The sequence below is a fragment of the Marinomonas sp. UCMA 3892 genome, from assembly GCF_012726345.1.
In the GTDB taxonomy this organism is placed as follows: Bacteria; Pseudomonadota; Gammaproteobacteria; order Pseudomonadales; family Marinomonadaceae; genus Marinomonas.
Window position 1 is genome coordinate 1 of the sequence record NZ_PTXN01000009.1, and the last position, 57,671, is coordinate 57,671.

Genomic DNA, 57,671 nt, shown 5'->3' on the forward strand with positions numbered 1-57,671 from the left:
CCCTGTTAACAATGCCACCCTCAAACACAGCCTAGGTCTGACTGAGTATCGGGCTTTGCGCTATTTTGCACGCTTACCCACCTAAACTGCCGAAGCAGGTTCACTTGCGTTGTGTACTGTTAACTTCCTATCGCTTCCTTCAGACCCTGCCGTTGGCCAGCAACGCCCTTGCGATTCGGATTCTCTTCCCCCCAGTCGGGGTGAGACAGGTTTCTTACAACCTGACGGGTTTGCCAGCTTCGCTGGGCAAACAAAAAACGGCGCAAATACAATTTGCGCCGTTTCTAACTTAAGCCAAATCAAACTCACTTAAGCCAACACAAACTCTTCAGGAAGTTTGCTAGCCTGCTTATCTTTGGGCAAATACTTCTCCATTGCTGTCATCAGCTCTCGATGTTGCAGAATAGCAAGACACTCTTTTTCATTGAGGTGATCTAACAAACTTTGAATATCGTTACTGTTAAGAATTTGCCATTCGGCGCAAATCCACGCGCGACAAAATTCTTTGTTAGGCTCATCCATTGGCATTTGAGCAAGGTGCCAATAAAAAAGTGTCGCATCAGATGACAAGCGTTTTAAAGAAGACAGAGCGCCATCAAAATCTAGCTCGCTCTGTGCATCATCATAGCGACTTTGCATGTCAATAATTGGGTGCGGACGCTTTTCTTCTGGTGCGCGCATAAGGCCCAAATAATGGATCACATTGCCACGTTTAGCGCCGCCACTGATCCAAGATAATGGAATAGACAAAATCAAACCAAAGCTAATTGGTAAAGACCAATAGAACAACTCGATACTTAAAAATAGTGCACCACTTGCCAACCCTAAGCCCAATAAAGTATGACTACAGTGCGCACGAGCAGCGACTTTCCACGACGTTGCGCCGTCATCACGAGACTGAGGCTTCCAACCACTGTCGCGGCCTTTAAAAACATCATAAACAACTTGGAATTGAGACAACATCAGAATCGGCGCATACAAAGCCGATAACACTGTTTCTACCAAGGTACTTAAGGTCAGTAATATCGGACCGCCAAATTGCATACAGCGGCGAAAGTTCAACATTGCGGACAACCAACCATACACTTTAGGTGCTAGCACCAGTGCCATGGATAAAATGAACAAAGAACGCGCTTTTTCGAAATCAAATACCGGCCATGTTGGAAACAAGGATGGATTGGCGAAATATTCTGGACGAACAAAGTACGCCTGAACCGCCAAAGCAAAACCCACCACGATCAACATCAACCAGAAAACAGCACTGAGGTATGACATGATGCCAGACATCAAATGTAAGCGAGTCGCGAAGTGAAAACCTCTAGCAAACACAAAGGCTTTGTGCTGCAAGTTGCCCTGACACCAACGACGATCACGTACAATCACATCCACCAGCGACGGTGGTGCTTCTTCATAAGACGCTTTCAAATCCGTATCGAAACGCACGCCCCAACCAGCACGACGCAATAACGCGGCCTCCATAAAGTCGTGGCTCATCACATGACCACCGAAAGGTGCTTTACCTTCTAAAACTGGCAAGCCACAAGCATCGGCAAATGCTTTGGTACGAATAATGGCATTATGTCCCCAAAAATTAGAAGAATAACCATGCCACGCCGCCAAACCAGAAGCATAAATAGGACCAAAACAATGGTTGGCAAACTGCTGAATACGGCTATATAAAGTGTTCGCACGAATGATAGTTGGCAAAGTTTGAATCAATCCCAAACCCGGTTCGGCTGCCATACGACGAGTCAGAGAAATAAGGCAATCCGCCCCCATCAAACTGTCAGCATCCAACACAATCATGCATTCATAATCGCCACCGTAACCCGTCACCCATTCTGCAATGTTGCCAGCTTTACGCTCGGCATTATTGTAACGACGACGGTAATAAATTGGGCAAGCCGTAGCATCATCATTTAGTAAAGGACGAAACGCTTGTTCCTCGGCAATCCATGCATCCGCTCTGTTGGTATCACTTAAAATGAAGAATGCAAACTTGCCCGGAGCTTGTTTCATTAGGTCTTCGTGCATGGCTTGGATATTGGCACGAATACGCAGAGGATCTTCATTATAAACAGGTAATAAAATAGCCGTAACGCCTTCTACGTCTTGTTCTTTTCGAGTGCGAGAAAAAGGCCACAACTGGAAAATTAAGCCAAGCGTTGCTTGTGAGAACGCAAAAGAAATCCACGTAAAGTTAATACAAAATAAAACCAAGAACGCCCACTGCAAGCCTGCAATCGCATTAGTATTCAGCACACTGTACATTTCAGTGGCACCGTACCAAGACAACCCAGCAGTGCTAAATAAAACAAACAAGCGCGAAAGAAATGTCGTAACAGCAAAACCTTGTAATCTTTTCTTGCGAGCTTGGGGAGCTTCATCAACGGTATGACGCGGCATATCCAAAGGCGAAGCTGGCGGCAATGCTAATTTTGTTGCGCTATCCTTTAACATGATTATTCCTTCATCCAACGATACAGCCAAGTAGGAGCGACGGCGGTATCTCCTTGTTTAAGTTGCACTCTTAACTCTGCCAAGTTGACATCCTCAGGATCAAATGAAACGTAAACACGGACACCATTTTTATGGGGATTCTTGACAGCTATCGCTTCGAGTATTTTTCCTTTGCTAATGCTGGCGTCAATCTTCAGATCATCAACATTTACATCTGGCATTTTATTGAAATCAATCACTACTTCTGGGTTTGTCTTAAATAGTTTCACGCCTTTGGCGCTGCGAACCACACGAGGGTAATCCAATGAAACAGGCGTGTCGTTAGACCAAGTCATCAAATATTGATAAGTATATGATTGGTCTTTTTTAAGCCCATCTTTAGGCTGCCAATACGCAACGATGTTGTCATTGGTCTCCGAATTTGACGGAATCTCTACCAGTTCAACATGCCCTGCCCCCCAATCATTCATCGGTTTAATCCAAGCAGAAGGACGAGTGTGATAGCTGGCCTCTAAATCTTGATAGTCCTCAAACTTACGATGACGTTGGATTAGGCCAAAGCCTTTTGGCGAGGTGTCACTAAAAGCGCTGACTTGTAGAGATTTAGGGTTGTTCAAAGGTCGCCAGAGCATCTCGTCTTTACCGGTTAAAATCTGTAAACCATCAGAGTCATGAACAGCAGTACGGTAATCAGGCACATCCGAAACATCCAGTGAGCTGTTGTACATGAACATCGATGTCAATGGAGCAATACCCACATTTTTCAAATCAACTCGTGGAAACAAGGTCGCTTTTACATCGATACGAGTCGGCTTTCCTGGATAGATGCCGAAACGATAAGCTCCAGTAACACTCTTACTGTCCAATAAAGCATGAACAACTATCGCATCTTGGCTTGATGATGGACGTTCAATCCAAAACTGCTTGAACATTGGGAACTCTTCACCCTTTGGCTGGGCAACATCTACAGCAAGGCCTCGGGCTGACAAACCATAAGACTGTCCTTTGGAAACTGCACGAAAATAACTAGCGCCTTGAAAAACAGCAAATTCATCATTCGTATTCGCATCATTAATTGGGTAATGCAATCGTAATCCGGCATATTTACCAACCTGAGAAATTAGCTTACTAATCTCTGCATTCGGTGTGGTAAAAGAATCTGACGATACATTCAAGGGAAAAGCACGGCCATTTTCCACGACATCAATAGAGACTAAATCTTTAAATATAAAACCAGGAGCAAAAAGCTGAACTGAAAATTTTGTTGGCGTGTTTCCCCAAACCGCTTGGTTTTGCTGGAAATTAATTTGTCGATAGGTAGGATAATCCATCTCAGTCAGCGCTTGCGGTGCTTTCTCCGCAGGCTTCATTGGAGATTGAGCCAACTCTTTAGCCAAATCGATAACCGTTTGATTCGAAAAAGCATACCCTTTTGACTCTTGCTCTAATTGAACGCTTTCAGCCACAGGAACAGAATCTACCTTAACATCAGACTCTTCTGCTTGTGCATGACCTATTAAGTTAATTAATAGGGATGTTAATAAAGATCTTTTTATAAGCCAAAACGAATTGGCGCGCATATGAGATAAAGAAGTAAAAAATAATTTCAAAAGAAGCTCTCTCGTTGCTTAATTGGACTTAACCAATCCTCAACATAAGGATGACGTCATAAATTTGACATTCATGATATAAGTAAACTCGCGCGAGATTAAGGCAGCAAAGTCGGAGGAATTCATAAGAATTAAGGAGAGATTGTGCTTAAGGAAGCTTAATGACATTTATTATCATTAACCCACATATCTCAACCGACTACTGCGCACTACTAATACACTTACTCGACTGATATTGAACAATATATTAAACAAGCCTTCGTATTCAATAGAGATAAAATAATGTTCAAACAATTCAATAATTGGCTGGAAAAACGGCGAATCAAAGCAATGGGATTTACCATAGAACAATGGGAATCCGCCATTGCTGACTGGCCCGTTATGATCCGTTACCAAGGCACTGAGCGTGACACACTTCGTGATATGAGCTTTCATTTCCTTGCTCGTAAAGGTGTTACACCTGGTGCCGACTTTCAATTCACTGAAGCCATGTGCCTAAAACTTGCCACTATGGCGTGTGTGCCTATTTTGCATCTCGGTTTAGATTGGTACGACCACTGTAAAACCATCATTTTGTACGAAGGAGACTTTATCACCAACCACCCTTATCAAAGTGAAGATGGTGTCGTACACGCGGAAGGTCGAGGGTTAAGCGGCGAAGCATGGCAGAGGGGGCCCTTGATTCTTTCGTGGGAATCCATCCTAGAAACGGGCGCTCATGCCCGTCATGGCAAAGCCAGTAATGTGGTCATTCATGAATTCGCACATAAATTAGACATGCTTCGTGATGGCGCTAATGGTGCTCCGCCTATGCACCCTGACATGAAGCCCGGCGAATGGCATGACATATTCACCGAATCATTCCAACACCTACGAATGGATTGGCAGCATCATAAACACTTGCCGCTCGATGAATATGCCTTAACTAATCCTGCCGAGTTCTTCGCAGTGTGCAGTGAAACTTTTTTTGAAGATCCTAAAATGATGAAAAAAGAGATGCCTGATGTTTACCGACTACTGTGCCAATTTTATCGTCAGCAACCAGCGCCCTAACTAGGTCATAGGTCCAATTCAAATGTCGATACAGTATCGTCCAGTGTTTGCATAAAGCCACGAATCAATTCATGAACTTTCATGCACTCAGGGCGCTCCAAATTATCTACTCTTGACCAAAGCGCGATGTCGCGCCTTGGTCCTTTTGGTTCTGGCACCTTAATCAATTGATCAATTTCAACCGCCCCAGTCATTAAAGCTAAACGAGCAGGTAGACGGACCAATACCTCGGACGTATTTAAAAGGTATAAAACAGAGCGAATACTGCCCGTAAACGCCATGCTGGCAGCTTTGAGCCCAATAAGCTCGCTCGGACGATCAAGAAAACCGGCATTTGCTCCAGCTACTATCCAATTTTGCTTCTCCAAAATCTCTTGAGAAATAATGGTATTCTCTCCTCTAAGAGCCGATTTTTTCCCAACAAAAACACCGGAGCGATCTCGAAACAACAACTGTCTATCGAGCGCCCCCTGCTTAACTGTAAGGTGCGCAGGCGCCAATAAAAAGTCGAGTTCACCCTTTTGTAATAACTCAATCTGCGCGGCCGCGGAGCCCGTCCTAAAGTGAAAGACATAACGCTTTTCTTGCATAAAATAGGCGGTCATTTGCTCTACCGTGGCAAATTCCCAAAGCGGATCAATACCAATCACAAATTCATTATGATAGCCGCTATGAAACTGTCGAATGACCTCTTCGCCTTGTTCTGTTTCAGCCAAAATCCTTTCGCCAATTTGCGCTAATCTTGCACCTATTTCGGTAGGCTGTACGCCATAACGCGTTCGAATAAGCACTGGTGCACCGACTCTCATTTCCAACTGCTGAATACTACGTGTCAATGTTGGCTGAGTTATATACAGCTGTTCGCAAGCTCGACTAAGAGAGCCCTGCTTCACAACGATGGCTAATTGCTTCAATAAGTTAGGATTCATCTATGCGTTTTCTATTAGTCTTGAGATAAAAATCTATTTTTACTTATACCTTGAATACATTAAAGTCATTTCTATTCCAGACAGCAAATCTTTTAATTTCTAATAGCCAGCCACAGACAATAATAAGAGGACAATCCATGCAATTTTATCAACAAGGCTTTCACCCAGGCGATCCTAAAATTACAGATCCTGCAGATCGAATCATCGCTCCGCCTTTAAAACATCCACTACCAGCAGAAGTCGATGTAATGATTGTGGGTTGTGGTCCTGCAGGGCTCAATCTCGCCGCGCAGTTGTCGAAATTTGCCTCTATTTCTACCTGTATTGTCGAACAAAAAGACGATCGTTTATTAGTAGGTCAAGCTGATGGTATTGCTTGTCGTACCATGGAAATGTTTGAAGCCTATGACTTCGCAGATCAAATTAAGCAAGAAGCCTACTGGGTAAACGAAACCGCTTTTTGGAAACCTAATACTGAACAACCAGAACAGATTGCACGCAGTAGCAAAATTCAAGACGTGGAAGATGACTTATCTGAAATGCCTCATGTCATCATCAACCAAGCCAGAGTGCATGACGCCTTTCTTGATGTGATGCGCCACGGGCCAGGGAAAATCGCTCCTCATTACTCCCGCCAACTACTCAACCTTGAAGTCGATCCAGCAGTCACAGACTACCCGATGACACTGACGTTTGAACGCTTAGACTCTCAACATCTTGGCGTGATCGAAACGGTTAAAGCCAAATACGTGGTTGGGTGTGACGGTGCTAGGAGCACAGTACGTAAATCCATTGGCCGTGAATTGGTCGGCGATTCTATTAATCAAGGATGGGGCGTTATGGATGTATTGGCAGTAACCGACTTTCCTGATATTCGACTAAAATCAGCGATTCATTCCAGTAATGAAGGCAACATGCTGATCATTCCGCGCGAAGGCGGTTACATGGTGCGCTTGTATATTGAGCTGGACAAACTAAAAAACAATGAACGACTCAGCAAACAATCAATCACAACCGATTACCTTATTGCTGCAGCAAACCGCATCATACATCCGTACACCATTGAAGTGAAAGAAATCGCTTGGTGGAGCGTGTATGAAATCGGCCAACGGCTTACTACCGCATTTGATGACGCCGAAGATGGTCGATTACCTCATGTATTTTTAGCTGGTGACGCTTGTCACACTCACAGCCCAAAAGCGGGACAAGGACTGAATACTTCGGTCAATGACACATGGAATTTGGGCTGGAAACTTGCCCATGTGCTAACAGGAAGAGCAAATGCAGAATTACTGCAGTCTTATTCTTTCGAAAGACAAACTGTGGCTCAGCAATTAATCGATTTCGATCGCGAGTTTTCGAAAATGTTCAGCGCCAAACCTAAATCTGCAACCAATCCGGATGGTGTTGATCCAACCGCTTTTCAGCAATACTTTGTTCAGTTTGGTCGCTTCACCGCCGGTACCGCCATTCACTATCCGCAGTCAGACTTGGTATCGTCTGGACAACATCAAGGTTTAGCAACAGGGCAAACCATTGGTATGCGTTTTCATTCTGCCAAAGTAACTCGCCACGCTGATGCAAAACCGGTACATCTTGGTCACAGTATGAAAGCCGATGGTCGTTGGCACATTCTCGCCTTTGCAGGAGAGCAAAGCTTTATGAGCGATACTTGCAAAGTTAAAGCCCTGTGCGAGTTTTTACAAAACAACCCGTCATCCCCTATCCAACGTTTTACACCAAAAGATGCAGATATCGATGCCATAATCAATGTGCAAGCTGTCTTCCAAGTACCTCATCGGGAAATAGAAGTAGCCGATATTCATTCGCTTTTACAGCCATCAAAAGGCTGCCACGGGTTAAAGGATTATGAAAAAGTCTACAGCGCTCTTTGTGAAGAGAACTCGTTCTATGACAAACGAGGAATCGACAAGAAAAACGGCTGCATAATCATCGTTCGACCTGACCAATATGTTGCTGATGTTGTGCCATTAGACGATCATCATGGATTAATGAGTTTCTTTGAGAAAGTACTTATTCAAAGTACTTAATTCTGAAAATTTTACTCGAAGACAATTTTCTCCTCTCTTAATTACTAAGAGAGGAGAAATAAAAAGCGGTCTCTATCAGCCCTAAGGGTCAACTATCGGACTAGAGTATTAATTTCCGTGCTAACCGATGCCATCAATTTATGGATAGGACATTTATCCGCAATAGTTCCTAGGCTTTGCCGTTGCTCATCGGTTAAGCCACCGTTTAACTTAAGGCTGGCATTAAGCACATAAACACCTTTACTCTCGTGACTGTTATCACGTTCAATATCTATATCTACGCTGATTAGCGCTATTTTTTACGTTGAGCGTACATCAGCAAAGTCATAGCGTTACACGCCGCCAATGAAGCATCATATTCTTAAGCCGTTTCTGATAATGCTTTTCATAGACGACAAGCTATTGCTTGTTTTTGCCAACGCCATAAAAAAGGCTTTCTCGATTCACCATAAATAACTAACATTTGGCCTTTATTTTTTATTTTCTGGAGTCTTTAACATGAGCCAAGCAACGGTTGAATTACTGCAAACTTACTACAATGCCTTTAATGCTCAGGATATGGACCACTTTTTGTCTTTACTTACAGAAGATGTGATTCACGATATTAACCAAGGCAACCGCGAAGTAGGTAAACACACCTTTGCCGCCTTTATGGATCGCATGAACAAAAACTACAAAGAAACCATCGTCGACATAGTAATTATGACGAATCCATCTGGCGATCGTGCTGCGGTTGAATTTACCGTATTAGGTGAATACATCGCCACGGATGATGGACTGCCCGAAGCCAATGGTCAGACTTACAAACTACCGGCCGGTGCTTTTTTTGATATTCGTGATGGCAAAGTGGCGCGTGTCACCAACTATTACAATCTAGAAGATTGGATCGCACAAGTCTCTGCATAAACCCGTTTCTGATCATGGTAGAAAATAGACTATGCTGACATTCCAATGCTTATCAGGCTCCGCTTTAAATCAATACATTGATGAATTAGCCCACCTGCGAATGGGTGTTTTCCGCGACTTCCCCTACCTTTATGATGGGGATACACAATACGAAGCTCGCTACCTTAAAACCTACATTGAAGCACCAAACAGCGTGATCGTCTTAGCATTTGATGGTGATAAAATCGTCGGGGCTTCGACAGGCTTACCACTGCGCTATGAAACCAATGAAGTAACACAGCCTTTTATAGAGGCCGGTTATGATCTCGATGAGATCTTCTATTGTGGAGAATCAGTGCTTTTACCTGAGTATCGAGGACAAGGGGCTGGTGTCGCCTTTTTTGATCACCGGGAAGCTCATGCGAGAAGCATTGAAGGAATAAAACTCTCTTGTTTTTGCGCGGTGCAACGTCCGGACAATCACCCCGATCGCCCTGATAATTACCAACCTCTGGATCTGTTCTGGCATAACCGTGGCTATGAAAAGCGCCCAGAGCTTGCCACTCACTTCTGTTGGAAAGAAGTTGGTGAGAAAACAGAATCTCTCAAACCCATGACATTTTGGATGAAATCCTTAGCGTGAATGCGACTGACAAATTATGAGCAAATTTAAACTGGCTACCGCACAATATGACATTGGCTTTTTCAGCCAATGGGAAGAGTTTGCCGAAAAGCTAGAGCGCTGGGTAACCAATGCGGCACAACAAGATGCTCGACTCTTGGTCTTCCCTGAGTATGGCAGTATGGAGCTGGCTTCTTTGTTTGGCGAAGCTGTTTATAGTGACTTACAACAACAGCTTCATGCTATGCAAAGCCTATTACCAAAGTGGTATGACCTGCATGCAGAATTAGCAAAACGCTATAACCTATTTATCCTCGCCAGTAGCTTCCCTACCCAGCAGAACGACGGTCGCTTTCTAAATCGCGCGAATCTTTTTGGCCCCTCTGGTCTTATTGATTTTCAAGATAAGCTGATGATGACACGCTTTGAAAACGAGCAATGGTATATTAGCGGCGGTGAACAGATAAAAGTTATTGATACTGAACTTGGTCGCATTGGTATTCATATTTGCTACGACTCAGAATTTCCCATGATTGCCAATCGACAAGTGGCTGCGGGCGCCGATCTATTACTTGTACCAAGTTGCACAGATACTCAAGCGGGTTTTCATCGTGTGCGAATAGGCTGCCAAGCTCGTGCTTTGGAAAACCAATGCTATGTTGTGCAATCCCCTACTATTGGCAATGCGCCTTGGTCCGAAGCAGTAGACGTGAATACAGGACGTGCTAGCGTTTATACACCTGTGGACTATGGATTCCCTGATAATGGCATATTAGTAGAAGGTAAAGATAACCAAGCTGGCTGGGTATTTGCTACTGTGGATTTATCCGAAATCGCCCACATCCGTGAAGAAGGCCAAGTATTTAACTACCGAGACTGGCCCAAGCAATTTGACTTCAAATGATTGGATTAAATCTTTGAAAGCCTTAGTAAAATAGCATCTAAAGAATTGAAAATATTCAATAATGTTGTGTAGGCACATCATATCTCATACCGCATAGCCACCTCAAAATGGGATACAATAAAATACTAATTATTTCATTTTATGTATCTCATTGTGCTATCTTTTTCTACGTGGAGTTCAAAAATAATTGTCTAAAAATAAAAATATATGAATTCAATGAGGTCTAGATGGAACCACTTATTCAATCTCATCATAACCTGCTACCCGTAGAAATGTTCACTTCAGAAATCCGTAAAGTGTGCGGACAATTTGATGTCGAACCCAAATCAAGAACAGGTATGATTGATGGAGGAATAACTACCGAACGCTTCGGGACGTTTGATACCGCAATTGTAGATATTAATTCTGTTCAAATAAAAAGAGATAAAAAAGCCATACGCCAAGACCCTGGAGAATACTTTTTCCTTTTAGTGCAAGACTTAGGGTGCAGCCATGTCCAACAAGAAGAAAATATAACAAAATTGCGACCAGGCGATATGTTTCTTGTCGATTCAGTGAAACCCTCAATATTCCAATATGATAATCACAGATCTCGCCAAATATCCTTTCACATTCCTCGAGACGAAGCGATGCATCGCTTTGGTAATATTGGCTATGGTGGCATTAACATATCTCGAGATGACCCACTCTGGTTGGCAATACATTCTGTCTTAAGAAAAATGATTACCGCTGACGATGTGCATCAACAGTCTTTAGGTGATGCTTTTCTTAGTTTAATTAGTGCATACCTTCACACCACATATAATGTTAGCCATATAGAGCCAAACGAACAGCTACTTTCAAAAGCGTTGGCACTCATTGATAAACACTGTTTAAACGCAAGTTTTTCTCCACGTGACGTTGCATATCATTTAAATATTTCTGAACTAACCCTACAAAGGCACTTTCAAGTTTTAGGCGAAACACCAAGACATAGGATTATTAATAAAAGACTTGAACACGCTCACACTAGACTATGTTTACGAAAAGATGGGGGATTAAATGAAAGTGTGACCGATATAGCACTTAACTCAGGATTCAACGACTTATCTTACTTTTATCGCGAATTCAGAAAAAAATACCATACAACACCTGGGGCAACGGAGTAGTGGCGTAATTGTCCAATTACCTTGTCGGATAAGTCCAAGTCCCCACGATTACATTTTTTCTATGATCCTTGTTACTCGTTATTTGTTACGACACCGAGCAACTATGGAGAATAAAAATAATGAACAGTTCCATTTCAAATAGATCAGCTGATGCAAGTTTCAATGTCTTAAACCCTTCTACAGGTCAAATTATTGGTCAGACGGCCAATATGGGAAATGAAGAATTAAATATAGCAGTGGAATCCGCTAAATCCGCTTTCCCACATTGGTCTTCGCTGACTGATGATGAACTTAAAGAGAAATGCCTTGCAATAACTAAGAAAATAGAAGATCACTCCGAAGAACTAGCAAAACTAATAACCCTCGAACAAGGAAAACCATTAAATGGTTTAGGTTCTCGCTGGGAAGTTGGTGCAGCTGTAGCTTGGGCTGGATATACATCTAATCTATCTATTCCCGTCAAAATCTTACAAGACAACACAGATGGAAAAGTAGAGCTACACCGAAAACCACTTGGCGTTATCGGTTCAATAACACCATGGAACTTTCCTATATTAATCGCAATTTGGCATGTAATACCGGCGCTAAGAACAGGTAATACGGTTGTGATTAAACCCTCACCAAATACCCCCCTATCTACCATTCGTCTAATTGAAATAATGCAAGAAGTATTACCTCCTGGCGTTATTAATGTCGTAACAGGCGACGATCAAGAATTCAACTTAGGCGCAGCAATGTCAGCACACCCAGATATAAGAAAAATTGTTTTCACAGGCTCATGTGCAACAGGTATAAAAGTCATGAAGACTGCTGCCGACAGTATGAAAAGACTCACCTTAGAATTAGGTGGTAATGATGCGGGCATTGTTTTACCAGATGTCGATCCTAACGCCATTGCAGAAGGCTTATTCTGGGGGGCGTTCATTAACAATGGACAAACCTGTGCTGCAATGAAGCGACTATATGTACATGAGTCAGTATATGACGCTGTATGTGAATCACTTGTTGAATTTGCTAAAAAAATACCTGTTGGTGACGGTATGAATGAATCAAGCATATTAGGCCCAATCCAAAATAAAGCACAGTTTGACAAGGTTTCACGCTTGATTTCAGAAGCCAAACAGCAAGGAAAGGTGCTTTTAGGGGGCGAGCCTGGCAAAGGTCTTTTCTACCCACCAACTATTATTTCCGATTTGAAAAACGGAGACTCTTTGGTTGATGAAGAACAATTCGGCCCCGTATTACCTATTGTAAAGTACTCCAATATAGATGAGGCGATTCGTCTTGCTAATGACTCACCTAATGGCCTAGGTGGCTCTATTTGGTCATCAAATATCGAAACGGCGAAAAGCATTGCTAACCAGTTAGAGTGCGGCTCAGTTTGGATTAATAAGCATGGTGCTATTCAACCGAATGCTCCCTTCGGAGGCGTTAAATCATCTGGTATCGGGGTGGAATTTTCAGATGAAGGCTTAATGGAATATACCGATATTCAAGTTATTTTCAGTTAATTCTTGCTAATCAACTCCCAAAATTAAAATGGCCTCGGTCATAAAGTGATACGAGAGCCATTCCTTTGAAATAGTCTACTAAATAATAGTGAGTTCATTATGACGGATACAAAAACAAAAAAAATCGACTTATCACGACGCAGCTTTATTGGACATACTATGGTGGCATCTGGAGTATTAGCTCTAGGTGGTGGCCTTTTTGGAGCTAGTATTAATTTAGCTAATGCCGCTGAGGGTTCATATGATTACATCATTTGTGGAGCAGGCTCCGCAGGATGTGTCCTTGCTAATAGATTGACGGAAAATGGTGCTAGCGTGCTCCTTATTGAAGCTGGCGGACCTGACAATAGTGAAAAAATATCTACTCCTATACGTTTAATAGAACTATGGGGGACGGCGTACGATTGGGGTTATTCAACGGTGCCACAAGAACATGCCCATGGTCGCTCACTTTATTGGCCTAGGGGGAAAGTACTCGGTGGCTCCTCTTCTCTAAATGGCATGATTTATGTGCGAGGTAATGCCTCAGATTACGACCAATGGGCAAACGAATTTGGCTGCACTGGGTGGGACTACGACTCAGTTTTGCCCTACTTTAAAAAATCAGAAGATTTTTCTGGCGGAGAAAACCACTATCATGGTGTCGGTGGTCTACTTCATGTTACTAGCGAATTCACACCCCACCCTGTTACAAAAGCCATTGTAGAAGCCGCTCAACAAGCAGGATTAGCCTATAACCATGATACCAATGGAGCTTCTCAAGAAGGGGTTGCCTTCACCGACCTTAATACTAGGAATGGGAAACGAGATTCAACGGCAGTCGCTTTTTTACGCCCCGCTCTTGAACGTAAAAATTTAGCGCTAATCACCAATGCTCGCGTTCATAAAGTAGAAATAGAAAAAGGCAGAGCTGTAGGTGTCACCTATATGCAGGAAGGTAAGAAACAAACCGTAACAGCTAAAAAAGAAGTCATAGTATGTGGTGGAGCAATTGAGAGCCCACGTATTTTAATGCTCTCTGGAATAGGTCCAAAACAAGAGCTTGAAAAGCTTGGGATTGCAGTAAAAGTTAACCTACCTGGTGTAGGTAAAAATTTACACGATCACACCCTATGCCCTGTAATTTATGAAGGAGCAAAAGAAATACCGCCACCAACAGACATGTCAATCCAGATTCTTCATGGACATTGCTTCGTCAAATCAAAAGAAAGTCTACCTGGACCTGATATGCAGCCACTATTTTTTCATGTTCCCTACTACGCACCAGAACAAGAAAAACCAACAATGAACGCATATTCTTTGTGTGCAGCAGGAGTTCGACCAACATCTCGTGGCAGCATCACTCTGCGCTCATCCGATCCCGAAGATGAAATGAACATCGATCCTCAGGTTCTACAAACGAAGAATGATATAGATATTCTAGTCCAATCAATTAAACAAATGCGGGAAATCAACTCACAACCAGCACTAGATGAATGGAGAGGACGAGAAATTTACCCTGGACCATCCGTGCAAACGGACGAACAGCTGGCTGAGTATGCGCGTTCGGCAGTTTTATCTTATCACCACCAAAATGGCACTTGTAAAATGGGCAATGATGCAATGTCAGTTGTAGATCCTCAATTAAGAGTAAAAGGCATAAAAGGGCTAAGAGTAGCAGACGCATCTATATTCCCTTATGTCATGGCCGGCAATACAAATGCACCTGTCATCATGGTCGCAGAGAAAGCGGCCGACATAATTAAAGCGAGCTAAACTCATTTAAGCTATCACCAATATAAGTCATCGAGCACCTAAAAGCCGTATTTAGAGCATAAATCTAGATACGGTTTTTTAAGTCAAAATCGAATCAGTTTTATAAAAACTTAGTAATACGGCCCTTTTTCCTTACTAGTGAATGATAAAAAATGGTTCCGCATATTTCATTCATGCTGTCGCTATTTTTAATTAATCACAAAGATTTATTTCTAAAAAATAATTCCTAGTTACTATTGACCAACGCTTGCCTAACTAAATTATTCAAATCCCCATCATGCTTAAAACCCACTTCCTCCGCAGAAGGGGTTTCAAGTGGAGGAAAACGCCCAAACAAGTTTTCAATCATTAGATTTGGCTTATAGCTAACGAGTTCTTTCGCGTTCTGCTTATAAACCAAGCCAATAGCATCGACTATTTCTGCCATACTGAAACAAAGAGTGGGCAAGGTAAAGGTTCTAGTCGCCTTTAGTTTGCTTTCTTCTACTGCTGCACCATGGATAAGGTTTTCAATAATGTTTGGCAAAGACGATGCCCATGTTTTTGCTTGTGCCGACATAGGGCAAACGAAAGCATGACCTTGGGATAACTCACGAATAATATCGCTTAAAAAAGCCGACAATTGACCCGTTTCTGCGGGCGGGCGAGCCAATACTCCAGGTAAACGCAATGAGCGACCATCGACCCAGCCACGGCGACTAAAGTCATTAATCATAACCTCTGCAACGATTTTATGGGCACCATAGCTCATCTGAGGTTTCAGCGGTGTATCATCGGTGACCAAGTCTGACATGATACCAAAGACCGCAATGCTACTAGCAAACACCAACACAGGCTTGTGACCTATCGATTGTGTTTGCGCTTTGCAGATTTCCAGCAAGGTCATTGTGGCATCAATATTCACACTGCGACCGAGCTCGTCATTTTTTTCTGCCATGCCACCGGGAATACTGGCCAGATGGTAAAGAACATCCATGGGGAAACGTCCCAGTGTGTCTTTAAGCCATTGATCGTCAGCAAGGTCACCGCTATGTTGCTCAACTACAAAATCGAATGATGAGCTATCAATAACAGCACCATCAAACTGACGATCCAGCAAGGTCAAACGCGAGACCTTACTTTCTCCAACACAGCCTTGGGACAGAATATGGTTTACCAGCGCTTGTCCAACAAAGCCATTAGCGCCCGTAATTAATACATGCATCTGGCAGCCCTTATTTATTCGCCATGACTTTTTGCTCAATCACACCAAATGGGCCATCGCGACCATCATCAAATTTCGCCTGCATACGGACACTATCACCAAAACGCATATACTGGGTTTTAATCTCACCAAGATCGATTTTCTCAATCACTCGTCGTTCTGCTATACACGCTGATCCTGCATCTCGTGATTTATTGGAAACAGTACCTGATCCTATGACACAACCAGCATTTAATTTGCGAGTTCGTGCCGCATGAGCGATCAACTCAGGGAAAGAAAAATTCATTTCGCTACCATGAGGCTCACCAAAACGCTCACCATTCCATGTGATGTTAAGATGCAAATTAAAGCGTCCATTTTTCCAAGCATCCCCCAGTTCATCAGGAGTAACCGCAACTGGTGCGAAACTTGATGAAGGCTTAGCTTGTATAAAACCAAATCCCGTCGCCATTTCACGAGGCCCAAACGATCGTAGACTCCAATCGTTTATTTGTACTAACAAACAAATCGCCTGAGCCGCTTCGTCCAGAGTAGCCGCCATAGGTACTGGCCCTGTAATCACACCAAACTCACCTTCGAAGTCGATACCATCCTCTTCATTTGGCATCAGAATATCTGCAGTTGGACCTTGAAAGTCATCGCTCGCACCTTGGTACATCACAGGAATGGTGTCGAAATCGGGAATAGGCTTAGTATTAAACGCTTCCTCCATCAATTTACCATGATTGATAAACGCAGAGCCGTCTAACCACTGCGAACTTCTTGGCAATGGTGCAAGACAAGTAGACGGATCAAAATCAAAAGCTGCATCAACTTTTCCTGCATTTAATAAGTCGTACAAAGCCTGAAGATCGGCGGCTTTTTCTCGCCAATTTTGTACTACTGATAATAAGTTAGGCGCAATAACTGTGGCGTCGACAGCTTTACTTAAATCTTTTGAAACAACGACTAGACGACCGTCTAAGGTGCCATTCGGTAGGGTTGCAAATTTCATGTTATGACTCCTTATTTAGTTAAAGCATTAGCCAATTGATCGTCGTACTGTCCACCGATTAAGATGAATAATATACGGCACATTTTTCCTGAGCGATTTGCCCACGCATGGTTAGTACCACGCTGAATAACGACACTACCGGGCCTTAAAATGGCTTCGCCATTATCAACAATCAAAGTCAACTCACCTTCAATAACAATGCCATAATCCACTGACTCAGTGCGATGCATCAAAGGATGAGGGGAATCTTCTTTTACCGTGGAGGCTTCTTCATCTCCGACTTTTGAAAACATCTCTTTCATCTTGCCCTTCCCCTGAGTCAAAAACTCCTCAGTGTCCGGCGGAACATCGACAAACCGAATTCGAGTGCCCGCCTTCATCGGTGATAAAACCACAGGCCCTATAGTTGGGTCAGTTTGATTGCTGGTAATCGGAGCAGGTGTATCGTTGGTATTCCATACTTCATGAAACTTAGTACCTGGAACGGCTTCAAGATCCATCACAGTATTAAGTGGGCCGTTTTCTAAAATAATCGCGTTACCGTCCTCATCATGACCCGTGACCACACGGTAAATATCGGGAAAACTCATGGAGTAACCTCTCTAATGTTAAAAAGCACACAGAACAAAGAAATAAAAAATGGCAGTGAACACAAATGCGTCACACTGCCCAAGGGAGTTTTAAATAGGCTGACTTAACGCTATTAGTGACTGTCCCATAATTTTTGAGTGTTCAGCTTTATCGCCACCATTGATCTCGATATGGCATAAGCGAGCAGAATTTTCGACCACCATGCGACAACGCTCCCAGCGACGCTCATGAAACTTATCAAGCGCCACCTGAACATCATCATTAGCCGCCAACTCATCCGCTAATACGATACCGCTTTCGATACCGATTCCTGCGCCAGACGCAAGATGAGGAGTCGTCGCGGCAACCGTATCACCAATCATCACTAGACGACCTTTGTTCCAAGGTGTTTTAACCAGCAAATTAGCAAGCGGTCGGTAGTCGATGTTTGCTTCTTCTTTAAATGCAAATGGGATCAAGGCTCTTACGACTGGATTAGGAAAGCTTTCCATCAAATCGGCCAGAATTTGCGGCCACGTTTCTTTATCTATGTGTTCTTTCGTTGGACGATCTTCGGTAATAAACATATACATATGAGTATCAGATACAGGATTAAGCCCAAGCTTAAGATGATCTCCCAACCACATAGTCACACGATTTATTTCTACAGGACGAGGCATGATCGCACGCCACACACCTTGACCTATGTATTCAGGATCAGCCACTTCAGGGAAGAATTCTTTGCGTATTTTTGAGTGTACACCGTCAGCGCCAACAACAAGGTCATAGCTCTGTGTTGTTCCATCTGTAAAACTCACAACTGCGCCAGATTCAGTCTGTTGAATGTCTGTATAGGTGCAGCCCAAGCGGACATTGACACCAGACTCAAGTGTCGCAGTAGACATAATGCGAGCAAGAGTAGGACGGAAAATACCACCACTGCCCCCAACAGAAGAGCCCACAGGGCTTGGCGTTGGTAGCTCCATAATTAAAGGACCATGAGCTAAATGGATAGCAACACCATCAGTAACACAACCTTGCTCAACCACTTGTTGATACAACCCCAGATTCTCTAAGGCTCGCATAGAAGCACCATTAATGCTGATACCAGCGCCCAACTCACACCACTCAGGATCAATCTCAACAAGATCAACTTGAATGCCATGACTGCGCATTTTAATTGCTGTGGCCATACCGGAGAAACCACCACCAATGACCAATACTTTATTTACTGCAGCCATTTAATGACTCCTTATTTTTGTTGTTAGTAGAATTAATTAATGTCTGTTAATGAAATTGAGACCATACCCATCGAATTAACATAAACTGGTACTTTTTTTAGCCTCTTACCAAGGCAAGGCCCCTGAATACACAACCCCGTGTCAGGCTCAAATAAGGCGCCATGGGCGTGACAAGCAACGTGTTGCTTTTTAGCATCCATATAAGCATCTTTACGCCATGCCATCGGTGCGTTATTCACATGAGGGCAAGCATTTCGCCAACCATAAAATTCATCGTTAAATTTCACCACAAATAGCAGGTCTTGCCCGGCCTCGTTTTCTAAAAAACCTTTCGTGTCGCCTTCTTTAAGATCATCGATGTGACAAAGCACAACTTCATTTTCAGTCAATATCATCACAACACCTCATGTTTGGAGTCTTCACTATTCGCGTATTTTGGCTTAAGCAGAAAATGCGCTAGAGCAGGCAATAAAATCAGCGCTCCTAACATGTTCCAAATGAACATAAACGCCAGCAATAAACCCATATCAGCCTGAAACTTAATCGGGCTTGCGATCCAAGTAATCACTCCAACAGACAAAGTCACACCGGTTAACATCACGACTTTGCCGGTAAAATTAAGCGCTCTTAAGTAGGACTGAGATAAGCTGGTACCTTGACGTAATCCAACCAAGGTAATGGACAAGATATATAAGGCGTAATCGATACCAATACCGACCCCTAAAGCGATTACTGGCAAAGTGGCGACTTTCACGCCCATGCCTAATTGCACCATCAAGGCTTCGACCATAATAGAGGTCAGCATCAAAGGAAGAAGCGCCACAACAACTGCTTTAAAAGAACGGAAAGTAATAAGAGACAGTAAAGCCACAGCACCATAAACAAGAAACAGCATTTGATACCAAGCCGCTTTTACGGAGATATTGGTTGCCGCTTGAATCCCTGCACTACCCGCAGCTAATAGAAACTGCACATCATCGGTATTATTGTCTTTTGCAAAAGCTTCCACATGATTAACAATATTACTCAAGGTGTCTGCTTTGTGATCTTGTAGATAGACATAAACCGTCAACAGATTGCAGCTGCTATTGTACAAACCTCGTGGTGCGCCCGCCGTGATGTAATTCAACATACTTTGGTTAGGTAGAAACTCGTACCATTTAGGGTTGCCTTCATTTAGGCCAGACAACACACGACGAGATAATAGAGCCAAAGAATTCGTTGATTCCACGCTAGGAAGCTGACGTAATTGCCACTCAAGTGCGTCTATTTTTTTTAGGGTATCGTATTGAGAACATTGGCCATCAGGGGTTTTGACCATTATCGCCACCACATCACTGGAAGCGCCATAATGCTGATTCATGAAGGCGATATCTTGATTGTAACGACTGTCTTGACGTAACTCAGGCGCCCCTTGATCAAGATCGCCTATCTTCAATTGAGTACTTAACGAGAATGCCCCAACTGCCAATACGGCACCTGCTATCAAGGCACCAGTTGCCCATTTACGCTGGGTAAACTTATCTAAGAATACCCATAATGCAGGCATCTTTTTCGCGCTGGTTTGATCAATGTCGTTTATCACGCTGCGTTGCGCTGCTTTTTCACCAACACCAACATAAGAAAGCATAATGGGCAAAAGAATAAGGTTGGTGAAGATCAGTACAGCAACCCCAATAGAAGCAGCAATAGCTAACTCTTGAATCACCTTAATATCGATCACTAACAGCACAGCAAAACCAACGGCGTCTGCCAACAAGGCTGTTAACCCCGCCATGAACAAACGCCTAAAGGTAAAACGTGCCGCGACCAGTTTGTCAAAACCACGGCCAACATCCTGCATAATGCCATTCATTTTTTGTGCGCCATGACTCATGCCGATAGCGAACACTAGAAAAGGCACTAATATTGAATACGGGTCTAATACATAACCTAGTGTAGGTAGAATACCTAGCTGCCATACCACCGCTAATATAGAAGCAAATACCACTAAGAAGGTTGAGCGTACACAACGGGTATACCAAAACACCATAATGGTCGCGATCACAACAGCCAATGCGAAGAACCACAAAACTGCTTGTACACCATCGATTAAGTCACCCATTACCTTGGTGAAACCAGTAATATGAATTTCCAAACCTTCGGCTTGATACTTAGTTCGGAGGTCTTCAAGCACCTTGGAATATTTTGCGTAATCTAAAGCTTCACCAGTAGCATCTTGACTTAGCAATGGCATGTAGATAATTGTGGATTCTTCATCTGCTGCGACCAATTGACCAATTTGCCCTGAGCGCGCAACGTTGGCTTTTAAGGTTTGCAAACTAGCAGGAGAACCATCGTAACCTTCAGGAATAACAGGACCGCCATCTAAGCCCTCTTCAGTAACTCCAATCCAGCGCGTTGACGGCGTCCAAAGAGACGTCATTTGCACTCGGTCTACGCCGGGTAATAGAAAGACTTCATCACTAAGTTGGCGCAATAGCTCTAAATAGTGAGCGTCATAAATACTACCGTTAGGGTTAACAACAGCAATTCGTAATGCATTACCTAGACCTGTTAACTCATTCTCATATTTCAAATAGTTTTGAATATAAATTTGATGTGTTGGTAAGGTTTTTTCGAAACTCGCATTGATTGTTAGCTTAGTCGCTTGCCAACCTAATAACCCAGTCACCAAAGCACAAATGATAATAACGACTAAACGATGATTGAATAACACCCGCTCAATAAAGGAGCCCGAATTCGTGTCAAACTTATCCTCGGGTGAAGTGGTAGTAGACATATGATGTTTCATTTGAAATCTCCTACATCAATAAAGACAGGCCCATTGATGCTTAAAGCAAGTACACTACCGTTCGCTTTTTCTAGAATATTGGTTAAAGGTGGAAGCCGCTTACGGGTAAGTGGAACGAGTCGATTCGCTCTCAAGCCAAGCAAGGTTCCCGCTTGATTCGCCACGATTACTTGGCCGTCTGAATGAATAAAAGAGGCCATAATCGACGAACTAATAGGATTTTTAATATCTTTCCAATGCTGACCATTATCATCGGATACTAGGGTGTTACCTCGTAAGCCAGCCAGCACTATTCCATCTTGCTCAAGCAGCTGAGCAGTAAAAAAGCTGCCTTCATAAGGCGTTTCGATGGTTTCGAACGACTGACCATTGTCCATAGAAAGTGCGACAAAACCTTGCTCACCTGCAACCAGTATGCGCTCACCTTGTTTACGAATGCTGTATAAGTGCAACCCAAATGGGTTATCAATGCGATCCATCCAAGATGTCCAAGACTGGCCACCATCGTTACTTTCAAAGGCAAAGCCATAAGCACCAACAACCACAAGGTGATCTCGTCCAAGTACCAACAAATCTAAAAAAGGTTTGTCTGGGCCGTCGGCAATCAGCAATTTGGCCTGACGAATCGATTCTTCGTCTTTAGATTCTTCAGCTTGTTGTAATAGTTTCTCTGCTAATTGACGTCCATTCAGCTGCACTTTCCAATCATTACCAGCATTTGTAGTACGCAAAACAATGCCGCCATGACCAATGGCATAGCCATTTTCATCATCAAAAAAACTTACTCCAGTCAAAGTAACACTGACTGGAGAAGACAACTGATGCCAGCTTTTGCCATCGTCATCGGAGCGCAAAATCAAACCGCGCTCACCAACAGCAACAAAATGATCGCCAACAGATGTCACCGACAATAAAACAGAATGCGCGCCCAAATTAGACTCAATAGCTGGACGATCAATAGCATCAAAAACGGCAGCAATAACCCCTTCAACTCGACAAAGCGAAAAAGCCATCAGAGTGATCATAGTGAGCTTACGTAACAAGCTAGCTGGATGCGTTGTCGCTTTCTTCTGGTTAGACATTATCCACCTCACGCCACAGACTCAGATTGAATAGCATCTGAGCTGCGCTGAAAGACACGTATAAAACACACAAGTGAAATCGTACCGAACACCAAAGCGGCTATACCAATGCCTTGATAGCCAACAAATTTAATAATGGTTCCACCTAAAATTGGACCAACCGCCGCTCCAATCATTAGCATCGCAGGGGTCGCTGCCAGGGCACGCCCAGACTCATCTAAACGAGCCAATAAGCCAAAAACAAAGGTATGGGTAAATATCATCAGAGACACAAAACAAGATGCTGAAGCGGCATAAAAAGCGAAGCTACTTGCATTCATCATAATATTGGACAAGATAATTTGTAGAACAGGGCCTGTGCATAAAACAACACGGGCAGAAAGGCGCTTTTCAAAAATACCAGCGGATGCCGCTGCGACAATGTTAATCACAGTAAGCACAATTAGTACTAACGTCACTGACTCGGTGGAAAAACCTCGATCGCTGCCTACTCGTTCCATAAAGCTAAACGTCATGGCTTGAGTCACTGCCATTAAGCTAATGCCAACAATGCCATACCAAACGCTAGACGGAATTTTCGTTACAACCTGTTTGGCATTCTCACAGCCTTCTTCATCTAGAACCAAAGAAGGAAAGGCAACAGCACAAACAAAAGCAGCGAACGTCATAATGCCACCAAAGATAATGAACAATGAATGTCCACCTACTGCCTTGGTAATATTGGGTGTTGCGCCCATAAAGACGAACGCCATAATACCCAAGGTAAGTCCGGCAATAGCAAATAACCTGTGCGGATTTTCTCCTCGAGCGAACGTACCATGCGCCATGCTTAGTGCCGCGCTTGAACTAATACCCGCCAGAAGATGCAAAAAAGACAATTGAACATAGTCATTGATCTGAGAAGCAGCAAAGAAACATAAACCTGAAGCAAAAAAACCAAAACTGGAAACCATACGTCGGTTTAGTTTTTTAAAACGCGGAGCAATTAATATGCTAGCGCACACAGCTCCAATTAAAAACAAAGTAACTAAGCCGCCCGCTTGCTGGCTATCAAAGTGATACGTGGCGACTAATACCCCAATCCATAAAGGTAGCGCGACTAGGTCTAACATGCCGGCACTATGGGAAACCATCAAAGCAAGATTGCCTTTAAACCCAAAACGTTGGCTCATCGTACACCACCTTTCAGGAAGGTCAGCTCGCTTAGATCCGTACAGCAAAAAATCCCGTATCTCACAGATATCATCAACATACTTTTACTACCCACTTTGTTTATTGTTATTTCGTGGTAACGACGTATCGTCGCTTTTAGTTTTTTATGGGGCAGCAATCTATATTTACTGCTCCTCCCCACAAAAAATTTTCTTTTATTTCAAATACTTGAACAACTTTCTTGTACTTAAATTAATCTACTCATAATCACCATTATGCGGGGTATCTTTTCCTGGTGACCATTTACTGCGATAGCGCAAAAGAAATGCTTGTGAATTATCTGCACCCATTGGTAGCGCACGAGGACTCCAATTTTGATCATGCAAATCCATATCCGCATCCATCTCAATATGACAGGCAAATGGGCTATTGAAATACCAGAACCAGTTTGACCCCATAATATGTCGCCCAGGTCCCCAAAACGCCTGATAGCCTTTTTCGATAAACTGAGAACCGTTTTGCATCACTTCAGTAGGACCACCGAAATGGAAGGTGAAATGTTCGACGCCTTGCATAAACGATGGCGCACCAATCAAGAAATGTGTGTGGTGATCTAACGTGCCTGCTGGTTGTAAAAATGGACCAGCGCCTTCAAATCTATCTGTGCAGCGGAAGCCCAAACGCTCAACATAAAACGCTTCAGCTTTAACGGGATCAGGTACAAAATACACAATGTGAGACAAGGTTCTAGGACGAATTGGCCCCGCATCTAACTGCACAGCTCGATGGTTAACTGGCCGTTGAAATGGTGATCCTGGTACATTGGAAATTTCACCTGCCAAGTTCAACTCTTTACGAGTAGTCACCTGAAAGCCAATCACAAAACCAGAATCATCCGTAGACTCAATAGAGCCATCCGCTAATTGACGAACCTCTCGGTCTTTACTCAGCTCTTCGGTAATCGCCTGAATCGTTGCGGTATCAGCTACACCCATGACTGTTTTTCGCATCATGCAGCCATTACCAATACTGGCCGGAATACTTTCGTCCGAGGCATGAGCTAAAACAACAGCTGTGCCATCCAGTGCTTCAAAACGCCCGCCTGTTTCAGTTACATCAACAGGAAACAAACCATAATCTGTTAAAAAAGTCGCACAAGAGACAACATCCTCAACACCAAAAATGATGGTTTCTAAACCGACTATCTTCATTATTCATTACCTCTTTACGATTGGGCCATATGGCCATTCAATGTCTTTGCAATCCAATCGGCGATATAAGCCCCAACATTGCCAGAATTATCAAAACTAGAGTGCTGAACACCCTCTTCACAATCCGTGAAACTCTAAGATTTTTGAGAACTAAAGCTTACAAACAGCTTGGTTTGTAAAACGATTCCCCCTCGATCAAATCAAAACCTGTATCAAAGGACGAGCGAAGCCAAAAGGGGTAAGACTACGCCCTTCCTTTGATACAAAAGTAATCGGATTAACAGAGTATTAAATCAATCTATCGAGTGCCCTGACGTGCTAAACCTTGTCCAGTAAAAGTACTGGTAGGAAAACGCTCTACAGGTCTATTTTGTGAGGACTTATCATTCATCATGTTAGCCACGTAAGCCTCACCGGATAACAAATTATAGAAACCAAAGGTTTGCGGAATCGTTCCAGGGAATTCAGGCATGATGTAGTTAAACTGCCATAGGGTTTTCCATAACTGACCATTAGCGTCCCAACGATCAGCCAAAGATGCCTGCCAAGTATCTTCATCTAGATAGTATTTACTACGCACTGCTTGATGACGTTTGCCCTCTGCAAGCGTTGCTTCAACAACCCAAACGCGATGTAATTCCCAACGAACGGCATCTGGATTCAAATGATTGCCTGTAATTGCTTGCTCATCGCTGTACTGTAAGAAGCGGTTCTCGTTATAAGGCACTAATATTTCTTTCTTACCCAATAACTTCCAATCAAACACTTCAGTCGTACCGGAAAACACGCTTAACTCATCGAAGGACATTAGACCTGCCGTCGCTGGAGTCGGAGTATCACAGCAAGCATTTGGCAGTTTACGTACACGACGCTGCCCCGTCAGATAGACGTATGATTGAGTCTTGTCTTCATCAACATTGTTTCTTCCAGCAATCCGTTCTCCCGCACGAATTGGTGGTCCATAGTTTTCAAGGTTAACTTCCCAGAAATAGCCATCAAACTCTTCACTTGAACCTTCCTGAAAGTAGTAAGGCATTTGGTTCTTCAACAGACCATCCGTTGTCAAAACGACTTTGCCACTTGAGGTAATTTGATATTGATTGATATCCGCTTCCCAGCTCACACCACGCCAAGACAAACGGTGGTTATTAATCGCTTCTAGACCATTTTGAGGAATTGGAAATGGGATGCCTGCGTAAGCACCTATGATCTTGTGACCATCCATCTTTGCCTTCAAGGCATTTTGTACAGTGTAGTTATATACCCAATCTGGCGCTGTCGCCGTTCTATGAGTTGGGTAAACATCTAAGCGATAAGTGTCTGGATACTTTTGTAGCATCGCCTTTACACCATCGGTTAACTTATCAGCATACTTATCCATATTCGCTGCAGTCACTGTGTATAAAGGTTTCTCATTAGCGAAAGGATCTAAGCGCTTGCCACCCAATATTTCACCTTTTATTGGGTCATTAAAACCACCCGTCCAAGCAGGGATAGATCCATCACTATTGCCTGCTTTTTCGGCACCAAAAGGAGTTAAATCAGCCCCCAATCGAGCTGCTTGCTCAGAGCTAACAGCTGCATAAGAAGCCAGTGAAAAACAACCTAGTACTGCAGAGGCTGCTAAAATACTAAGAGAGTGTTTTTTATTTTTATACATTGCCATTCTCCAAAAAATTAAAAGGTGGTGCTTACAGAAGCTGAGATAAAATCTCGATCTTTTTGCGACTGCTTGTACGTTGCATTATTTGAACTGTCATTGAATACACCTTCATCTCCTAAATATTTGATATAGCTCAAAGAGGCATTCCAACGATTTAAATACACAGCATTAACGCCAACGTTAATATCACCACCATCATCAACACCAAAAGACGAACCTAGCGCTGAAGATTTACCCCAAGTGTGACCAATGCCAATAGAAGGACTTAGATCAATCCCGTCGAAAGCTTGACGATACATCGGCGAATAAACCATTTTTATGCCAATAGCAGATTTGTCGGCGTTAGGGTTTAACTTGTCTTCATTTTGAGTAGTTTTTACGCGAGTGTTCCAAGCAATTTCACCAACAAAACTGGACTCTTTAGAGAGGAAATTCGAACCCAAACTTGCCAACCAAGAGAATTGAGCATGAGCTGTCTCACCGATGGCATATCCAGGATTTTTATCGTTATCGTATTGCACACCTGACGTTGTTATCGATGTAGAAGCACTCGCAAGAGGTGTATTTACACGATATGAAATTTCACCGGCCAAGCTCCAAATCCCAACGGTTTTTGCCATACTGGCACCATAGGCTTCAACGCCTTTGGCATAAGCCCATTTATATTGACTAGGATGGAAAGCAGCATCCAAAATGGTATACATATTACTTGGGGAGCTAGAATCAAAACGAATTGCATACAAACCAAAGTCCGCATCAAGGTCATAATCACTCCATTTGAGTTGTAGACCGTACTGACCGGAGTCTGAGCCTTCATCATCAGAGGTGTGTATAGCTGTGTATGGTCCAGCAAGCAGTGCTTCGCCTTCTAATGTATCTCCAGTAGAAAGATAAGAACCTGCTGGAAGGAAGCGAGATTTCTCCCACTCATAACCCACATAAGCCCCTAAAGAAGCTGTTTCAGAAATAGGAATATCGATCGAAACCTTGCCAGTTGGTCGCATTGTTTCTTTAAAAGTAGAGTTAGGAACAGATGATAACTTCACCACATCAACTGGTCCTTGTCCGCCAGCAATACCGTTAGAGCCAAAAAACAAACTTTCGCCCCACAACAAGCTATGGCGCCCAACACGAATAGTACCTTCCATACCATTCATCACAGGGAATCGGGAATAAACAAAAGCATCAAGAATTTCGGCATCTCCACCCATGGTCTTTTTGGTGGTATCCGAAAACTCACTGGCAGGGCGATGGTTTGAGGTCGTGCTGGTATTATCCGTATCTTGGTGATAAACATCGTCATACCAAGCAGCACCGCTAATACGAATACCGGCATCTTTATAAGAGAGGTCAAATTCGGAAAATAGATCTAAGCGACTCGAAACTACCCCTTTATCAAAGTTGTTATCACCATCGTTATAATTAACTGCACCACTTCCTTGAGTTAAACCTGAAGAGGCATCCTTAGTACGAAAAGCAGTACTGTATTTGATAGTATTACCTAGGCTGAGCCTTAAATCAGAGTTACCTGTTTCTATTTCAAATCCATAGGCAGTAGAAGTGCTAGAAACAATAGCAACAGCCAATGCTTTTAGCCGAAATGGCGTCGAGTTGATTATTTTCACTTGTTCTTCCTCTCAAATTTTATTTTTATGTTTTTAAGAACAAACTAAATGTAAATCACCACAACCTTTCGGAAAAACCCTTTAAATAGAATCAATCATTCGACGCCATCGAATGATTAAGAAAACAATAAAAAAACCACTAAAAGCAACATAAAAGACAGCAGATTATTAATAGTCTGAATACTTTTTATTGATTATTTTCACTTACCTTCTCGAGCAAAAAATTTCATTTCCATTTAAAAAAAGAATCTAATGCAAACTTCCACAACCATTCGAAAAAAACCTTCTATTAGACCAAACCATTCGATATGATCGAATGAACATAAAAACAAGAAGCTGCGAGAACATGTATGCGATTTAAAAAACTCGACCTCAATCTATTGGTAGCATTGGACACTCTGCTCACCGAACAAAGCATCACCAAAGGTGCAGAAAAGCTCAACATGAGTCCTTCAGCCCTGAGCAACTCTCTGTCCAGATTGCGAGATTATTTTGAAGATGACCTACTAACACAAATCGGTCGAAGAATGGTCATTACCCCCTTAGGAGAAAACCTAAAAGTCAGTGTTCGTAACGCCTTAAACAACATCGAAAGCACTATTCTTGTACAACCGAGTTTTGAGCCTCAAACAACGGATCGGATCTTTAGTATTTTCTGTTCAGACTACACACAGACGGTACTTGTGCCACATGCGTTAGAAATAGTAGGTAAACAAAAAAGCACAGCTCGCTTTCAGCTTTTAGCTCAAGTAGCAAACAATCCCCATGAGCAGCTCGAACAAGGCAAAGCCGATTTACTTATCATTCCATCCGATTTTATGTCCACAGAACATCCCTGCGACATACTCTATGAAGAAGAATTTGTTTGTGTCGTGTGGAAACACAGCAAGATCGCATCAGGAGAATTGACTGCAGAAAAATACGCAGCAGCAGGACACGTACTAATGCGACCAGAGGCAACTAAAAAAGATTTTTTTGGGACCTTATTCACACAAAAGTACGGTATTAAACGACACGTAATCGCCACTACCTTCAGCTTTGCTTCTCTACCAGCCCTGGTAATAGGCTCAGAAAATATCGCCACAATTCACGCGAGATTAGCGACAAAAATGGCCAAAGTATGGCCACTTAAAATACTGCCTTTACCTTTTGATATCCCCCCAATGAAACAATGCGTACAGTGGCATCAATACAGAAATAATGATGAAGGGTTAATTTGGTTACGAAATACTTTAAAAGAAGCGGCAATCAATATGGATATTGAAAAAACAGAGCCTTAATCTCAAGGGTTGTTTTAAGAATAACCTTATTTATTTGCCCAAACAGCTGTAGATTTCGTTAAGGAAAAGGGAGCTGAACCTATGTTTGCTCCCTAGCTAAAATGTTAAGCGTTTGTCATAATTTATGCCTGAAACAATCTTAACTTTCGATAATAGCAACAGCACGAGTCCAGCCAGCGGAACCACCACGGACTTTATGAGGAAAACACACTACCGTGTAACCAAAAGGTGGCAAAGCTTCGAGATTATGCAGTTTTTCCAAATGGCAATAACCAATATCTCTACCAGCTTTATGCCCTTCCCAGATAAGTGAGTTGTCCCCTGTTTCCGCCACTCGTTTAGCAGTATGACTGAATGGCGCATCCCAAGACCAAGCATCTGTGCCAGTGACACGAACCCCGCGCTCAAGTAGATACATCGTCGCTTCGTAGCCCATGCCACAACCGATATTGACAAAATCAGGATCACCTAGCGCACTTCCCGCTGCGGTATTAACCAAAACAATATCCATTGGCTGCAATTCATAACCGATACGTTTTAGTTCAGCTTCCACATCCGCAGCGGTAACCACATAACCGTTTTCGAAATGACGAAAGTCCAACTTCACCCCAGGGCGAAAACACCAATCTAAAGGTACTTCGTCAATGGTAATCGCCCTTTCACCATTGTTCATCGTAGGATGGAAGTGCCAAGGAGCGTCCAAATGTGTGCCATTATGTGTCGTGAGCTTCACTGTTTCAGCAGCAGCAAAACCATGACCACCAGGAAACTCATCTGCCGCCACACCGGGAAAAAAGTGATTCGCTTCAGAGACTGTTTCTGCGTGTGTCTGATATGTGATCTCTGGACGCATAAAAGGCGGGTCGGTAATCACATCATTTTCAAGGTAGATAGATAAATCAATAAATTGACGAGCCATAACAGACTACCCTCTTTGACCGTTAAAGGTTTTTGCGAACCAATCTGCAATGTAATCACAAGCAAAACTCATATTATCTGCGCCAACATGTTCAACCCCACCTTCACGCTCAGTAAAGATTTTAAACTCACGATTCGGTGAGTTAATAAGCTGATCATAACTTTGGTAAGCGTAATCTAAGCTAATTTGACGATCTTTTTCCCCATGAGTCACAAGGAAAGGCACCTTAATTTTTTCCATCACACCATTAAGATTCATCCCTTCGGCTTTAACAAAGAAATCATCCATATCTTTTGCGCCAAACACCCACATAACATGCGCCCAATAATGTGGAACAGGGTTTTCACCTTCACGCTTTAAGCGTTTCTGCTGCACTTCTGCCCAGTTATGATTTGCTCCCCATACAGCACCAGCTGCAAATCTTGGTTCATAAGCAACGGCTCTAGGCGCATAATGACCACCTAAAGAAATTCCCGTCATACCAATACGGGAGACATCTACATCGTCTTGTTGCTCTAGCCAATCAACCGCTTTGGAAGCCCAAACTTCACTGTTATAAACCGCAGGCAAACCGTAAGTGCGCAATGTATCACCAGTACCAGGTTGATCAACACACAGCGTCGATATTCCTCGCTTAGCCAGCGCTTGAGGTAGGTTTGACCAATAGAGCATCTCTTTACAACTGTCCAAACCATTGCAATAAACGACCGTTGGGTGAGGTCCTTCTCCTTCAGCTCGAACATACAACGCAGGCATAGTTCCGCCATTATCAAGTGGCACCTCTACATACTCACAATTATCTTTGCTGAGCCTAATACTTTTACGGAATGTCTCTTGCGCTTTATCCCAAGTCTCTTTTCGATTCGGATGTCCTTGACCTTGCATCCGCTCAGCCACCATTAAATACAGCGCTGCTCTCTTTAACTTGGTACCAGCCGAATAATAATTCCCTGCAGCTTCATCTTCGTCGGCTAATCCAATCAGCTTATCCGCCATATTAACCCACTGAATCAAAAACTCTGCTGTTCCAGCATCTTCACCATTTTCTGCAGCCTCGCGCAGCGGCTTACACATATCGATAATTTCGCCAATTTTAGCTCCGCTTTCCACAGCAATAGAAACGGACAAATTCCAAACATAATTGGGAAAATATTCAAATAACGCCATGTTTACACCTCTAATATTTATAATAGTGTCAGATTATTTATTGAAAAAAATACTTATAAATGGTGATGTGATAATCAACACATTCCCCTCTATATTTAATTAAAAATCTTTAAAAAAATAATCAAATAGAGAGCCTTATAAAAACCATTTTATATTTTTATACATTTAACTAATGAACTAACGTAATCAAAAAAATCTAGTATCATTTAAAAATCATATTTAATATAAAGCACTTCAGCTTTTCATTAAAAACCTTTAAACAGAATCAACCATTCGATCTGATCGAATGGTCTTAGAAAACTCATAAATACTTAAAGGATTTAGGAAGCCAAATTTCCATTGCTTGTAGCGTTTAGCTCGTTACTGACCAAAAAGAACACCTTAGGAGACGTTTTATGCTATGAATAAAACCTTCGTTTTATCTCTTGCTTCACTTTTTTCATTGGCAATTGATGACTTAACAAACCTATAGTTTCCGACATTTTCGGTACGGCATGAGAAAAGTGAGATTTAAAACCATCGCATAGATAGTTACGATTCAATAATCCATCACTAGAAGGCTCAAATCGGTGTTTTGGGCAGCCACCATGGCACACGGAACGTACTTCACATTGATGGCAATCAATACTGATATTACTGAGTTTGTCTTGGCCAAATTTAAGGTTTTGCGGCAAATTAACTAGTTCAATCAACGAGGTATCATTAACGTTGCCTAACTTATGCTCAGGGTAAACATAGTGATCACATGAATACACATCCCCGTTAGATTCCATTGCTAAGCCATTACCGCACGTTTCACTAAACACACACGCCCCCGGACGACCAACAAGCTGACTCATGGTTTGCTCAAAGTTCATCACGAAGACTCCACCCAAATCGTTTTGAATCCAATGATCAAAAATCGTATTCAAAAACTTGCCATACGCTTTAGCTGGGACAGACCATTTGGCAAGATTGGATCCTCCAGCAAATGTCGGTTGAATCAAGGTTAAGCCATGGCTATCTGGGACAATGGCTTTACGTTCAACCAAGGGAATGAATTGCATATATCGACTGCCAATACGCTTTAGAAACGCATAAACATTCAATGGCCGCTTAACGTTTTCTGCATTCACTACTGCCAACGTATTAAAATCCACATTATGCTTTTTAAGTAACGCAAGACCGTTCAGCGTTTCGTCAAAGGTGCTTTTACCTTTACGGGAAAGACGATAGGTATCGTTACTAATTCGATCACCATCGATAGAAACACCAATTAAAAAATGGTGCTCTTTGAAAAATAAAGCCCACTCCTTATCAAGTAAAGTCGCATTGGTTTGCAAGGAATTAGTCACTGTTTTATAACCGCGATATTGCTCTTGAAAAGCTATTACCTGGCGAAAGAAGTCCACCCCTAACAACGTGGGCTCGCCTCCCTGCCATACAAAGTCAATAACATCCCCTTGCTGAGACTGAATTTGCTCACGTATGTAATTTTCTAGTGTGGTATTGTTCATACGCCACTGTTTTTTTCTATCCGGATAAAGGTTCTCTTTCTCCAGATAGAAACAATAGGTACAGTCAATATTGCAGACCGAACTACTCGGCTTTGCCATGACGCCGAAGTTATTTATTCGCTCTATTAGCTTGTGGCTCATCATGCCTCCAGCAACCGTCTTATCTGCCATTATAGGAAGCAGCATGCTCTACTACTTTGTTTTGGCGAATGTATTCGCGGAACTCTTCTTTCATACCAGCCAACACATCAGGATATTCAGCTGACAAGTCTTTCGTCTCCCCACGATCTTTAGAGATATCATACAAGGCAAAAGGAACATCCTTTGTGAACACTGGCGTACTACTTAAAGGCGCTTGCTGACTCAACTTCCAGTTATCACGAACCAGATAACTGGCTCCCATCAACTCATCTGCCAACACACTTCCTTTCGGATGAACGTCAGTAAAACCTCCTGATTTTTGTAAGGCAGATAAAAATGACACGCCTTTAGGTGGGTAAATCTCTTTATCCTTATAGCGTGTACTCGGTAGATCGACGCCAGCAACATCTAATACGGTAGGTAAAATATCTACAACCTGCAGGCGAGCATTCGAATTGGGTCTATGCTCTTTTTGATCGTTTAACTTCACAATAAAAGGTGAGGCTGTCGCCCCTTCTGCACCAGTAAAACCTTTAAATAAACGAAAGGGGGCAGCACTCACTTCAGCCCAACGAGGCCCATACGCCACAACGGAACCTTGCTTACCCATATTGTCTAATGAGTTATCTACCTTGGTACCAGGAATTGGCAACATGAAAGCTGGGGCGCCTTCTGCCCCATTGTCAGACATAAATAGGATCAAGGTATTATCGTATTCATTCATGTCTTTCAGATGAGCGACTAGCTTTCCTATATGGCGGTCTAGATTGCTTACCATAGCCGCATAAATTTCCATGTTTTTAGCTTCTTTAAGCTTCTCTTCTTCCGTTAGTTCATTCCAACGTTTTGGACCAATAGACTCTGCGGCAACTTGGTTAACATCCTTAATTAAACCTAAGGCCTTCATTCTGGAAATCCGCTTTTCTCTGATGGCATCATAGCCTTCATCATATCGACCTTTTTGAGCATCAATATCCGCTTGCGGCGCTTGTAATGGCCAATGAGGAGCCGTATAGGCGGCGTAGGCAAAGAAAGGTTTACCATCGCCACGACTCGAATCAATATAATCAATTAGCTTATTGGTATAGAACTCAGTGGAATAAAAGTCTTTTGGTAATTGCGTGGCAGGAAATAAACGATCATTTTCAGCATACATGGTTAAATCAAGCGGAGTAGGCACGGCTGGTGGAGCAAAATGTGACCCGCCGCCATCCACTAAAGTATAGCTTTTCTCAAACCCTCTCGCGTAAGGCAGAGCACTTTTATTAACACGGTACCAGCGTTTGTGATCTTTATCAGGTGCTTTCACGTCGTAAGCTAAATGCCATTTCCCTACCATATAAGTATGATAACCAGCATCAGAGAGCAACTCTGGCATAGTGGCTGTTTTTTCACTTATATGACCATGATAGCCTTCAGGGATATTATCAAAATCATAGCTATTTGATGCTCCCCAAGGTGCATTGATTGGCTTATTCTGAACAATATTCAGCCCTACAACCTCACCCATATTACCGATACCGGCCAAATGGTGATCTACCCCAGTCATCAAACTGGCACGAGTAGGCGAACACACAGCTGCGGTATGAAAATTAGTTAGAATACGACCATGTGCTGCCAAAGCATCAATATTTGGAGTGTTTATTTCACTGCCAAAAGCACTCAGATCTGAATAGCCCAGATCATCAGCCATGATCAACAATATGTTGGGACGACTAAGGTTGGAGGGAGTTGTCTCTGCTTGAATAGAAACAGGCATACTTAACAAAGAAGCGGCAACAAAGCCAAGAGATAAATGAGAAATTTTGAATTGAGACAAGGCACTCATGCCATTGTCATGAAAGCGATCAATCATAGATACATCCACTAACTAGCTGTGTTTTATTTTTATTAGAAACAAAGCTATCAGTAACTAGCCTTTGATCAAGCCCTTAAAATTGAACCCATGTATTGATGATATCGAATGATGATGGCCCAACAATTTAACTTAGCTCAAAGCTCATAATGGTTTATAGGTAATTTTTACCTTAATTGAAATATCCGTCTCAAATGTATGAGAAAAAGAGCTAGCCTCGCCTGCAAAGATATCAATAGGCTGTAATTGGCGGCCAATGGTGCGAAATGAGTAATTCGAGGAATAACTTAATAAAAAACTAGATTGCAAAATATTATCTCTCTTTCGATCCAACTCACAACCGACTTCAAATTTATGCACCTCTCCAACATATAAAGTCTCAGTAATTGGACGTACTTCACAAGAGTCGTCTCTACTGGAAATAACGATGTCAGATATCATGATTCTGACAGGGTCTTTTTTACTCTGTGAAATAACTAGCGCTTTATTCAATTTATCAATATTTTTTAACAGCCATTTATCCAAGCTTAAAATATTGTCAATATAATCTTGTTTTGTGAAGGTAATCACCAAATGCGGGGCTTTTACTTTCTCTGCAGTGACTAGCTGTATAAATGAAGAAATCCCTGAGGCCGTATGTAAATTAGTTTCGCTCATCTCTTTCAATTTCTCCCTTTCCAATAACACCATTTCATCTCGGCTGTAATGAGTAAAAATAGTGTTATCAACTTCGGGAAAATCCATCACTTCAGCAAGCAACACTCGGCTAAATATAAATAAAAAAATAAAAACCGTAATTCTATAAACCATCTCGTATCCTAATACAAACATCCATTTTAAAAGGTAGAATAACAAAGAAAATATCGAAAAGCAGATATCAAAAAGCCGAATACTGTATTCGGCTTTGACAACCTATAGCTTTTAATTCAAAAAAATAATAAATGATTAGTTCTAATGATGGATATGAAGTAAGCGTACATCATTCGGGATATCATTTTCTCTTAGTATCAAATGCTCAAGACGTGCTTTCTCTGAGTCATGCAAAATCCCCATAGTGAGTTCGTTAAACTTCTGAACCAACTCATCGTCTGTTAAAGGATCTTCCGGATCCCCTTTACGGGTTTGCTGATGGTAAAAAAGCTCCTCGCCATTGGTAAGTTTAATAATGACGCGAGCCGAGCGAACTCCGGGATAAAGCTTGCTAAGCTCCTCGTCTCTATAAACAGAAACACGCTTGGCAAAGTTGCGGATATCTTGTCGAGCCAAGGTTTCGTCGTTAAAGGCTTCTAGGCGGACTTTTCCGGTCAAGCAATGGGCAGCGATACAGTATTGCAGGCTAAAGCGCGCTTGTTGTGCGTCTTGCGGGTTAGTTCTATCGCACATTTTTTTCGTAGCATCGTAACCATAAACATCAATAGACTCGATGTCTTGATATCCAATATTGTGTGTTGTTAATAAGTTACCCACGCCATCTATTGCAGGGAAAATATGTCCGCAACAACCATGATTTTTGATCGTCATGCGAGTTATTGGTGTCCATACATAGGAACCCAAAAAAGCTTTTTCCCAATTAACAGTGGCTTCTGTTGTAGCATTCGCCCATCCAAACGGGCCACTTAAACTGTCTATGGATGCTTTTACTCCAGCCAAAGCAGCATTACCAGCCAAAATGCCGGCTTGGGCTGCATGACCGGCATGAAGCGCTTTTGCACCACCTTCACCTTGAAGGTTAGCCTGATGCCCACCTGCAAAACTACTCGCAATACCAATCGCGTGCATCACTTGTTCTTGCGTACCTTTTGCTAACAACACACATGCTACTGCTGCGCCAATGGTACCGACCGTTGACGTGGTATGCCAATACTTATAATGAGCAGGCTGAATAGCAAGAGACAAGCGACAACCCACTTCGTAAGCACCAATAATAGCGCGATGTAAAACATCCAAAGACACATTGTTATGCTGGGCAATGGCTAAGGCAGCCGAAATGGTTGGGCTGCCGGGATGGTAACCGCCATCTTTGAAAATATCATCGAATTCAACCGTATGACTGGCGACACCATTCATAAAGGCAGAATAACTAATCGATCTTGGTTCACCATCTACATAAGAAAACGCATTTCCACTTCCTGATTCAATAAAATGTTTAAGCTCTATTGATGGCGAGCGGATTGTCCCAGGTAAAGTAGTTGCGTACCAATCTAATATTGCTCTGCGAGTAGCCCAAGAAACGTCATTAGAAAGTGGGCATGTCAACCAATAGACAGCCAAATTAGATAATTGAATAATTGGATTTTCCATGCATACTCCAAAAAATAGAAATATATAATGTTTAAAATACAGATAAAATTAATGCCTGCCTCATTGTCATGAGGCAGGCATAGATAGCAGTCAGAATTACTGTGGTATCGAGAGGACGTTATGTAGTTTTATTTAATTACGCCAGCACGTTTCAAGTTGTATTCGGCAAGATCCGAAATACGCTTAGCAGCAGCTGTATATTCATCAGGCCCTAACCAAGAATCAATAACACCTGAGTTACGTGCGTATTCTTGGTAATCTTTATCTAGCATCGCTTTATGGAAAGCATCAGAAATCTGTTCTTGGATGTCTTTCGGTATGCCTTTTGGACCAAACACACCACGTAGTTGCACCCAGCTATTGTCAACTTTATAACCTTGATCTGTAAAAGTTTGAATATTGTCATAGCCATCTAACTTAGTCATACCATGAACACCTAAGCCTTTAATACGGCCAGCGTCAAAGAAGGATTTAGCACCACCTAAACTAGACATACCAACATCGATATGACCACCTAATAATGCTGCAACAATATCAGGTGTTGCATTAAATGCTACCCAATTCAGATCAATTCCAGCAGCTTCGGCATACATACTCATACTTATAAACTGAGTAGAACCAATTGGCCCAAAGCCTCCTACATTAATGGTGCGTTTTTTTGCTGCTTCTTCTAAGTCTTTTAGATTATTAATATCCGAGTCAGCACGAACATACATTAGATTTTGATCTTCTTGAGTCGTTGCAATCCAAGAAAAATCGTCTAAAGAAAATGTTCCCTTTAAATTATCTACCATACTAGTAAAGGCTGTTAGAGTATTAATGCCTAATGTTTGACCATCAGGTTTCGCTGCGCGAACACGAGACATTTGAGCGGCACCACCACCGCCAGGAGAGTTAACAACAATAATATTTTGTTTGATTTGTGGCTCTAAAGCTTTTGCTAAAGTTCGAATAAAAATATCGGATGAACCACCAGCTTTAGTATGCATATAAATAGTAACTGGACCTGTCGGCCATTTATCGGCGGCTAATGCGCTAACACTTATCACTGCAGAGCATAGTGTGACGGTGATTTTCTTGGTTAGAGATTTCAGATTATTCATTTTTAAAATCATGATCTTTCCTTCTTTCTTTTTATTAGGGATCTGAAGAACACCAAGATAATCTCATTATAGTTTTACTAGTAAAACTGAACATATGTAATGGCCGCTCTAACATTTCCATCACTTACTATTTAGTCATAATCAACAACGATAAAAATTTATTTTCTCATAGACTCTCTCATCCATTTTAAAAAGGTCAAAAGCGTGTCACTAGGAGCAACCTTATTGGACCAAACCAAATAATAACTTTCGCCTGTTGTATGAGAATCGGGGAACGGAGAAACTAGCTTTCCTTTAGTCAGCAACCCCTCAACAAATACTTTTACCGCAAGAGCAACTCCCATTCCCATAGCGGCAGCTTCATAAGCCGAGGAAGAGTTATCAAAACGAATTCCTTTATGGCTGTCTACCTTCACCTCTCTAGACTTTAACCAACTTTCCCAGTCATGATTTCTTGCCATAGAATGCAATAAGGTGACGTTTTGTAAGTCTTGCGGTGTATGCAACGGATTATTTGCCAAAAACTCTGGTGTACAAACAGGAATAAGTTCTATTTCAACTAATCTTTCTGCATGCAATTCAGGCCATTTTCCATAACCAGAACGAATCGCAGCATCGATATTTTGTGTTTCGAAATCTACAGGGGCAAGTGAAGAAGATAAACGGACCTCTGTTGCCTCAAAACGCTTGTGGAAGTCTGCCAACCTAGGTATCAACCAACGCTGCGAAAAAGTGGTATAGGATTGAATCGATAAAACATCACGACGCCCTCTTCGAGATACTTTTCTAGCCGCATCAGCGATATCTTGAAAAGCGGTACTGATTCCGTCGTACAGCTCTTTTCCCTCATCCGTTAATTCAATTCCACGGTGCAAACGCTTAAATAACGCAACACCAAAATAATCTTCCAGCACCTTAACCTGCCGACTCACCGCCACTTGTGACACATTTAGATCTTCTGCCGCAGCAGTAAGACTCAGTAACCTTGCGGCAGACTCAAATGCCTTAAGAGGATTTAGAGGAGGGAGAGGATACTTCATAATAGGTACCTTAAAGCCTGAGTAGAAAAATAGAATATAAAAATATTAGCAGCCATCATTAGACATAACATTTTGTTAGTCAATACAATTATTGTAAGGCTAACAGGCAAGCACTAAAAAACTTTTTCCTCTAAAATAAATTCACTATAAACAACACCTCACGACAGAGATAAACTATGTTTCATACCACAATAATAAAACCTAGATTTTCTGAAACAGACAAACTAGGACATATAAGCAATACTGTTTTTCCTGTTTGGATGGCCGAATCACGCTCTGACTTCTGCCGCTCTGCTCTTGAAATAACACAACCTTGGGTGGTTGCTAATATTTCTATCGATTTTAAAAATGAAGTGCTTCATGGTGATGATGTTGTCGTCAACACTTGCGTAGAGCGCATCGGCGGTAAGTCAGTGACTTTTTACCAGGAAATGTTTCAATACGAAAAGCGTTGTGTAGTCGGACGTACAACCGTTGTATGCATAGACAAAGCGACAAAACAATCTTGTTCGTTGAACAACAGCGACAAGGAAAAACTCCAACCCTATCTAGCCGTGTAAACCTAGGAACACATAGACTAAAAAAGCCAGCCCAAAGGGCTGGCAAACTTAGCTCTAACCACGACTGAGCAGCGTGGTTATTACACTCGCGCTATAATCAGAGCAATACCTTGACCAACACCAACACACATACTGATCAATGCATAACGCCCAGATGTTTTTTCTAGCTGATTAATGGCTGTCGTTACTAAGCGAGCGCCAGATGCACCAAGTGGATGTCCGATGGCAATGGCACCACCATTCGGATTCACTCGTGCGTCATCGTCTTTTAGACCAAGCTGACGCGTTACGCCAAGTGCTTGTGCGGCAAACGCTTCATTCAGTTCAATCACATCCATTTGCTCAAGAGTCAGATTGGTTTGCGCCAATACTTTCTTAATAGCTGGAACGGGTCCCATGCCCATCACTCTTGGCGGTACACCCGCGACAGACATGCCAACCACTTTAGCTCTTGGCGTAAGATTGTAGTCTTTCACCGCTTGCTCATTTGCCATCAACAAGGCACACGCACCGTCATTAATACCCGATGCATTACCCGCCGTCACTGAGCCATCTAACTTAGTTACACTACGCAATTTCGTTAACGCTTCTAACGTCGTCTGTGGACGTGGATGTTCATCTTTAGCAACGGTCACATCTTCTTTTTTAGGGACAGAAATAGTGACAGGAAACACTTCATTTTCGAAGAAGTTTGCTTCACTAGCCGCAGCCCAGCGCTGCTGACTACGCAATGCAAAAGCATCTTGATCTTCTCTGGAAACAACTTCTTCTTCGGCAACGTTTTCTGCTGTTTGTGGTAGTGCATCCACACCATAAAGCGCTTCCATTGCTGGATTCACTAAACGCCAACCAATGGTCGTATCTTCTAGAGCTTGGCCTCTATCGAATGGCGACATGGCCTTTTTCATTACATAAGGTGAGCGACTCATACTTTCGACACCACCAGCGATAACCAAACTTGCTTCGCCAAGGCGTAAAGTACGCGCTGCTGAACCTACCGCATCAAGTCCTGAACCACACAGACGATTTACCGTTAAGCCCGGAACAGTCTCCGGCAAGCCAGCTAAAAGGCCGGACATACGGGCGACATTGCGATTGTCTTCACCCGCTTGGTTAGCACAACCGTAAACAACATCATCGACTTTCGACCAATCGACCGAAGGATTACGTTTCATTAATTCTTTGATTGGTAAAGCGCCAAGATCATCAGTACGAATAGACGACAAACCGCCCATAAAACGACCAAACGGAGTACGTATCGCATCACAAATGTAAGCTTCTGACATATTTCTCACCATTAATTTTGTTGTTATTTCTTTAGTGTCTGTACCTTGCCCGCTTGGTGTCCCTTACCATTTACGTCAGCAAGATGAGCCATTAACGCTGCCAACTCACCGGCTGGCATGTGACGAGCAATAAAGACTGGACCGCCTTTCCAGCGAGGGAAGCCGTAACCATTAGTCAAAGCAATATCAATCTCTTCTGGGGTTTCGCACACTTGCTCTTCAAGAAGTAATAAAGATTCGTTGATCAAGCTGCCAATTACACGCTGCTGAATATCCTCATCTGTAAACACTTTAGCAACGATGCCTTTTTCTCGACGATAAGCAGTTAGCAGCTCTGCAATAAAAGTATCTGATTCTGGTTTACCATTATGGCCATATTGGTAATAACCACTGCCCGTTTTGCGACCCAAGCGCCCGGCTTCACAGATTCGGTCTGGAATTTCTACATAGCGAGACAAATGACGCGTGTCTTTCGTCTGTTCGCGCATGCGCCAAGCAATGTCCAAGCCAGACATATCAGCCACTTTAAACACCCCCATGGCAAAACCATAAGATTCTATTGCTTGATCTATTTGCTCTGGGCTAGCGCCCTCTTCCATTAGGAACTCGCACTGGCGTCGGTAAGCCGCATACAAACGGTTACCCACAAAGCCCCAGGCATTTTTTGTCGTAATGGCTTTTTTGCCGAGTTTTTTCGCAAAAACCATCGCTTTGTTAAAGGTTTCTTGACTGGTTGAAGCAATTTTCACCACTTCCAATAACGACATGATATGAGCGGGGCTGAAGAAATGCAGACCCAAAACCCGTTCGGGATATTGAATACCAGCAAAAATCTCATCCACATCAAGGTATGACGTATTTGTTGCCAACAAAGCATCAGCACGAACGATATTTGCTAAATTACTAAACAAGGATTTTTTCGCGTCTAAACTTTCAATAATGGCTTCAACGGCAAGATCCACATCTTTAAGAAGATTCAGATCCGACGAAGTATGAAGTTTATTCAAACACTGAACTTTTTTATCTTCTGTTAGTTTTCCGCGTTTAACCGCACCATCCAACTCAGACAAAATTCTTGCTTTGCCTGCTTCAAGCGCTTGCTCATTTATCTCAACCAGAAAGACTTCATAGCCAGACATAAGCGCATTCAAACAGATACCACTGCCCATTGTGCCTGCGCCGATGACACCAACTCGTTCAATGGGCGAAACTGTTGCTATGTTTTTACCTAAGCTATTTTCGACGAAGAACAAATAACGCAAAGCCTGAGCTGGCTGGCTACCACGAAGCTTTAAGAAAGTTTCACGCTCCAACGCTACACCATCAGCAAAACTCAAGCTGGATGTTTTGGCTAGTAAATCTGCCGCGGCGTGAGCCGATGGCAAACCTCTTGAACGTTTTAATAAGCCTTTTGATTGAGTTGCAAAGTCATCATGGTCGTAACCCGGAATATTACGCTCACTAAGGCGTTGCTTAGACAAAGGTTTCTCAAAAGCAGAAAGAAGCTGAATCACCTCATCGATCGAATCCTGGCCAATAAGTGAGTGAATAAGACCACGGTTTACGGCCTCTTCTGCACTAATTGGCTTACCTGAAATAATCATATCCAAAGCGTGTAACATACCAATAGCACGAGGCAAGCGTTGCGTACCGCCTGCACCCGGCACTATGCCAACAGACACTTCAGGAAGCCCCAACTTCGCCCCTTTAACAGCGATTCGATAGTCACTTGCCAATGCCAATTCAAGGCCACCGCCAAGGGTAAAACCCTTGACGATAGCAACAACTGGTAACGGAAACTGTTCAATAGACTGAGTCACTTGAGGCAAGGTTGGTTCAGTCGGCTCGTTTTCCAATTCATTTAAATCGGCGCCAGCCATCAAACAACGGCCTTCACCTTGCAAAATGACCCCATCAACAGCGTCAACATTGACTTGTGCCAAACGCGCCAAAATGCCTTTTCGCACAGCATCTGTACTAGCGTTGACGGGAGGATTATTAATGGTCACCACGGCAAAATTTTGTACTATTTGCAGTGATACAGGATGCTGATCGATAAGTTGCGTCATAGCCCCTCCTTATTTGTTCTCTTCAAGAACAATAACAGCGTCAGCTGCGACAACGCCTGATCCAGCTTTCAACACAAACAATGGGTTGATTTCAGCCGTCACAAGTCGATCACCTAAGCTGGCAATAAAGTTGGAGAAGTTTACGATCGCTTCTGCAAGCGCTTTGGTATCCCGCAATGCGGCACCACGATAACCATCTAGAAGTGGCCACGAAGTAAGATCTCGCATCATACTTTCTGCTTGTTTCAAGCTTAGTCCTTTGCCTTTTTCTAGCAAACGAATCGTCGTATCTTTATACAATTCAGCCGCAACACCACCAGCACCCAATAAAATTGAAACACCGAGTGCATCTCGGTTTGCGCCGAGAATCAATTCATATCCACCAGATACCATTTCTTCAATCAGGAATGTTTCAGGCTCATTGCCAGTATGTTTAGCAACCGCTTGCCTCATTACTGTTAGCGCATTGGCGATGTTCGTTTCATCTTGGAACAAAGCTACGCCCCCGATATCACTCTTGTGCATTAGATTGGCATCCAGCACTTTTAAAACAACAGGTGCTTTCAATGCTTTCACGGCTGCCAAGGCATCGGCCTCATTTTTAACCACTCGACTCTTCGGTACATTAATACCTGCACTGCTGAAAAGTACTTTTGCCTGAACTTCGTCAAAACTACTGTCACTAAAAGCAGGGGCCGCAGAAACCACTGCTGCCGCTTTATCGTCTAATGCCGCCAATGCTTCTGGACGAACACGGTACAAAGCTTCCAATCCCGCACTGCAACTTTCAGGAGAAGTAAAGCTTGGAATCCCGGCTTTATTAAGACGCTGCAAAGTATCCGGTGCATTTGGACTAACATAAGTGATAACTGGCTTGTCACTGTTTGGTAAACAATCCTGAATCGCACTGACTACAAGATCTGGCATAGCCAAACCGGAAGAACCAATAATCACCACCAATGCGTCGTAAGTATTACTTTCAAGCAAAATGGTAATGGCTTTACGCAGTAAGTCTGGCTGAAGACCTGCCAAGGTGACGTCGATTGGGTTACGATCAAGAACGGTTGGTGTATCGCCTTGAATAGCACGCAAGCGCTCAGCGGTATCTTCATCAGGTACTGGCGTTTCAAAGTCCACCATACCCAAGGCATCAGATACCAATGTACCGGCACCACCAGTCGAAGTAAGAATAGCCACGCGACGGCCATGCATAATGCGGTCATTGGTCAAAGCTGCTGGGATATCAATCAGCTCGTCAAATGTATTCGCACGAATCACACCTAGCTGTTTAAAGAAGGCGTCATAAACGTTATCTTCACCCGCAAGCGCGCCAGTATGAGAGCTCGCGGCACGAGCACCAGCTTCAGAACGGCCAATTTTAAAAGCAACAATAGGTTTACCAGCACGGCTCGCCTTTAATGCGGCTTCGCGGAAACGATCTGGATTACGAATGGTTTCAAGGTATAAAGCGATGACTTTAGTATTTTCATCGTCTACTAAGTATTCCACAAAGTCAGACACTTCTAGATCTACTTCGTTACTAGTGGATACCAGAGAAGACAAACCAATGCCCTTACCTGCGGCACGAGACAACAGCGCCCCGAGAACACCACCACTTTGGGAGACAACGGCAATGTTACCCACGGGCAAATCGGCCACTTCCAATGCGCCACTGGCAGACAGAGGAATTTTGTTAGTGAGGTTAATAAGGCCAATCGTGTTTGGCCCAAGAATGCGCATATCGCCGGCAGCATCAAGTAACTCTTGTTGCATATTCAGGCCATCATCACCAGCTTCGGCAAAGCCACTCGCTAAAACAACCGCAGCTTTACAACCTAGCTTGCTTAAAAAGCGAACGGCATCAATGCTTCTTTTCGCACCCAACAATACCAAAGCAACATCCGGTGCCGCTGGAATATCATCAATCGATTGGTAGCATTTAAGCCCTTGAATTTCTGTGGCCTTGGGGTTCACTGGATAAATATCCCCCGTAAAGCCATGTTTTAGTAAATAAGAAACTGGGCGACCAGAGGTTTTGCTTGGATCAGCAGAAGCACCAATTACCGCAACACTTTTTGGGTTTAATAAGGCGTCCATATGCATTATTTATCTCCTGCTGCGCGATCAAGAAAAGCTTGAACAGACTGACGATGCTCAAAAGAGGTATAACAAATACCTTGCGCTTTGCTGCCTTCCGCGAACACTTGGTGTTCAGACATCTCGTAGCTTTTATTCAGAATGGATTTAGTTAACGCAATAGCCGTTCTTGAACCACTGCTCATTTCTTCGGCCATTTCAATTGCCTTATCAAGCAGCTCATCAGATTCACAAATTCGATCTGCAATACCTAATTCCAAAGCTTCTGCCTGCGCCACTTTACGGCCACTAAAAATCAAATCTTTGGCTTTACTTAAACCAACACGACGCGGTAAGAAATATAAACCGCCACCATCAGGAACTAGACCACGGGCAATATAAGCCCAAGTAAAGCTTGCGAAAGGTGCTGCAACAATAAAGTCACAAGACAAAGCAAAGTCAGCACCAAGACCGGCCGCCGCACCGTTTACCGCAGCAACTGTAGGAATTGGTAAATTAAGTAATAAGCTGGCGGCATAATGGACGCCTTGTTGTCGATCCCAACCATTAAAACCAACAGTAGATAAATCCGCTTCCATTCTGACTTTCATGCCCGCAATGTCACCGCCAGCACAAAAACCTTTACCTTCACCTGTTACCACTAAGGCCTTGATATTTTTGTCGGAACGGATATTAAGAAGATGTTGTACAAGCTCCGCACGCATCGCATCGCTCATAGCGTTACGTTTGTCTGGACGATTGAGTGTAAGTATTGCGATATTATTCTTGGTTTCAAACTTAACCAGAGGTGACTGACTCATAATAGCCTCGTTTATTTTAAACTTATTTATTTTTGAGGAAGGCCAAAACATAGTCTGGCCAAGGAAGCATTCAATTGTTGAATGAAACCCTTATAAGTCGCAATTGAGCATCCATTAACACAAACCTAACTAAATGTTAGTCAAAAAAGAATTCGGAATTCGTCTTTAAAATTAAAACAAACCACCCTAAGGACCTTCCCAACAAAAGCTATGGCCTAACCTAATAAATAGTTAGTTTTGTCCTTTAACCGCTTGAGTCATAGTAATTGAGTACTTATGGCAAGAACTAGAACAACGGAATGACCCTGCTTCCATAGCCATTTGAAAAAACAATAATAATTCGATTGTCTGTTATCCGAACTGCCTTATCAGATCACATTCTGAAAAGACAAAAACAGGTTAATAGATAAAGAGGACTAACATGAAAAAAATAAATGACACACCCACCTCAGAGCATCAATTTAGGCTACCTTTCAGTGTATTAGAGGTCATTATCAGTGTCGCTGTACTGATTATTGGCATCTTTTATCTAATTGAAACATTACCTTTAGCATCGATGGCATCTGGCTCTCAAGTAGGACCAGGCGGTTTCCCTTTGGGAATCGCCATCATCACGGTGACGCTTACATCTATGCTGCTGATAAGCAGTGTGATAAAGCTTTTAAAACAAACTGATTCACATCATGTGACCTTCCACCGTTTTATCTATGTGCTGATTAGTACCGGCGTCATTGTGTTAATCGGAGGCAATTTAGAGTCACTCGGGGCTTTTTTCAGTACATGGATAATGGCCACAGGCATCATGTTTTGCTGTGGAGAAAGAGGTCTACGACTACTTATTCTACCACCTTGCATTGGCGCGACTATTTACGTCATTTTTGTCATCGCCCTTGGCGTTTACTTTCCATAGGATGTAATCATGTTTGATAATTTAGTAATGGGGTTTCATGCGTTTGCTGATCCATATGTGTTTCTAGGGCTTTTAGTCGGCGCATTTTTAGGATATCTAATTGGTGCTATTCCAGGCTTAGGACCAACTTTAGGTGTCTCACTTCTTATTCCGTTCACCTACAGCGTAGACCCTCTTGTCGCTGTGGTTACACTAGTATCACTTTACGCAGCAGCCGAATACGGTGGCGCGATCTCTGCCATATTAATCAACTCGCCAGGAACAGCAGCGGCGGTTGCAACCTCTTGGGACGGTTATCCTCTTACGCAAAAAGGCAAAGCTGGGGTTGCGCTTAACATCTCCATTATCTCGTCTGGTATCGGTATTTTTATTAGTACCATTTTGCTTTTCTTTACTGCGGTACCATTGTCTGAATTTGCCTTAAACTTTGGTCCCGAGGCTTACTTCTCTCTTGCATTAATGGGGCTTAGTTTAGTCTCTATTTTTGCTTCAGGTTCGCTGATAAAAGGCGGTATTGCAATGATGATAGGCTTAGGCTTAGCAACCATTGGCCTGGATGCACAAACTGGGGTGCCACGCTTTGCCTTTAATCCTGAGTTCTTTGAAGGTTTACCCTTAGTACCTGCTTTACTAGGTCTATTCGCTTTGTCTGAAGTCTTGTTTATGATTGAACAATCGCGTCAGGAACCGCACAAAAGCAGTACCATGAGTGGTATTTTTGTTGTGCCATTTAACGTCTACTACAAGTTGAAATACACATTATTACGTAGCTCACTTATTGGTTATATTATCGGCATCATTCCTGGAGCGGGTGCTTCTATTGCTTCATTCTTATCATATGGTGTTGCAAAGCGCGTATCAAAAACACCTGACGAATTTGGCAAAGGCAGTTTAGAAGGTATTTCAGCGTCCGAATCAGCAAACAATGCTGCTGTTTCTGGTGCGCTTGCCCCACTACTCGCTTTAGGTATTCCCGGCTCACCAACCACAGCAATTATTATTGGCGCCTTGATGATTCATGGCATTCAACCGGGACCATTGTTGTTCACAATGAACCCTGAAGTGCCATTCACTATCTTTGCTTCACTCTGGATTAGTGTGCCAATCATGGTGCTAATCGGCCTTCTCGGGGCTAAATATTGGGCAAAAGTAGCGGATGTGCCTCGTTCTATTTTAGCGGCTATCGTGACTTGTATTTGTTTAATGGGCGCTTATTCTTCCGAAAACTCCATGTTTCCTGTCTATATTACGATTGCGTTTGGCTTGCTTGGTTATATTTTCCGCAAAGCAGATATTCCACTAGCGCCTATCGTATTGGCATTGGTATTGGGCGAAATGCTAGAAACGAACTTCCGTCGTGCTGTGGTTATCTCAGGCGGGGACTATTGGGTCTTCTTCCAAAAACCACTGTCACTAATCTTACTTTCTGTGGCTATTATTTCTTTCCTAATACCTTTTGTTAAATGGATTAGAAGCAAAATTTAATCGTTGCCTAGTTAGGCCATCCGATACAAATTGGGTGGCCTAACTCATCTAATAAGAAATACAAAAAACCACCCATCCTTAGCCAACATTAATTTAAGCTCTGTTTCTTTAAAAACAGCTCCTCTAACCTTTGGTAACCCAAGCCATTACTTATGGTCAGTAGCTCCATCTCTTACCTTCTGCGACTCTTTCTATGGGGAACATATCCTTCTCTTCCAACAAAAATAAACAATAAGGGAGATCATCGAATGATGATTCATAAACTTTTTAAGAATACAGGCAAATTTCTAAGCATTGCGACTATTGCGCTCTCTGCTACCGTTGCGACAAGCTCAGCTTACGCAGAAAGTGATTGGCCCACGGGACCTGTAAAAATGATCATGCATACTAAAGCTGGCGGTTCTGCTGATGTATTTATTCGCACTCTGGCGAAAAGCCTAGAACCACAAATTGGGCAAGAAATTATTGTCATCAACTCCCCGGGCGGCGGTGGTGCCAGCCAAATGGGACGAATTCGTCCAGCAGATCCAGATGGCCTGACTCTGGGCATCAACACTCTTACTCACTTCACTGGCATGTTAACCAATCTAAAAGGCACGTTTGCTCTGGATGACTTTTCATGGATCGCTTCCACTCAGGAAGACGCTATCATCTTCTTTGTTAAAGAAGATTCTGACATCAAGAACATTGATGATTTAATTGCTAAAGCACGCAGCAATAATGGCAGCATCAGCATAGGTGGTTTTGGTCCAATCGGGTCCATGCAAAATATTGGCATGTCTATGTTGGCAAAATCAGCAGGTGTCGATCTTAAATGGGTCGGTTTCAATGCCACACCAGATATTATCTCTGCCTTATTGGGGGGACATGTAGATGTCGGTATTTCCAACTTGGGCGCCCTAAAATCATTTTTTGATGCCGACCGGATCAAAGGCTTAGGCGTGCTTGGTGAAAAACGTTTATCCAGCTTACCTGACGTAGCGACCATTACCGAACAAGGGTATGACGTTGATAATAGTTGGTTACAGGTTCGAGGTGTCTTTGGCCCCGCTAACATTCCGATGGAAACACAGCAAAAAATCGCCGATGCCTTCCATAAAGCCATGCAATCAGATTACTACCAACAATATGCCCGTGCAGCTGGTGTAGAAGATTCATTAATGGGGCCTGAAGCGTACACCACCTTTGTGAAAAAAATCTCCAAAATTGCAAAAGTTCAGCTAGAGGAAGCTGGCGTCTTGAAATAAGTGCCATAGGGTAGCTGCCACATACTAGCTACCCTTAAACATCTGCAAAAACACAGACAAGGATGTCTTGAAGCAATAACAATATTAGGCTTATCTACCCATTTCTTAAGAGGTCAATATCCCCATGCCAAAAGCATTTGATAAAATCCGCGTAATAGACACCACACATGTTCTTGCTGGTCCGTTTGCCAGCTATCAGCTTGCTGTTCTTGGTGCTGAAGTCATCAAGGTAGAATCGCCTGATGATCCAGACCAAGCTCGTCTACAAGGCTCAGACAGAGCATTAAACGACATCGGTATGGGGACGGCGTTTATGTCACAGGCGTCCAACAAAAAAACACTTGCTCTGGATCTAAAAACCGAAGCAGGAAAAGAAGCCATGAAACGCCTTATTAGCACAGCAGATGTGTTTGTTGAAAACTATCGCCCAGGTGCTTTTGACGCCCTTGGTTTAGGCTATGAAGAGATGTCTAAACTGAATCCCAAGCTTATTTACTGTTCTATCTCAGCGTTTGGATCCACAGGGCCACGCCGTGAGCTAACCGCTTATGACAATGTGATTCAAAGTTTTTCTGGCATGATGGCCATGACAGGCCATGGTGATGGTAGACCACTCAAAAGCGGTGCTCCTGTGGTAGATTATGCCACTGGCACAACCGCTGCGTTTGCTATTTCAACTGCTCTTTTTCAAAGAGAAAGAGAGGGTGGCAAAGGCCAATTTATTGATGTATCCATGCTTGATGTGGCGATGATCCTGTATAGTTCACATCTAACAAGCTACATGTGGAACGGCAAACACCCAGAACAAAAAGGCAATGTTTTTCCTTTTGCCACCATTGGCTGTTATGAAGCTGCAGACGCTCCGCTGATGATTGCAGCATCTAACTTGGCTCAACAAAAAGCCTTATGGACCGCACTTGAACGTGAAGACATGATCAAAACCAACAATAACCAGCGCTTAGACGGCCATGCCGAAGAAGCCGCCGTGTTAGCCAGTATTATGAAAAATCAAACGGCTGATTATTGGGAGTCGTTTCTAAATGAAAAGCGCGTCCCTGCTTCCCGAATTCGTCGTATGGAAGAAGCCCTAGCCGATCCACAAGTTGCCGCTCGTAATGCGATACAAACACTTAATGACCCTGACAGCCAAGTAAATGGCTTAAAGGTGCCAGTATCTGCATTTAATTTATCCAGCAGTCCTGCAGAAGTGGACAAGGCCCCTCAGCCAGTTGGAGCGCAAAGCGCAGAACTACTCAAAGAGCTTGGCTACTCCGAACAAGACATCGCCAAGATGCGAGAACAAGGCGCCACAAACTAGGTATCTAGCGAAATACCATCATATTTTTCTAAGGGGCGAACTCATTCCAGATGATTCGCCCTTTTTACCGTATAAAATACATTCAAGATAAGCATAAATTTTATAGTGACGAGGAACTTAACTCAGCACTAGAATTCCGTTTGGCAGTACTTTTTCTTTTCTATCAAAGGCCACAACAATGATCTACACAGTAGAATGCTCATTCAATGATCCAGCTAAAGAAGCAGAATGGAATAAGTTTTATAGTAACGACAAACTGCCCGCTCTTATTTCTGTCAACGGTTTCTTCACCTCTCAACGCTTCATTGCATTAACCAACGACTGCCCGCGTTATCTCGCCATACACAGCATAGACGAAGCAGACGTACTAACCAGCCAGCATTACAAAAACGCTGGCGGCGGTAACTTTGCTAAATGGCAAGAACACATCACAGATTGGCACCGCAATATTTACGATATGCCCAAACGAGCTCAGGCAGTGAATAACGATGAATACTTACTTTGTAGCGAGGAATCACCACAAGCTTTAATAGACCTTGGGCTAGATCCCATTAGGTTAAACGCCATCGCATTAGATAAACATCCTGCGCAGCGTTGGCTGGCGGTTTCAAACCAGCTCCCAATAGATGAAATCAAAGCTAGCTCAGCAAAAATTCATATCTACCAAGCCATGGGAAAACAACTTCAAAGTTTTTAATAGCTTTTAAGAGCGCTGCAATAACTGATTAATAAAAAAAGTAGATTTTTCCATTAACATCTTAGCTTGGCCATTTAATGATTCTACCGATTGGCTCATCTGTAACGCTTCGTTGTTGACGCTTTGGGCTTGATGATAAATTTCACTCGATGACTGTTGAGCATACTCTGCTTGATGAACCAAGGCGTTCAGCCTTTCCCGAATATCATGGGTTGACGTTCGTTGAAGCTGAACACTGTCGGCTACTTCTTGGGAGATATTATTAATCTGATTAATAATCACTGACGTGCTTTCTAATCCTTTGATGGTTTGTTCTATCGTGGTTCGAACCAATTCAATTTGATCGGAAATACTGTCGGTGGCTTGGGAGGTTTGCGAAGCAAGGTTTTTCACTTCCGACGCAACCACCGCAAAGCCTCGCCCTGCTTCACCAGCTCGGGCGGCTTCAATCGCCGCGTTCAAAGCCAATAAATTGGTTTGATCCGCGATGGATTTTATTAAGCCAATCACTTCACCAATATTCACCGCCGCAGACGACATTTTTTGAATCAAGGCATCCGAACGTTCTGCTTCTTCGACACCCGTTAAAGAAGCGTCTGTAGCTTGAGAGATTTTATCAGAGATCACTTGCGAGCCTTCCCAAAGCTCACTAACTGAGGCCGAAAGCGTTTGCATGTTTTGTGCCGAGGCGTCTGTTATTTCCGAGGTTCGTTGTGCTTCTTTTAGTGTCGTTTGAATCGCTGTCACCAAATGCCCAGATGACGTATTGAGGCTTGCTGCCGAATCATTAATGTCATTGGCGACACTTTCTACATCGTCTTTAAATTGGTTAGTGAAACCTTCTAACAGCTCTTTATTTTCCAAAATCGAAATCGTATAAGGCGTTTTACCAACCATGCTCAAGGTCACAATGGCGGATGTGGTAAAAGTACTGCCATCGGCTTTTTTATAGGTTAAACCACCACGCCAATATCGATACTTTTTCAGCTGAACTTTGCCTTCTTCCATCATCTCATCACGAGTTCTTCCGCCTGGCTGAATCTCGTTTAAAATCGTATTAAGGTGTTTACCTTTTAACTGAGCCGCCGATTTATAGCCTAGCGCCTTCAACATAGCGCTATTCAAAAAGGCTAAGCCTTTGTTTCGACCTGAACCTAAGCAATTAATAAAAGCGGGAGACGATAAGTTTTCGATCACTTGATGACCAAGAGTTTGCTGACCAATGAATTGACTAAATAAAGTCGTTAATTTCATCTCTAACATCCTTTCATAATTCGCTGATTTTCAAACTGATTAACCTTTATCTTTGCTGCTACGACAAGAATGTCATACAGACTCATAGCAATATCGTTTAGGCTATGCTTCGCCGTAAAAACAGCTTCAACGCCGATCTTCTCTAATGTATTTTTATCTGAGGTAGGAATCACGCCACCTATGAAAATGGGGCAATCAGTACGGATTTTTTGAGTAAATTGTGTAACAAAAGGAATATGCGCACCTGATAAAATCGATAAGCCAATGCCATCGTATTGATACATCCCATCTTGCTGAATGATGTCGTCAATGCTCGCAAAAATGGGTAAGTAATCCACTTCGATACCAAGGTCACGAAGTAAAGAGACAATCACTTTCGCGCCTCGGTCATGGCCGTCCAAGCCTACCTTAGTGACTAAAAAGCGCAGCGGTCGACCTAACTGACTCGATAAGGCTTGATAGCGCTTAACCATATCCGCCTCAAGATGGGCATTAAATGGCGCCGATTCTATGTGTTCCGGTTTCAGGTAACGCGAGGCTTCATCAGTCAGCGCCTTGATGCATTCCCCAACAGTGGCTCTGACTCGGATCGCATCAATGGTAAAAGGCATGAGGTTTTGCTTACTTCTCGCTGCGGCTTGCAACGCCTGCAAAGCACGTTTAACGGCACCATCATCACGCTTTAATTTTAACTGGGCGAGCTTTTTCGATTGTTGCAACAGCGTTTTGTCCGAGGCAATTACACGCTGATGTTGAGGACTCGATGACGGACTTTGATAGCAATTTTTGCCCACGATTTTTTTGTTTAGCGCCTCTTCGTCCATGGCGGTTTGTAACGCTTGCCGATGAATAAAAGTCGTTAATTGGCCCGATGCCACCAGCGCTAACACACCGCCTTCTGTCTCTATGTTACTTTGCATGGTTCGCACATACTCGATCATGCTTTGGGTCGCGCTTTCCATCATATAAGAACCGCCCCAAGGGTCGACTACATCGCCAATGCCTGTTTCATGTTGCAGAATGAATTGTGTTTCTAGCGCCACTTTGCTGGCTTGATCCGAGGGCAAAGAGATCGCTTCATCATAAGAGTTGGTATGCAGGGATTGCGTACCGCCGAAAACGCCAGCCATGGCTTCGATAGTTGTACGCACAATGTTATTGAGAGGTGAGCTTTCGGTGAGTGACACACCCGAGGTTTGGCAATGCATTTTCAGCCGTTTTGCGCTCTCGGAACGAATACCAAATTCGTCTAATAATTCACTCCATAAAAAACGCGCGGCTCTTAGCTTTGCCACCTCTTTATAAAAACTCATGCCAAGTCCAAAGAAAAAGCTCAAGCGTTTAGCAACGAATTCCAGGTCGATACCTTGCTGCTGAAAGTGAGTTAAATACGCTCGTGCATTAGCCATAGTCAGGGCGAGCTCAAGCTCAGGGGATGCTCCCGCTTCTTGGAAGTGATAACCCGAAATCGACATGCTATTAAAGCGTGGCATGTGTGCGGAACAATAGGCCACCACGTCGGACACCACACCCATGGAAAAATCCGGTGAGTGAATATAGGTATTGCGGGCGATGTACTCTTTGAGAATATCGTTTTGAATGGTACCGCTAAGCTTATCAGGCGCTACGCCCTGCTCTTCAGCAGCGACTATAAAACACGCCATAATAGGCAACACTGCGCCATTCATCGTCATGGACACACTGACATTGCTAAGATCAATGCCATCAAACAACACCGCCATGTCTTCAACAGAGTCAATGGCGACGCCCGTTCGCCCCACATCGGCGGCGGCCAGATCATGGTCTGAATCGAAGCCTAAATGCGTGGGCAAATCAAACGCCACAGATAAGCCCATTTGCCCTTGCGACAAGGCGCGCTTAAAAAACGCATTGGTTTCCAGTGCTCCTTCAAAACCGGCGTATTGACGAATCGTCCAAGACTTTTGCTGATACATTTTTTCATATGGGCCACGCACAAAAGGCGCCTTTCCATGGGCATCACGCCAAGACTCGGCCATTTCTGACACCATCGAATACACGCCTTCGATCTTGGCTAAAGAAGGCGCTTTCATGATTCGCCCCCTACATTTGTTGAACTTTTTAAACTAGCTTGCTTCTCTTGAAATCGGACAAGTGAATGATCCAGATAGCGTTTTCGAGTGATGACATTGGCAATAAGAGCATGATCCGATTGACGATAAAGGCGCCCGCAATGGCTCAGCAATGATGAGTCTTGATCAGCAGATAGCATGGCGTAGAGGTTGGCTTCTAATCCATCGTCTAGATTAATATTGCCATAGTAGCAAATAGTACGTTCAACGGTTTGCCACAAGGCCATACTGTTTCGCTCAGAAATGTGATTGAGCGCTTGTAAATCTGATTGAAAAAAGCGTTCAGCGCGATCCATCACGGCTTGAAATTGCGCGAAATATAAGAAATCCGCCCCATTAAAATCCGCATAAGGACAAGGCTGATAAACAAAAGGCACCGCGCTGACAGACAAGGCCGCATCAGGCAAGGTTCGCCCTGCTTTGTGCTGCGCCATCATTTGGCTTGCTGCCTCATTGGCCGACCAATCGCCCTTTGCCATTTCACCACGTGCAACACTTTGGTTATTACCAAGCTCGGATCGATTGACAAAGCTAGATAATAACTCTACCCGAGCAACACAATCCCGATGACTATCGGGACCCTCTAGATAAAGATCATGACGGCTATAAGAGCGAGATGCAGAGACCCGCGTCAGCTGCGTCTCAATCCATAATCGACTGTTTTCAGTCACTTGATGCAATGCCGCGTTACTAATTTTTACCACCAGAAACGCGGCATACATATGTCGACCTTGTTGGTCGACAAAGTTTGGAGCAGGTAAATCAAGGCGTTTTGCTAACGCAAGCCAATGTTGATGACCGCATTCCTTGAGTAGCCAGTTTTCACTCAAACCGCCCAAGGCTAACTGTGGCATTCCAATAAAATAGTCTTGCGAGACAGAAACGAAATCCATTGATTTTTCTGCCATATTAAGACGCCTCAGACAAAGATTCTGTCGATTCTTTTTCGTCAACGACTTGGCGAATCACCTTGCTTAGATACGCCGCATCGGCAGCCACGCCAGAAAATCGTCCTGACCCCCACGTAAATAACCAAGGCAAACCAATAAAATACACGCCTTTTTCGTTCGTCACACCACGTCGATGAACCGGTGCGCCCATGCCATTAAAAACGGGTAAATCAAGCCAAGAAAAGTCAGGCGTAAAACCAATACACCAAATGATGCTGGTAATGCCAGACGCGGCTAAATCCAAGTTTTCACGTTCTTCTTTTGGCTCCCACACTGGCTGATAAGGCGGTTCAACGGGAGCATCAATGCCGTTTTTTTCGATATAAGCATCGATGCGCGTATTGATGTTTTTGTAGGTATCGTCAGCGGCGTCTAAATTCGCGGCTAAGTTGGGTTTGAAGATCAATTGGCCATCTTGGTAATTTTCTATCAAACCAAACAGCTCCATGCCTTCCAAGGCAAATTTACGCAGATCAATTTCTCGACCGCCGTCGCGCCCTGTCACATAGTGGTTGGTGTTATCACGAACCCCTTCACGCAATGGGTGCTCATCCACTGAAATGTTGTAGTAGCCCATATCATCAAGCCACTCCACCACATCTTTTCCACGATATTGGCGTGCCACACGCGGAGCGTTACCCGTTGCAAGAAACACTTTTTTACCATCAATATGCAGGTCTTCGGCAATTTGCGCACCAGATTGACCCGATCCAACCACCAGCACTGCACCATCTGGCAACTGTTGAGAGTTTTTATATTGATTGGAATGAATCTGCAGAACGCTTTCTGGAATGCGCTCTGCCATGCGAGGAATGATTGGCTTCAAATAACCACCAGAGGCAATCACCACCTGGTCGCCCGTAAACTCGCCTTTTGTGGTAACCACACGGAATTGCCCATTCTCCAGTTTGCTGATTTTTTCAACGCTCACGCCTTCTAAAATTGGCGGTTTAACTTTGGCCGCGAAACGATCCAGATAACCAATGATCTCTTCTCGCTTCATAAAGCCTTTTGGATCATCGCCATCGTAAGGATGGTTTGGCAGTTCACATTGCCAGTTAGGCGTCACCAAGGTGAAAGAATCCCAGCGTTGGGTTTTCCAGCTGTGCATCATGGTGTTT

46 protein-coding genes (1 of these 46 running past the window's edge) are annotated in these 57,671 nt (G+C 43.2%); 15 read left to right on the forward strand and 31 right to left on the reverse strand.

Annotated features, from left to right (window positions below):
• Positions 1-309: 309 nt before the first annotated feature.
• Together mdoH and B6N13_RS13570 are read right to left on the reverse strand one after the other, a co-directional pair.
• The gene (mdoH, locus tag B6N13_RS13565) at positions 310-2,460 is read right to left on the reverse strand and encodes a glucans biosynthesis glucosyltransferase MdoH (RefSeq protein ID WP_169459639.1); all 2,151 of its coding nucleotides are present in this window, start codon (positions 2,458-2,460) and stop codon (positions 310-312) included.
• A gap of 2 nt (positions 2,461-2,462) precedes the next feature.
• Complete coding sequence (locus B6N13_RS13570; protein ID WP_198135015.1) at positions 2,463-4,070, reverse strand: glucan biosynthesis protein G; 1,608 nt, start codon at positions 4,068-4,070, stop codon at positions 2,463-2,465.
• A gap of 282 nt (positions 4,071-4,352) precedes the next feature.
• On the opposite strand from B6N13_RS13570, the gene B6N13_RS13575 reads away from it, so the two are divergent.
• The gene (locus tag B6N13_RS13575; RefSeq protein ID WP_169459640.1) at positions 4,353-5,123 is read left to right on the forward strand and encodes a M90 family metallopeptidase; all 771 of its coding nucleotides are present in this window, start codon (positions 4,353-4,355) and stop codon (positions 5,121-5,123) included.
• A gap of 5 nt (positions 5,124-5,128) precedes the next feature.
• Here the strand turns inward: B6N13_RS13575 and B6N13_RS13580 are convergent, their stop codons facing one another.
• Positions 5,129-6,052 carry a LysR family transcriptional regulator gene (locus B6N13_RS13580; RefSeq protein ID WP_169459641.1) on the reverse strand — a complete coding sequence of 308 codons (924 nt, stop codon included), beginning with the start codon at positions 6,050-6,052 and terminating at the stop codon, positions 5,129-5,131.
• A gap of 137 nt (positions 6,053-6,189) precedes the next feature.
• Here B6N13_RS13580 and B6N13_RS13585 point away from each other — a divergent pair, with 137 nt between their 5' ends.
• Complete coding sequence (locus B6N13_RS13585; protein WP_169459642.1) at positions 6,190-8,103, forward strand: FAD-binding monooxygenase; 1,914 nt, start codon at positions 6,190-6,192, stop codon at positions 8,101-8,103.
• Between the two features lie 92 nt (positions 8,104-8,195).
• On the opposite strand, the gene B6N13_RS13590 is transcribed toward B6N13_RS13585, so the two are convergent.
• Positions 8,196-8,333, reverse strand: a complete 138-nt coding sequence (locus tag B6N13_RS13590) for a hypothetical protein (RefSeq protein WP_169459643.1) — start codon at positions 8,331-8,333, stop codon at positions 8,196-8,198.
• A 268-nt stretch (positions 8,334-8,601) separates the two neighbouring features.
• On the opposite strand from B6N13_RS13590, the gene B6N13_RS13595 reads away from it, so the two are divergent.
• From B6N13_RS13595 to B6N13_RS13620, 6 genes are all read left to right on the forward strand, one after another.
• Positions 8,602-9,009, forward strand: a complete 408-nt coding sequence (locus tag B6N13_RS13595) for a ketosteroid isomerase-related protein (RefSeq protein ID WP_169459644.1) — start codon at positions 8,602-8,604, stop codon at positions 9,007-9,009.
• A 31-nt stretch (positions 9,010-9,040) separates the two neighbouring features.
• Complete coding sequence (locus B6N13_RS13600; protein ID WP_169459645.1) at positions 9,041-9,631, forward strand: GNAT family N-acetyltransferase; 591 nt, start codon at positions 9,041-9,043, stop codon at positions 9,629-9,631.
• 16 nt (positions 9,632-9,647) lie between these two features.
• On the forward strand, positions 9,648-10,514 hold the full coding sequence (locus tag B6N13_RS13605; protein ID WP_169459646.1) for a carbon-nitrogen hydrolase family protein: 867 nt from the start codon (positions 9,648-9,650) through the stop codon (positions 10,512-10,514).
• Positions 10,515-10,741: 227 nt separating this feature from the next.
• A complete protein-coding gene (locus B6N13_RS13610) occupies positions 10,742-11,662 on the forward strand; it encodes a helix-turn-helix domain-containing protein (RefSeq protein ID WP_169459647.1) in 921 nt (306 codons plus the stop codon).
• 119 nt (positions 11,663-11,781) lie between these two features.
• On the forward strand, positions 11,782-13,173 hold the full coding sequence (locus B6N13_RS13615) for an aldehyde dehydrogenase family protein (RefSeq protein WP_211172870.1): 1,392 nt from the start codon (positions 11,782-11,784) through the stop codon (positions 13,171-13,173).
• 99 nt (positions 13,174-13,272) lie between these two features.
• Positions 13,273-14,928, forward strand: a complete 1,656-nt coding sequence (locus B6N13_RS13620; RefSeq protein ID WP_248280338.1) for a GMC family oxidoreductase N-terminal domain-containing protein — start codon at positions 13,273-13,275, stop codon at positions 14,926-14,928.
• Positions 14,929-15,154: 226 nt separating this feature from the next.
• Here B6N13_RS13620 and B6N13_RS13625 read toward each other — a convergent pair whose 3' ends face one another.
• The 11 genes from B6N13_RS13625 to B6N13_RS13675 all read right to left on the reverse strand — a co-directional run bounded on the left by B6N13_RS13625 (position 15,155) and on the right by B6N13_RS13675 (position 28,464).
• Complete coding sequence (locus B6N13_RS13625; RefSeq protein ID WP_169459648.1) at positions 15,155-16,132, reverse strand: NAD-dependent epimerase/dehydratase family protein; 978 nt, start codon at positions 16,130-16,132, stop codon at positions 15,155-15,157.
• 10 nt (positions 16,133-16,142) lie between these two features.
• Complete coding sequence (locus tag B6N13_RS13630; protein WP_012070818.1) at positions 16,143-17,126, reverse strand: fumarylacetoacetate hydrolase family protein; 984 nt, start codon at positions 17,124-17,126, stop codon at positions 16,143-16,145.
• Between the two features lie 11 nt (positions 17,127-17,137).
• On the reverse strand, positions 17,138-17,716 hold the full coding sequence (locus tag B6N13_RS13635; RefSeq protein ID WP_169459649.1) for a cupin domain-containing protein: 579 nt from the start codon (positions 17,714-17,716) through the stop codon (positions 17,138-17,140).
• 90 nt (positions 17,717-17,806) lie between these two features.
• The gene (locus B6N13_RS13640) at positions 17,807-18,937 is read right to left on the reverse strand and encodes an FAD-dependent oxidoreductase (RefSeq protein WP_012070820.1); all 1,131 of its coding nucleotides are present in this window, start codon (positions 18,935-18,937) and stop codon (positions 17,807-17,809) included.
• A gap of 32 nt (positions 18,938-18,969) precedes the next feature.
• Complete coding sequence (locus B6N13_RS13645; protein ID WP_012070821.1) at positions 18,970-19,332, reverse strand: Rieske (2Fe-2S) protein; 363 nt, start codon at positions 19,330-19,332, stop codon at positions 18,970-18,972.
• Positions 19,332-21,719, reverse strand: coding sequence for an MMPL family transporter (locus tag B6N13_RS13650; protein WP_211172879.1), 2,388 nt, complete (start codon positions 21,717-21,719; stop codon positions 19,332-19,334). The genes B6N13_RS13645 and B6N13_RS13650 overlap by 1 nt, the downstream gene beginning before the upstream one ends.
• Positions 21,720-21,727: 8 nt before the next feature.
• Positions 21,728-22,813 carry a YCF48-related protein gene (locus B6N13_RS13655; protein ID WP_012070823.1) on the reverse strand — a complete coding sequence of 362 codons (1,086 nt, stop codon included), beginning with the start codon at positions 22,811-22,813 and terminating at the stop codon, positions 21,728-21,730.
• 8 nt (positions 22,814-22,821) lie between these two features.
• Positions 22,822-23,985 (reverse strand): MFS transporter, encoded by a 1,164-nt coding sequence (locus B6N13_RS13660; protein WP_169459651.1) that lies wholly within the window; start codon positions 23,983-23,985, stop codon positions 22,822-22,824.
• 237 nt (positions 23,986-24,222) lie between these two features.
• Positions 24,223-25,176: a VOC family protein gene (locus B6N13_RS13665; RefSeq protein WP_169459652.1), complete on the reverse strand. Its 954-nt coding sequence runs from the start codon at positions 25,174-25,176 to the stop codon at positions 24,223-24,225.
• Between the two features lie 298 nt (positions 25,177-25,474).
• On the reverse strand, positions 25,475-26,836 hold the full coding sequence (locus B6N13_RS13670) for a DUF1329 domain-containing protein (RefSeq protein ID WP_169459653.1): 1,362 nt from the start codon (positions 26,834-26,836) through the stop codon (positions 25,475-25,477).
• Positions 26,837-26,853: 17 nt separating this feature from the next.
• A complete protein-coding gene (locus B6N13_RS13675) occupies positions 26,854-28,464 on the reverse strand; it encodes a DUF1302 family protein (protein ID WP_169459654.1) in 1,611 nt (536 codons plus the stop codon).
• 350 nt (positions 28,465-28,814) lie between these two features.
• On the opposite strand from B6N13_RS13675, the gene B6N13_RS13680 reads away from it, so the two are divergent.
• On the forward strand, positions 28,815-29,744 hold the full coding sequence (locus tag B6N13_RS13680) for a LysR family transcriptional regulator (RefSeq protein WP_012070828.1): 930 nt from the start codon (positions 28,815-28,817) through the stop codon (positions 29,742-29,744).
• Between the two features lie 139 nt (positions 29,745-29,883).
• Here the strand turns inward: B6N13_RS13680 and B6N13_RS13685 are convergent, their stop codons facing one another.
• From B6N13_RS13685 to gcvA, 8 genes are all read right to left on the reverse strand, one after another.
• Complete coding sequence (locus tag B6N13_RS13685) at positions 29,884-30,663, reverse strand: cyclase family protein (protein ID WP_012070829.1); 780 nt, start codon at positions 30,661-30,663, stop codon at positions 29,884-29,886.
• A gap of 6 nt (positions 30,664-30,669) precedes the next feature.
• A complete protein-coding gene (locus B6N13_RS13690) occupies positions 30,670-31,830 on the reverse strand; it encodes an alpha/beta fold hydrolase (protein ID WP_012070830.1) in 1,161 nt (386 codons plus the stop codon).
• Positions 31,831-32,228: 398 nt separating this feature from the next.
• On the reverse strand, positions 32,229-33,512 hold the full coding sequence (locus B6N13_RS13695) for an anaerobic sulfatase maturase (RefSeq protein WP_211172871.1): 1,284 nt from the start codon (positions 33,510-33,512) through the stop codon (positions 32,229-32,231).
• Positions 33,487-35,322: an arylsulfatase gene (locus B6N13_RS13700; RefSeq protein WP_169459655.1), complete on the reverse strand. Its 1,836-nt coding sequence runs from the start codon at positions 35,320-35,322 to the stop codon at positions 33,487-33,489. Before B6N13_RS13700 ends, B6N13_RS13695 begins: the two co-directional genes overlap by 26 nt.
• A gap of 144 nt (positions 35,323-35,466) precedes the next feature.
• Positions 35,467-36,132: a hypothetical protein gene (locus B6N13_RS13705; RefSeq protein ID WP_169459656.1), complete on the reverse strand. Its 666-nt coding sequence runs from the start codon at positions 36,130-36,132 to the stop codon at positions 35,467-35,469.
• A gap of 141 nt (positions 36,133-36,273) precedes the next feature.
• The gene (locus B6N13_RS13710; RefSeq protein WP_169459657.1) at positions 36,274-37,623 is read right to left on the reverse strand and encodes an MmgE/PrpD family protein; all 1,350 of its coding nucleotides are present in this window, start codon (positions 37,621-37,623) and stop codon (positions 36,274-36,276) included.
• Positions 37,624-37,751: 128 nt separating this feature from the next.
• A complete protein-coding gene (locus B6N13_RS13715) occupies positions 37,752-38,738 on the reverse strand; it encodes a tripartite tricarboxylate transporter substrate binding protein (RefSeq protein ID WP_248280339.1) in 987 nt (328 codons plus the stop codon).
• A gap of 146 nt (positions 38,739-38,884) precedes the next feature.
• On the reverse strand, positions 38,885-39,766 hold the full coding sequence (gene gcvA / locus B6N13_RS13720; protein ID WP_100188248.1) for a transcriptional regulator GcvA: 882 nt from the start codon (positions 39,764-39,766) through the stop codon (positions 38,885-38,887).
• Positions 39,767-39,942: 176 nt separating this feature from the next.
• Here gcvA and B6N13_RS13725 point away from each other — a divergent pair, with 176 nt between their 5' ends.
• On the forward strand, positions 39,943-40,326 hold the full coding sequence (locus B6N13_RS13725) for a thioesterase family protein (protein WP_169459658.1): 384 nt from the start codon (positions 39,943-39,945) through the stop codon (positions 40,324-40,326).
• An 80-nt stretch (positions 40,327-40,406) separates the two neighbouring features.
• Here B6N13_RS13725 and pcaF read toward each other — a convergent pair whose 3' ends face one another.
• From pcaF to B6N13_RS13745, 4 genes are read right to left on the reverse strand one after another with little or no spacing between them, the layout of a single operon-like run.
• Complete coding sequence (gene pcaF / locus B6N13_RS13730; RefSeq protein WP_169459659.1) at positions 40,407-41,612, reverse strand: 3-oxoadipyl-CoA thiolase; 1,206 nt, start codon at positions 41,610-41,612, stop codon at positions 40,407-40,409.
• Positions 41,613-41,635: 23 nt separating this feature from the next.
• Positions 41,636-43,681, reverse strand: coding sequence for a 3-hydroxyacyl-CoA dehydrogenase NAD-binding domain-containing protein (locus B6N13_RS13735; protein WP_169459660.1), 2,046 nt, complete (start codon positions 43,679-43,681; stop codon positions 41,636-41,638).
• Between the two features lie 9 nt (positions 43,682-43,690).
• On the reverse strand, positions 43,691-45,784 hold the full coding sequence (locus B6N13_RS13740) for an acetate--CoA ligase (RefSeq protein ID WP_211172872.1): 2,094 nt from the start codon (positions 45,782-45,784) through the stop codon (positions 43,691-43,693).
• The gene (locus tag B6N13_RS13745; protein WP_169459661.1) at positions 45,784-46,578 is read right to left on the reverse strand and encodes an enoyl-CoA hydratase/isomerase family protein; all 795 of its coding nucleotides are present in this window, start codon (positions 46,576-46,578) and stop codon (positions 45,784-45,786) included. Before B6N13_RS13745 ends, B6N13_RS13740 begins: the two co-directional genes overlap by 1 nt.
• A gap of 421 nt (positions 46,579-46,999) precedes the next feature.
• On the opposite strand from B6N13_RS13745, the gene B6N13_RS13750 reads away from it, so the two are divergent.
• From B6N13_RS13750 to B6N13_RS13770, 5 genes are all read left to right on the forward strand, one after another.
• Positions 47,000-47,488 carry a tripartite tricarboxylate transporter TctB family protein gene (locus tag B6N13_RS13750; protein ID WP_169459662.1) on the forward strand — a complete coding sequence of 163 codons (489 nt, stop codon included), beginning with the start codon at positions 47,000-47,002 and terminating at the stop codon, positions 47,486-47,488.
• Between the two features lie 9 nt (positions 47,489-47,497).
• Positions 47,498-48,973 (forward strand): tripartite tricarboxylate transporter permease, encoded by a 1,476-nt coding sequence (locus B6N13_RS13755; RefSeq protein ID WP_169459663.1) that lies wholly within the window; start codon positions 47,498-47,500, stop codon positions 48,971-48,973.
• Between the two features lie 248 nt (positions 48,974-49,221).
• The gene (locus tag B6N13_RS13760; protein ID WP_248280340.1) at positions 49,222-50,220 is read left to right on the forward strand and encodes a tripartite tricarboxylate transporter substrate binding protein; all 999 of its coding nucleotides are present in this window, start codon (positions 49,222-49,224) and stop codon (positions 50,218-50,220) included.
• Between the two features lie 124 nt (positions 50,221-50,344).
• Positions 50,345-51,538, forward strand: a complete 1,194-nt coding sequence (locus tag B6N13_RS13765) for a CaiB/BaiF CoA-transferase family protein (RefSeq protein WP_169459664.1) — start codon at positions 50,345-50,347, stop codon at positions 51,536-51,538.
• 178 nt (positions 51,539-51,716) lie between these two features.
• Positions 51,717-52,235 (forward strand): sugar ABC transporter, encoded by a 519-nt coding sequence (locus B6N13_RS13770; protein WP_169459665.1) that lies wholly within the window; start codon positions 51,717-51,719, stop codon positions 52,233-52,235.
• A 6-nt stretch (positions 52,236-52,241) separates the two neighbouring features.
• Here B6N13_RS13770 and B6N13_RS13775 read toward each other — a convergent pair whose 3' ends face one another.
• The 4 genes in view from B6N13_RS13775 to B6N13_RS13790 are tightly spaced (at most 2 nt apart) and all read right to left on the reverse strand, a layout consistent with a single transcriptional unit that may run on beyond the window.
• Positions 52,242-53,489, reverse strand: a complete 1,248-nt coding sequence (locus B6N13_RS13775; protein ID WP_169459666.1) for a methyl-accepting chemotaxis protein — start codon at positions 53,487-53,489, stop codon at positions 52,242-52,244.
• A gap of 2 nt (positions 53,490-53,491) precedes the next feature.
• Positions 53,492-55,561 (reverse strand): methylmalonyl-CoA mutase family protein, encoded by a 2,070-nt coding sequence (locus B6N13_RS13780; protein ID WP_169459667.1) that lies wholly within the window; start codon positions 55,559-55,561, stop codon positions 53,492-53,494.
• On the reverse strand, positions 55,558-56,508 hold the full coding sequence (locus B6N13_RS13785) for a Pnap_2097 family protein (RefSeq protein ID WP_169459668.1): 951 nt from the start codon (positions 56,506-56,508) through the stop codon (positions 55,558-55,560). Before B6N13_RS13785 ends, B6N13_RS13780 begins: the two co-directional genes overlap by 4 nt.
• Before the next feature lies 1 nt (position 56,509).
• On the reverse strand, positions 56,510-57,671 hold the 3' portion of the coding sequence (locus B6N13_RS13790; protein ID WP_169459669.1) for an MSMEG_0569 family flavin-dependent oxidoreductase. 125 nt of this gene lie beyond the right edge of the window; 1,162 of the gene's 1,287 nt are visible here — the last part of the coding sequence; the start codon falls outside the window, past its right edge; the stop codon is at positions 56,510-56,512.

Excerpts from the sequence above, each read along its gene's own strand:
- mdoH (WP_169459639.1), bottom strand. The coding sequence starts at position 2,460 with ATGTTAAAGGATAGCGCAACAAAATTAGCATTGCCGCCAGCTTCGCCT.
- B6N13_RS13575 (WP_169459640.1), top strand. The coding sequence starts at position 4,353 with ATGTTCAAACAATTCAATAATTGGCTGGAAAAACGGCGAATCAAAGCA.
- B6N13_RS13580 (WP_169459641.1), bottom strand. The coding sequence starts at position 6,052 with ATGAATCCTAACTTATTGAAGCAATTAGCCATCGTTGTGAAGCAGGGC.
- B6N13_RS13585 (WP_169459642.1), top strand. The coding sequence starts at position 6,190 with ATGCAATTTTATCAACAAGGCTTTCACCCAGGCGATCCTAAAATTACA.
- B6N13_RS13595 (WP_169459644.1), top strand. The coding sequence starts at position 8,602 with ATGAGCCAAGCAACGGTTGAATTACTGCAAACTTACTACAATGCCTTT.
- B6N13_RS13600 (WP_169459645.1), top strand. The coding sequence starts at position 9,041 with ATGCTGACATTCCAATGCTTATCAGGCTCCGCTTTAAATCAATACATT.
- B6N13_RS13605 (WP_169459646.1), top strand. The coding sequence starts at position 9,648 with ATGAGCAAATTTAAACTGGCTACCGCACAATATGACATTGGCTTTTTC.
- B6N13_RS13610 (WP_169459647.1), top strand. The coding sequence starts at position 10,742 with ATGGAACCACTTATTCAATCTCATCATAACCTGCTACCCGTAGAAATG.
- B6N13_RS13615 (WP_211172870.1), top strand. The coding sequence starts at position 11,782 with ATGAACAGTTCCATTTCAAATAGATCAGCTGATGCAAGTTTCAATGTC.
- B6N13_RS13620 (WP_248280338.1), top strand. The coding sequence starts at position 13,273 with ATGACGGATACAAAAACAAAAAAAATCGACTTATCACGACGCAGCTTT.
- B6N13_RS13625 (WP_169459648.1), bottom strand. The coding sequence starts at position 16,132 with ATGCATGTATTAATTACGGGCGCTAATGGCTTTGTTGGACAAGCGCTG.
- B6N13_RS13630 (WP_012070818.1), bottom strand. The coding sequence starts at position 17,126 with ATGAAATTTGCAACCCTACCGAATGGCACCTTAGACGGTCGTCTAGTC.
- B6N13_RS13635 (WP_169459649.1), bottom strand. The coding sequence starts at position 17,716 with ATGAGTTTTCCCGATATTTACCGTGTGGTCACGGGTCATGATGAGGAC.
- B6N13_RS13640 (WP_012070820.1), bottom strand. The coding sequence starts at position 18,937 with ATGGCTGCAGTAAATAAAGTATTGGTCATTGGTGGTGGTTTCTCCGGT.
- B6N13_RS13645 (WP_012070821.1), bottom strand. The coding sequence starts at position 19,332 with ATGATATTGACTGAAAATGAAGTTGTGCTTTGTCACATCGATGATCTT.
- B6N13_RS13650 (WP_211172879.1), bottom strand. The coding sequence starts at position 21,719 with ATGTCTACTACCACTTCACCCGAGGATAAGTTTGACACGAATTCGGGC.
- B6N13_RS13655 (WP_012070823.1), bottom strand. The coding sequence starts at position 22,813 with ATGTCTAACCAGAAGAAAGCGACAACGCATCCAGCTAGCTTGTTACGT.
- B6N13_RS13660 (WP_169459651.1), bottom strand. The coding sequence starts at position 23,985 with ATGAGCCAACGTTTTGGGTTTAAAGGCAATCTTGCTTTGATGGTTTCC.
- B6N13_RS13665 (WP_169459652.1), bottom strand. The coding sequence starts at position 25,176 with ATGAAGATAGTCGGTTTAGAAACCATCATTTTTGGTGTTGAGGATGTT.
- B6N13_RS13670 (WP_169459653.1), bottom strand. The coding sequence starts at position 26,836 with ATGTATAAAAATAAAAAACACTCTCTTAGTATTTTAGCAGCCTCTGCA.
- B6N13_RS13680 (WP_012070828.1), top strand. The coding sequence starts at position 28,815 with ATGCGATTTAAAAAACTCGACCTCAATCTATTGGTAGCATTGGACACT.
- B6N13_RS13685 (WP_012070829.1), bottom strand. The coding sequence starts at position 30,663 with ATGGCTCGTCAATTTATTGATTTATCTATCTACCTTGAAAATGATGTG.
- B6N13_RS13690 (WP_012070830.1), bottom strand. The coding sequence starts at position 31,830 with ATGGCGTTATTTGAATATTTTCCCAATTATGTTTGGAATTTGTCCGTT.
- B6N13_RS13695 (WP_211172871.1), bottom strand. The coding sequence starts at position 33,512 with ATGCTGCTTCCTATAATGGCAGATAAGACGGTTGCTGGAGGCATGATG.
- B6N13_RS13700 (WP_169459655.1), bottom strand. The coding sequence starts at position 35,322 with ATGATTGATCGCTTTCATGACAATGGCATGAGTGCCTTGTCTCAATTC.
- B6N13_RS13705 (WP_169459656.1), bottom strand. The coding sequence starts at position 36,132 with ATGGTTTATAGAATTACGGTTTTTATTTTTTTATTTATATTTAGCCGA.
- B6N13_RS13710 (WP_169459657.1), bottom strand. The coding sequence starts at position 37,623 with ATGGAAAATCCAATTATTCAATTATCTAATTTGGCTGTCTATTGGTTG.
- B6N13_RS13715 (WP_248280339.1), bottom strand. The coding sequence starts at position 38,738 with ATGATTTTAAAAATGAATAATCTGAAATCTCTAACCAAGAAAATCACC.
- gcvA (WP_100188248.1), bottom strand. The coding sequence starts at position 39,766 with ATGAAGTATCCTCTCCCTCCTCTAAATCCTCTTAAGGCATTTGAGTCT.
- B6N13_RS13725 (WP_169459658.1), top strand. The coding sequence starts at position 39,943 with ATGTTTCATACCACAATAATAAAACCTAGATTTTCTGAAACAGACAAA.
- pcaF (WP_169459659.1), bottom strand. The coding sequence starts at position 41,612 with ATGTCAGAAGCTTACATTTGTGATGCGATACGTACTCCGTTTGGTCGT.
- B6N13_RS13735 (WP_169459660.1), bottom strand. The coding sequence starts at position 43,681 with ATGACGCAACTTATCGATCAGCATCCTGTATCACTGCAAATAGTACAA.
- B6N13_RS13740 (WP_211172872.1), bottom strand. The coding sequence starts at position 45,784 with ATGCATATGGACGCCTTATTAAACCCAAAAAGTGTTGCGGTAATTGGT.
- B6N13_RS13745 (WP_169459661.1), bottom strand. The coding sequence starts at position 46,578 with ATGAGTCAGTCACCTCTGGTTAAGTTTGAAACCAAGAATAATATCGCA.
- B6N13_RS13750 (WP_169459662.1), top strand. The coding sequence starts at position 47,000 with ATGAAAAAAATAAATGACACACCCACCTCAGAGCATCAATTTAGGCTA.
- B6N13_RS13755 (WP_169459663.1), top strand. The coding sequence starts at position 47,498 with ATGTTTGATAATTTAGTAATGGGGTTTCATGCGTTTGCTGATCCATAT.
- B6N13_RS13760 (WP_248280340.1), top strand. The coding sequence starts at position 49,222 with ATGATGATTCATAAACTTTTTAAGAATACAGGCAAATTTCTAAGCATT.
- B6N13_RS13765 (WP_169459664.1), top strand. The coding sequence starts at position 50,345 with ATGCCAAAAGCATTTGATAAAATCCGCGTAATAGACACCACACATGTT.
- B6N13_RS13770 (WP_169459665.1), top strand. The coding sequence starts at position 51,717 with ATGATCTACACAGTAGAATGCTCATTCAATGATCCAGCTAAAGAAGCA.
- B6N13_RS13775 (WP_169459666.1), bottom strand. The coding sequence starts at position 53,489 with ATGAAATTAACGACTTTATTTAGTCAATTCATTGGTCAGCAAACTCTT.
- B6N13_RS13780 (WP_169459667.1), bottom strand. The coding sequence starts at position 55,561 with ATGAAAGCGCCTTCTTTAGCCAAGATCGAAGGCGTGTATTCGATGGTG.
- B6N13_RS13785 (WP_169459668.1), bottom strand. The coding sequence starts at position 56,508 with ATGGCAGAAAAATCAATGGATTTCGTTTCTGTCTCGCAAGACTATTTT.